At 43.7% G+C, this 57,671-nt stretch carries 43 protein-coding genes and 1 tRNA gene (2 of these 44 cut by a window edge); 21 read left to right on the plus strand and 23 right to left on the minus strand.

The window, feature by feature from the left end; translation table 11 throughout:
* From BY457_RS00210 to BY457_RS00225, 4 genes are all read left to right on the plus strand, one after another.
* Window positions 1–1,764, plus strand: partial view of a Na-K-Cl cotransporter gene (locus BY457_RS00210; protein ID WP_106151332.1) — the 3' portion only. The gene continues 399 nt to the left of window position 1, outside the view; the window shows 1,764 of its 2,163 coding nt (coding positions 400–2,163); its start codon lies beyond the left edge, outside the window; its stop codon occupies window positions 1,762–1,764.
* A gap of 140 nt (window positions 1,765–1,904) precedes the next feature.
* Window positions 1,905–2,090, plus strand: coding sequence for a hypothetical protein (locus tag BY457_RS00215; RefSeq protein ID WP_106151333.1), 186 nt, complete (start codon window positions 1,905–1,907; stop codon window positions 2,088–2,090).
* A gap of 237 nt (window positions 2,091–2,327) precedes the next feature.
* Window positions 2,328–3,626, plus strand: a complete 1,299-nt coding sequence (locus tag BY457_RS00220; protein WP_106151334.1) for a KamA family radical SAM protein — start codon at window positions 2,328–2,330, stop codon at window positions 3,624–3,626.
* Window positions 3,627–3,907: 281 nt separating this feature from the next.
* Entirely contained in the window at window positions 3,908–4,816 is a 909-nt protein-coding gene (locus BY457_RS00225) for a lysylphosphatidylglycerol synthase transmembrane domain-containing protein (protein WP_106151335.1), read from the plus strand.
* Here the strand turns inward: BY457_RS00225 and BY457_RS00230 are convergent.
* Together BY457_RS00230 and BY457_RS00235 are read right to left on the minus strand one after the other, a co-directional pair.
* The gene (locus BY457_RS00230; protein WP_106151336.1) at window positions 4,792–6,174 is read right to left on the minus strand and encodes an LPP20 family lipoprotein; all 1,383 of its coding nucleotides are present in this window, start codon (window positions 6,172–6,174) and stop codon (window positions 4,792–4,794) included. The two genes, BY457_RS00225 and BY457_RS00230, sit on opposite strands and share 25 nt — an antisense overlap.
* Window positions 6,175–6,194: 20 nt before the next feature.
* On the minus strand, window positions 6,195–6,656 hold the full coding sequence (locus tag BY457_RS00235; protein ID WP_106151337.1) for a regulatory protein RecX: 462 nt from the start codon (window positions 6,654–6,656) through the stop codon (window positions 6,195–6,197).
* A gap of 238 nt (window positions 6,657–6,894) precedes the next feature.
* Here BY457_RS00235 and BY457_RS00240 point away from each other — a divergent pair, with 238 nt between their 5' ends.
* Entirely contained in the window at window positions 6,895–7,965 is a 1,071-nt protein-coding gene (locus tag BY457_RS00240; protein WP_106151338.1) for an acyloxyacyl hydrolase, read from the plus strand.
* Here BY457_RS00240 and metF read toward each other — a convergent pair.
* The 7 genes from metF to BY457_RS00285 form a co-directional block, all read right to left on the minus strand.
* Window positions 7,962–8,918 (minus strand): methylenetetrahydrofolate reductase [NAD(P)H], encoded by a 957-nt coding sequence (gene metF / locus BY457_RS00245; protein ID WP_106151339.1) that lies wholly within the window; start codon window positions 8,916–8,918, stop codon window positions 7,962–7,964. The genes BY457_RS00240 and metF overlap by 4 nt on opposite strands.
* A 452-nt stretch (window positions 8,919–9,370) precedes the next feature.
* Window positions 9,371–10,870: an Eco57I restriction-modification methylase domain-containing protein gene (locus BY457_RS00255; RefSeq protein ID WP_106151340.1), complete on the minus strand. Its 1,500-nt coding sequence runs from the start codon at window positions 10,868–10,870 to the stop codon at window positions 9,371–9,373.
* A 23-nt stretch (window positions 10,871–10,893) separates the two neighbouring features.
* Window positions 10,894–14,631 (minus strand): methionine synthase, encoded by a 3,738-nt coding sequence (gene metH / locus BY457_RS00260; protein WP_106151341.1) that lies wholly within the window; start codon window positions 14,629–14,631, stop codon window positions 10,894–10,896.
* 270 nt (window positions 14,632–14,901) lie between these two features.
* Entirely contained in the window at window positions 14,902–15,507 is a 606-nt protein-coding gene (locus BY457_RS00265) for a tRNA (guanine-N1)-methyltransferase (RefSeq protein WP_106151342.1), read from the minus strand.
* Between the two features lie 355 nt (window positions 15,508–15,862).
* Window positions 15,863–17,260 carry a class II fumarate hydratase gene (fumC, locus tag BY457_RS00275; protein WP_106151344.1) on the minus strand — a complete coding sequence of 466 codons (1,398 nt, stop codon included), beginning with the start codon at window positions 17,258–17,260 and terminating at the stop codon, window positions 15,863–15,865.
* A 270-nt stretch (window positions 17,261–17,530) separates the two neighbouring features.
* Window positions 17,531–18,638, minus strand: a protein-coding gene (gene prfB, locus BY457_RS00280) for a peptide chain release factor 2 (protein ID WP_114436167.1) whose coding sequence is annotated in 2 segments (ribosomal slippage) — window positions 17,531–18,574 and window positions 18,576–18,638 — 1,107 coding nt in all. Because the reading frame shifts where the segments join, the coding sequence is not laid out codon by codon here.
* Between the two features lie 210 nt (window positions 18,639–18,848).
* Window positions 18,849–18,924: transfer RNA gene (locus BY457_RS00285), tRNA-His, on the minus strand.
* Between the two features lie 114 nt (window positions 18,925–19,038).
* Between BY457_RS00285 and BY457_RS00290 the strand changes: the two genes are divergently transcribed.
* From BY457_RS00290 to lon, 5 genes are all read left to right on the plus strand, one after another.
* A complete protein-coding gene (locus BY457_RS00290; protein ID WP_106151346.1) occupies window positions 19,039–19,719 on the plus strand; it encodes a DNA alkylation repair protein in 681 nt (226 codons plus the stop codon).
* 203 nt (window positions 19,720–19,922) lie between these two features.
* A complete protein-coding gene (locus tag BY457_RS00295) occupies window positions 19,923–21,392 on the plus strand; it encodes an aminotransferase class V-fold PLP-dependent enzyme (RefSeq protein WP_106151347.1) in 1,470 nt (489 codons plus the stop codon).
* A gap of 74 nt (window positions 21,393–21,466) precedes the next feature.
* Entirely contained in the window at window positions 21,467–22,660 is a 1,194-nt protein-coding gene (locus BY457_RS00300) for an N-acetyltransferase (RefSeq protein WP_106151348.1), read from the plus strand.
* 212 nt (window positions 22,661–22,872) lie between these two features.
* Window positions 22,873–23,133 carry a type B 50S ribosomal protein L31 gene (locus BY457_RS00305; protein ID WP_106151349.1) on the plus strand — a complete coding sequence of 87 codons (261 nt, stop codon included), beginning with the start codon at window positions 22,873–22,875 and terminating at the stop codon, window positions 23,131–23,133.
* Between the two features lie 505 nt (window positions 23,134–23,638).
* Window positions 23,639–26,083 carry an endopeptidase La gene (lon, locus tag BY457_RS00310; RefSeq protein WP_106151350.1) on the plus strand — a complete coding sequence of 815 codons (2,445 nt, stop codon included), beginning with the start codon at window positions 23,639–23,641 and terminating at the stop codon, window positions 26,081–26,083.
* A gap of 81 nt (window positions 26,084–26,164) precedes the next feature.
* Here lon and BY457_RS00315 read toward each other — a convergent pair whose 3' ends face one another.
* Window positions 26,165–26,953 (minus strand): ADP-ribosylglycohydrolase family protein, encoded by a 789-nt coding sequence (locus BY457_RS00315; RefSeq protein ID WP_106151351.1) that lies wholly within the window; start codon window positions 26,951–26,953, stop codon window positions 26,165–26,167.
* A gap of 184 nt (window positions 26,954–27,137) precedes the next feature.
* Between BY457_RS00315 and BY457_RS00320 the strand changes: the two genes are divergently transcribed.
* Window positions 27,138–28,241, plus strand: a complete 1,104-nt coding sequence (locus tag BY457_RS00320) for an AI-2E family transporter (protein WP_106151615.1) — start codon at window positions 27,138–27,140, stop codon at window positions 28,239–28,241.
* An 8-nt stretch (window positions 28,242–28,249) separates the two neighbouring features.
* On the opposite strand, the gene BY457_RS00325 is transcribed toward BY457_RS00320, so the two are convergent.
* A complete protein-coding gene (locus BY457_RS00325; RefSeq protein WP_106151352.1) occupies window positions 28,250–28,855 on the minus strand; it encodes a hypothetical protein in 606 nt (201 codons plus the stop codon).
* 61 nt (window positions 28,856–28,916) lie between these two features.
* Window positions 28,917–29,540, minus strand: a complete 624-nt coding sequence (locus BY457_RS00330) for an NUDIX hydrolase (protein ID WP_106151353.1) — start codon at window positions 29,538–29,540, stop codon at window positions 28,917–28,919.
* Window positions 29,541–29,547: 7 nt separating this feature from the next.
* On the opposite strand from BY457_RS00330, the gene pyrE reads away from it, so the two are divergent.
* Complete coding sequence (gene pyrE, locus BY457_RS00335) at window positions 29,548–30,180, plus strand: orotate phosphoribosyltransferase (protein WP_106151354.1); 633 nt, start codon at window positions 29,548–29,550, stop codon at window positions 30,178–30,180.
* 6 nt (window positions 30,181–30,186) lie between these two features.
* Complete coding sequence (locus BY457_RS00340) at window positions 30,187–30,591, plus strand: SRPBCC family protein (protein ID WP_106151355.1); 405 nt, start codon at window positions 30,187–30,189, stop codon at window positions 30,589–30,591.
* On the opposite strand, the gene BY457_RS00345 is transcribed toward BY457_RS00340, so the two are convergent.
* A complete protein-coding gene (locus tag BY457_RS00345) occupies window positions 30,588–31,328 on the minus strand; it encodes a biotin--[acetyl-CoA-carboxylase] ligase (RefSeq protein ID WP_106151356.1) in 741 nt (246 codons plus the stop codon). The genes BY457_RS00340 and BY457_RS00345 overlap by 4 nt on opposite strands.
* Before the next feature lie 223 nt (window positions 31,329–31,551).
* Between BY457_RS00345 and rsfS the strand changes: the two genes are divergently transcribed.
* The 4 genes from rsfS (at window position 31,552) to BY457_RS00365 (ending at window position 35,994) form a co-directional block, all read left to right on the plus strand.
* On the plus strand, window positions 31,552–31,932 hold the full coding sequence (gene rsfS, locus BY457_RS00350; protein WP_106151357.1) for a ribosome silencing factor: 381 nt from the start codon (window positions 31,552–31,554) through the stop codon (window positions 31,930–31,932).
* A 119-nt stretch (window positions 31,933–32,051) separates the two neighbouring features.
* A complete protein-coding gene (gene ftsH, locus BY457_RS00355) occupies window positions 32,052–34,220 on the plus strand; it encodes an ATP-dependent zinc metalloprotease FtsH (protein WP_106151358.1) in 2,169 nt (722 codons plus the stop codon).
* 149 nt (window positions 34,221–34,369) lie between these two features.
* Window positions 34,370–35,176 carry a phosphatidate cytidylyltransferase gene (locus BY457_RS00360; RefSeq protein ID WP_181256284.1) on the plus strand — a complete coding sequence of 269 codons (807 nt, stop codon included), beginning with the start codon at window positions 34,370–34,372 and terminating at the stop codon, window positions 35,174–35,176.
* A 158-nt stretch (window positions 35,177–35,334) separates the two neighbouring features.
* Window positions 35,335–35,994: a phosphatidylserine decarboxylase family protein gene (locus tag BY457_RS00365; protein ID WP_106151360.1), complete on the plus strand. Its 660-nt coding sequence runs from the start codon at window positions 35,335–35,337 to the stop codon at window positions 35,992–35,994.
* Window positions 35,995–36,004: 10 nt separating this feature from the next.
* Here BY457_RS00365 and BY457_RS00370 read toward each other — a convergent pair whose 3' ends face one another.
* The 9 genes from BY457_RS00370 to BY457_RS00410 all read right to left on the minus strand — a co-directional run bounded on the left by BY457_RS00370 (window position 36,005) and on the right by BY457_RS00410 (window position 50,154).
* Window positions 36,005–39,196, minus strand: a complete 3,192-nt coding sequence (locus BY457_RS00370) for a ligand-binding sensor domain-containing protein (protein ID WP_106151361.1) — start codon at window positions 39,194–39,196, stop codon at window positions 36,005–36,007.
* A 4-nt stretch (window positions 39,197–39,200) separates the two neighbouring features.
* Window positions 39,201–40,178 (minus strand): hypothetical protein, encoded by a 978-nt coding sequence (locus tag BY457_RS00375; RefSeq protein ID WP_106151362.1) that lies wholly within the window; start codon window positions 40,176–40,178, stop codon window positions 39,201–39,203.
* Window positions 40,179–40,183: 5 nt separating this feature from the next.
* Window positions 40,184–41,608, minus strand: coding sequence for a PKD domain-containing protein (locus BY457_RS00380; RefSeq protein WP_106151363.1), 1,425 nt, complete (start codon window positions 41,606–41,608; stop codon window positions 40,184–40,186).
* An 11-nt stretch (window positions 41,609–41,619) separates the two neighbouring features.
* A complete protein-coding gene (locus BY457_RS00385; protein WP_106151364.1) occupies window positions 41,620–42,531 on the minus strand; it encodes a PorP/SprF family type IX secretion system membrane protein in 912 nt (303 codons plus the stop codon).
* A gap of 17 nt (window positions 42,532–42,548) precedes the next feature.
* The gene (locus BY457_RS00390; protein WP_106151365.1) at window positions 42,549–44,768 is read right to left on the minus strand and encodes a gliding motility-associated C-terminal domain-containing protein; all 2,220 of its coding nucleotides are present in this window, start codon (window positions 44,766–44,768) and stop codon (window positions 42,549–42,551) included.
* A gap of 194 nt (window positions 44,769–44,962) precedes the next feature.
* Entirely contained in the window at window positions 44,963–46,447 is a 1,485-nt protein-coding gene (locus tag BY457_RS00395; RefSeq protein ID WP_258176473.1) for a TlpA family protein disulfide reductase, read from the minus strand.
* 10 nt (window positions 46,448–46,457) lie between these two features.
* Window positions 46,458–46,940 (minus strand): pantetheine-phosphate adenylyltransferase, encoded by a 483-nt coding sequence (coaD, locus tag BY457_RS00400; RefSeq protein ID WP_106151366.1) that lies wholly within the window; start codon window positions 46,938–46,940, stop codon window positions 46,458–46,460.
* Window positions 46,941–47,071: 131 nt separating this feature from the next.
* Complete coding sequence (locus tag BY457_RS00405) at window positions 47,072–48,481, minus strand: glycosyltransferase (protein WP_106151367.1); 1,410 nt, start codon at window positions 48,479–48,481, stop codon at window positions 47,072–47,074.
* Window positions 48,478–50,154: a hypothetical protein gene (locus BY457_RS00410; RefSeq protein ID WP_106151368.1), complete on the minus strand. Its 1,677-nt coding sequence runs from the start codon at window positions 50,152–50,154 to the stop codon at window positions 48,478–48,480. The genes BY457_RS00405 and BY457_RS00410 overlap by 4 nt, the downstream gene beginning before the upstream one ends.
* A 638-nt stretch (window positions 50,155–50,792) precedes the next feature.
* Here BY457_RS00410 and BY457_RS00415 point away from each other — a divergent pair.
* The 4 genes from BY457_RS00415 (at window position 50,793) to BY457_RS00430 (ending at window position 55,050) form a co-directional block, all read left to right on the plus strand.
* The gene (locus BY457_RS00415) at window positions 50,793–51,977 is read left to right on the plus strand and encodes a hypothetical protein (RefSeq protein ID WP_106151369.1); all 1,185 of its coding nucleotides are present in this window, start codon (window positions 50,793–50,795) and stop codon (window positions 51,975–51,977) included.
* 18 nt (window positions 51,978–51,995) lie between these two features.
* Window positions 51,996–53,222, plus strand: coding sequence for a quaternary amine ABC transporter ATP-binding protein (locus tag BY457_RS00420; RefSeq protein WP_106151370.1), 1,227 nt, complete (start codon window positions 51,996–51,998; stop codon window positions 53,220–53,222).
* 2 nt (window positions 53,223–53,224) lie between these two features.
* The gene (locus BY457_RS00425; RefSeq protein WP_106151371.1) at window positions 53,225–54,097 is read left to right on the plus strand and encodes an ABC transporter permease; all 873 of its coding nucleotides are present in this window, start codon (window positions 53,225–53,227) and stop codon (window positions 54,095–54,097) included.
* Between the two features lie 89 nt (window positions 54,098–54,186).
* Window positions 54,187–55,050, plus strand: a complete 864-nt coding sequence (locus BY457_RS00430) for a glycine betaine ABC transporter substrate-binding protein (RefSeq protein WP_258176474.1) — start codon at window positions 54,187–54,189, stop codon at window positions 55,048–55,050.
* 323 nt (window positions 55,051–55,373) lie between these two features.
* Here BY457_RS00430 and carB read toward each other — a convergent pair whose 3' ends face one another.
* Window positions 55,374–57,671, minus strand: the 3' portion of a protein-coding gene (gene carB, locus BY457_RS00435) for a carbamoyl-phosphate synthase (glutamine-hydrolyzing) large subunit (protein WP_106151373.1). Its footprint extends 927 nt past the window's final position; the window shows 2,298 of its 3,225 coding nt (coding positions 928–3,225); the start codon falls outside the window, past its right edge; the stop codon is at window positions 55,374–55,376.

The following is a 57,671-nucleotide window of genomic DNA, read 5'->3' on the forward strand; positions in this document are numbered from 1 at the left end:
GGATTGGCACTTTTTTCCACCAAAGCGACCATAAAAGCTCAGTATGTCATCCTTTCTGTTATTGCCTTGTCGCTTTTGTCTCTTCTGTTTGGCGGTGCCATTGAGAATTCAAGTATTGAAATGTGGGGAGTTCCTGCAGCTAAGTCGGTCGGCTTTTGGCAGGTTTTTGCGGTATTCTTTCCTGCCGTGACAGGTATAATGGCCGGGGTGAATATGTCGGGCGATTTAAAGAATGCTTCTCGTTCTATTCCAAAGGGGACGTTTTTGGCTGTGGGTACCGGATATTTGATTTATATGGCTCTGCCTATTATCCTTGCTTCACGCGCCGATGCATCAACCCTGGTATCTGATCCGCTTATCATGCGTAGGATTGCTTTATGGGGCGGAGCCATACTCCTGGGTGTTTGGGGCGCTTCGCTTTCCAGCGCAGTAGGCAGTCTGCTCGGAGCACCCCGTGTTCTTCAGGCTCTGACACGCGATAATGTGGTGCCACGGAAATTCTCCTTCCTGGCAAGTGGTTATGGGGAGGAAGGAATACCACGTGGCGGTACCATTGTGACCATTATCATTACCCTTGTTAGTGTTATTCTTGGAGACCTGAATGCCATTGCTCCTGTTCTGACCATGTTTTTTCTGGCTACTTATGGAATTTTGAATGTCACGGCCGGAATTGAACGTTTTTTAAAGAGTCCCTCTTTTCGTCCAAAGTTTAAAGTCCATTGGGGGTTCTCGGTTATTGGTGCCATCGGATGTATTTCTGTAATGTTTTTAATACATGCAGTAGCTACTGTTTTGGCCATAGTGTTTATTGTAGGGGTGTTGGTCTGGCTTCGTCGTCGCCGGTTGAAAACCACCTGGGGGGATGTGCGCAATGGGATGTTGTTGCAAATAGCACGTTTTGTTTTGCTAAAGGTGAAGCCCATGGATGATGCAAAAAGCTGGCGTCCCAATATCCTCGTATTCAGTGGAGCCCCCATGAAGCGCTGGCACCTGATTGATTTTGCAAGCGGGCTGGCTCAGGAAAAAGGGTTGTTTACTGTGGCTACCATCCTTCCTGAAGAGAAAGTTGCACAGGATAAGATTTATCAATATGAAAAACAGATTCGTGACTATTTGTTTGATAAAAATATTCGGTCGCTTGTTCGTGTTGTCAGAGCTCGGGATCCGTTCTCCGGAGCCCGGTATCTGAGCAATGCTTACGGTCTTGGCCCATTGGTGCCTAATACCATATTGCTGGGAGACACCACTGATGTATCCCATCATGAAAGTTATGCAGGTATGATTACCCACTTCTATCAGTCACGCAAGAACGTGATTATTCTTAAGGATGATCAGCCTCTTCAAAGTCGCAATAAAATCAACGTGGATTTGTGGTGGGGAGGCTTGCAGGGTAATGGTGGTCTGATGATGGTGTTGGCATATATGATGCAGAACAGTCCGCATTGGCAACAGGTGTCGGTAACCATTAAGATGGTGGTTTCTTCGGAAAAGGCTGCTGCAGAGGCCCGTAAAAATATTGATAACCTGCTTGCCTCCATTCGTGTAGAGTTCAGACGAAAAATACTAGTAAGTGAAAAGGGTGATTTTTTTAAAACTTTGTCCGTAGATTCTCAAGATGCAGATCTGGTACTCTGCGGGTTAAAAAAACCGGATAATGAATTTGCCGAATATTTTGAGGACTTAAAACAAAAAACTGCCACTATTCCAAGAAAGTTGTTTGTGGTTGCCTCTCACGATATCGCTTTTAAAGAGATTTTGAGCTAGTGTAAAGAACCTTTATTTATTGAATTATAATTTTTGAAAATATTTTTGTTTTTTCAAGGCAAGATTTACAGCATAGTGAACTACGGTGAAAAAGCTTAACGCAGAAAAATAAAATAAAACAAAAATTAGTTTGGGAAATTATGGGTGTTTACACTATCGGAGAAACTTTGCCGGAGAGAGAAAAATCCGGAAGGCCTGCTGTCAGATTGATAGCAGGCTTTTTTGTTTTGTATCAGATTGATGTAGTTCGTGAGGTTTTTCAAAGAATCAAAAAGAATGAAACTGAAAGTGGAATTCTTTTTGATTCTTTATTGGATTTGGCGTAACTGTCTGTATGCCAGTATTGGTGCGGGTTTTGATTTGCCGATTTCTCTTTTTATTTGTATATTTGCAGTAAATTATGGATAGTCCCCGCCCGTTGAGAATTTCTGCTTCAGTTGGCTTTTTGCCTCTTGTATTTTAGATGAAAATAGTTTGGCAACCGAAGCATGTCTTGTTTTTCTGAAAGATGTGTTGGTGGTTCGAAAGATTAGTGTTTAAAAAAATAAAAACTTTGGATGCCTATGAAATACCAGATCTATTCATTGCATAATTATCGAAAGATTCCTCAAATCGATAAGTTTAGTGAACAGGATTTGAAAAATATCGATGTTGTTGGTCATGTTTTACCCTTTAAAACCAACAATTATGTTGTTGATGAACTCATCGACTGGGATAATTTTCACGAAGATCCCATATTTATTTTAAATTTTCCTCAAAGGGGAATGTTACAGCCTGAAGATTTTAAGTCCATGGCTTCAGTTTTGGAACGAGAGACGGATAAGGTTGAGTTGAAAAAAGCTGCCAATGTCATCCGTCATAAAATGAATCCTCATCCTGCCGGACAGGCACATAACGTTCCGGAATTAAACGGACAAAAGCTTCCCGGTATTCAGCATAAGTATGATGAAACCATGCTGTTTTTTCCGACTCAGGGACAGACATGCCACGCCTACTGTACCTTTTGCTTTCGCTGGCCCCAGTTTACAGGTATGGATGACCTGAAATTTGCAATGAATCAGATCGATTATGTGATTGCCTACCTTAAGGCGCATCCTGAAATTACTGATATTCTTTTCACGGGAGGTGATCCAATGGTTATGAAGGCTTCCATTTTGGATGCATATATCACCAAATTACTGGATGCTGATTTGCCCAATCTGCAAACCATCAGAATTGGAAGTAAGTCTCTTTCTTTTTGGCCTTACAGATACCTTACCGATAGTGATGCTGATGATGTACTTCGGGTGTTTGAAAAAGTTACCAAAGCCGGGAAGTCACTGGCCTTTATGGCGCACTTCAATCATTACCGTGAACTGGAGACTCCCGCATTGGAAAAAGCTGTGGCCAGAATCCGTGCTACCGGGGCTCAGATCCGCACCCAGTCCCCCCTGCTGAATCACATCAATGCCGACAGTGATGTGTGGAGTACTATGTGGCGAAAGCAGGTGAAGCTTGGCATGATTCCTTACTATATGTTTATCGCCAGAGATACGGGTGCTCAGGAATATTTTGGTGTGTCGCTGACAAAAGCCTGGGAGATTTTCCGGGGCGCTTATACCAAAGTCAGCGGAATTTCGCGAACTGTGAGGGGACCAAGCATGTCCTGCACCCCCGGAAAGGTTCGTATTGTGGGTGTGAGTGAAATCAAAGGAGAAAAAGTTTTTGTTTGTGAATTCATTCAGGGACGAAACAGCGACTGGGTAGGTCAGCCTTTCTTTGCAAAGTATGATCCCCGTGCCTTATGGATGGATGATCTTAAGCCAGCCTTCGGTCAGGAGGAGTTCTTTTTTGAGGAAGATCTCGCCCGGATGATGCTCTAAAACCATAAATAACATATTTAACCTGCATCAATGGCTTGTTGATGCGGGTTTTTTTATGTTTTGTTGTATTTTTGGCTTTTCTTAGTGACTGTCCATAAACTAAGCAAATTCTGTTTTTAGAGCTGTTTCTGGTCAGAAAGTGCCAATTGCTAGGCTTGCGAAGCCGTCACAAACGGAGTTTACTAATCGTAAATGAGTATTTTGGAGGTAAGCGTAACGACGCAAGTGGTACTTTATGGACAGAAACTTCTTAGAGTTAACGAAAGGCGACCTGCCCGAATATGAAAAAAGAGAAGAAGTCCATAAAGTATTTAAAGCTTGCTGCAAAAATTACATTGAGTGCTGCTATTTTGTGGTATATCTCCACTAAAATTGATCTGACTCAGATTGGTTCTGCCATGCGACGGGCCAAACCGGAGTGGTTGGTTGCAGCATTGTTGATATATACTTTTTCTCAGGTTGCAGCATCCTTCCGATTGAACACCTTATTTCGATTAATCCCGATTCGTATTTCACAGATTTCCAACCTTAAACTATACTGGCTGGGGCTTTTTTACAATCTTTTTCTTCCCGGAGGGGTAGGAGGTGATGGGTTTAAAGTCTATATACTGAACCACTATCTGAAAGTTCCCGTGAAACGCTCATTGGGGGCCATCTTTGCTGACCGTTTATCGGGGTTAACCATTATTGTGACTTTTTTGCTGGTTCTGGTTCATTTTATCGATTATAATATACCCTTTAAAACGTTGTTTTTAGTGGCCATCCCCATCCCTCTTCTGGTTCTTTATTTGTTGATGAGGTTGGTTTTGCCTTTATTCATTAAAGCTTTTGCAGCAATCAGTTTGTGGTCGGTGCTGGTTCAGGGAATTCAAATGCTTGCTGCTGTAGGGATTTTATATGCTTTGGGGGTTGAGGATTCAGCCAACTATGACGATTACTTGTTTCTTTTCTTTTTGTCGGCCATTATGGCCTCAGTGCCGGTAACTCTTGGGGGCATCGGTGCCCGGGAGTTTACTTTCCTGATGGGGGCCGAATATCTTCATCTGCAACAGGATCTGGCTGTGGCTCTCAGTTTGTTGTTTTTTCTGGTGTCGGCAATTTCAGCACTTCCGGGAATCTGGTATTCTGTTTTCCCCCGAAGAGTGTTGAATCATTTTAGCGAAGATCAGAAATTCAATGCTTCCAATTGAGGATAGATCTCTTTTTGAAATTCCTCCATCAATTTATTTTCGGCTTCCTCAAGTGCATAATTGTAGTTCCCCGGCCGCATTCCTTTGATTCCGGAGATGGTGTTACTGTATATTTCTGTTTGCGATTTGGCAGACGAAACAGAAAAATGAAGGTCTGCAAAAACAAGGTAAACCTCATAGCCGTCTCCTTTTTTGATTTCTCCTTTTCTGAAGTTGATATTCGCTACCAGAAGGTAGCCGGCTTCCTCTGCAGATGATGTGAAATTAAAAAAAGTTTCGTTGAGCTGTGCTTTGAGCCGGTTTGAGAATATTTCCGAGGCAGAGGGGGTTCCGAAAACCATTTCATTGGCATTAAAAGTGGCTTTGGTTTTTTGAAGTTCAATGTTGAATGTGAAACGTGGAACGGTCTCGGCAGGCAGAAAAAAGGCTACCAGCGGACTTTTAATATTTTCTTTTTGCAGCAGTGCAGTGTGGTCAAATTCCACGGTTACCTGCTGTTTTTTTCTGGATGATTCAAGCTTTTGAATATAACTGGAAGCTTCTCCACCACGGTCGGTTGTTATTTTTTCTTGCAGAATTCCGCTGCCTTCCGTGAACCCAAAGTTCAACGGGAAGTTGTGAATAGGAATCTTTCTTCCATTGTTTGTGAAGTAGGTAACTTTGGCTTTTAGAGGCCGCTCCATGCTCTTGGAGAATGAAATGCTGTAGTCAGGATTTTCAGAGGTGATGACAATTCTTCCAAATAAGTCTCTCAAATCCTGCATGATATCGGTGCCAAAATTGAGGTTCCCGTCGATGCTCCGGTAAGATAAGTCGTCGCTTATGTGGTTTTCGAGCGACTCGATGGCTTTGAAATAAGCAGCCAGCGATGCTGTAATTTCCTGCTGTTCTCTGAGTCGGCGACCTTCCAGAAGATAAGAGGCAGCTCGTTTTTTTGCCATATTCAGGTCCAGCTCTTTTCTTCTTTTAAATTCGTTTTTGTTTAATCGCATCAACACCCAGTATTCCCGTTTGTTTTCCCAGGTTTGTACCTCATAGCCGGACAGGCTTTCTTCTGCTGAGGTGCTTATTTCTGATTCGAAAGTTTCCCGAAAATGATAGTTGTCTTCAAACTGCCGCAGCAGAGAGTTGGCCGAAACATTTACTTCAATTTCGGAAGTCATTTCCCGGAGGGCTTCTGCACGTGCTTTTTTTGCATAATCGAGGCCTGTATGCCCGTTTTTGTAGGTCATGCCAATGCCGATGTAGTATTCTTTCTCAGAAGGACGCTTTTTTACCCATTTGGGCTTGGCAGCCTGGGAGGCGGATGCTGTTAAGAGGAAAAGAATCAGAGAAATGAGCAGTGCTTTACGGGCCATGACTGTATGTTTTGGTTTTTTTATTTCTTTAACAATAATTGTTCCACAAGAGGCATGATTTCTTCATATTCATATCCCTTTGATACAGCATTGCGAATAACAGCGGCTTTTTGCTTGAGGGGTTCTTTGTTTTTTACCTGTCTGATTTTTTCCCGGATAACCTCCTGAAGCTTTTCATTGTATTCATCCGGATCAATCTGATCCAATGCCAGATTGATGGTTTCCCTGTCAATTCCTTTTTGTTTGAGTTGCCACATTATTTTCCTGCGTCCCCATTTGTTGAAACGAAATTTGTCGCGCACATAAAAGGAGGTAAAGCGCTCTTCATCGATGAATTTTTCTTCTACCAGTTTTTGAATTATCTTTTCGGTGTCAGAGTCGGAAAGGTCCCATTTTTCCAGTTTTTTTTGGATGTCGGAGCGGCAATACTCCTGCCGGGAGCAAAGAGATGATGCTTTATGTAGTGCTTTTTTGTAATCCATTGGCTTGTATCCTTTGTTTAGATAATCAGTATTACCCAAATTCAGCCAGAGTTGTTCAAAGAAAAATGTTAACCCCGGGAGGAATTTAAATACTAAAGTAATGTTTTTTTGAGAGCTTCCTCACGGAGACCGGGTGTAACTTGAAAAGCTATATATTGCTGAAAAATCAGGGAGTCCGGACTTTTTTTGGGTGAAAGGTTGATTGATTGTTGAATGTGGCAAAGGTTGGTTATTAGGTATGGTAAAGTACATTGGAATCATCTGTTTTTTGTTATTGTTCTGGCAGAGTTCAGCGGGTCAGCAGGCAGACGAGCGGAATTCGATTCGCTATATGTCAGGGGCTTTGCATGCCGGTCAATTACAGATCCATTCCTCGAAAATTGAACATTTCAGGGGTGTCATGCCTGTCGGTTTTGGGTTGGATTTTTCCTGGAAGTTTACCTCTTCCGGCGCTTATGAGTTGTGTCGATGCTATCCATTGTTAGGCGTTTCACTCAATTACTGGGATTTTGGTCATGATGCCCTGGGAAGTGCTGTTTCAGCCCTTTTTTATGTAGAGCCGGTTCTTTTCTCTCCCTGGGGAGCTGACCTTTCTCTCAAGACAGGTTTGGGAGTTAGTTATATGGACAACCCACATGATGAGGAGACCAATCCTGAAAATATTGTTTACAGTACACCTGTCGCTTTCCCGTTGATGGCCGGTCTTTCGCTGGACTATCCTGTGGCTGATCGTTGGGCGGTTCGGTTATCTGCCATGTTTCAGCATATCTCAAATGGAGGCGTGAATCAGCCCAATCTGGGAATTAATTACACCACTCTTGGTTTTGGGGTTTCCTATAAAATCGATGATGAGCGTATCCCCTTTCATCCGGAGTTAGATTCGTTTGATGCCTCAGTGGGTGAGAGAGGGTTCAGGTATAGATTTATTGCAGGACTGAAAGAGCCTGAGGGGATTGAAGATAAAGCTTCTGTTCTGGGGCTGATGGCAGAATATCATGATCAGTTTGCCCGTATTAACGGATGGTCGGCGGGTGTTATGGGGGAGCTGGACACCAGCCGTCCGGGTTCTTTATCTTTTAAAAAGGGGAGGTTAAGTGCTGTTGCCGGACATCACTTTATTCTGGGCCGTTTCGATTTTGGGCAGATTGCGGGAGTCTATTTGCTGCGCGGGCATTCAACTCACTCCCCCTGGTTTCAGTATTATACTCTCGACTATGGATTGAGTGACCTTATGGAAGTGGGAGTGGGGCTGAAAGCACATGGGAAAGTGGCCGAATATCTTGGCGTTCGTCTTTCCTTTAGTTTTTAATAGATTTTTTTGGCAATATCGTACACGCAATTGGTGGCCATCATCGTGTAAAAGTGAATGAGGTTGAAGCCATGATTCATTAATTCTTTGGCCTGGTGGGCCGCCCATTCAGTACCCACTTTGGCGACCTCTGCATTGCTGGTGCATTTTTGAAGTTCAGTTGTAAGTGCTTCCGGAAATTCAGTTTTGAAAATATCCGGCAATACTTTTATCTGACTTAGGTAATTGATGGGCTTTAATCCGGGTACTATGGGAATGGTAATGCCTGCTTCACGGCATTTTTTGACAAAATCAAAGAATTTTGAATTGTCAAAAAACATTTGGGTTATGATGTATTCTGCTCCGGCATCTGCTTTTTGTTTGAGCCTTAAAATGTCTTCCTCCAGGCTGGCAGCTTCTTCATGTTTCTCCGGGTATCCTGCCACGCCATAGCTAAAGGGGGTTTCGAAGGGCTCCATGAAAGTGCCGTCCAGGAACTGCCCTTTGTTGAGATTATTGACCTGATGGATCAAATCAATGGCATATTTGTTTCCGGGTTCATCGGGCTTAACAAAGTTGTGCCTGTCTGAGTTATCGCCCCTCAGCAGTAACAAATCATGAATGCCCAGAAAATTCAGATCGATCAGGGCATACTCTGTTTCACTTTGGGTAAAACCACTGCAAATCATGTGAGGAACAACAGGAATTTTGTATTGATGTTGAATAGAGGCAGCTACAGCAACTGTTCCGGGTCTTTTTCGGTAAACGTGGGGAATGTTGACCCCATCGGCGTTTGGTTTGTAAACTACTTCATCGCGGTGTGAGGTAATGTTGATGTATAGGGGGTTGAACTCTTTGAGTTTATCAATGGTGTTAAATACTTTGCTGATGCTGTTCCCTTTGAGCGGGGGAAGCAATTCAAACGAGAATGAGGGCGTATTGCTATTTCTGATTAACTCTGCAACTGTTGACATAATTTCAGGTTTTAGGGATGCAAAATTAAAATTATAATCCCAAAAAGGGAATTTTGCTTACTATTTGATGATTATTTAGCCCGTCCATGAACTAAGCAAAATTTGGTTCTGGTCATGTGTTTGTTAAGAAAGTGCCAGTTACAAGGCTTGCGACCGCGTGCCGCCTAAAGCTTTAGCGGTGGCGCAAGCCCTAAATCACGCAGTTTACTTGAGTAAATGAGTAATTTTCGGGCAAGCGCAACGCAGTAAATGGTACTTTATGGACAAACACTATTTAGCCTGAATAATTCATAAATAATTTATTACGATGATTAACCAACTGCGAAATATGAACGTCCTCTATAAAATCGATTTGAAAATAGTTCACTATTTCCTTCATCAATTTCATCTGCGGTTGTCCATATTTCTTGCTGTTTGACCATCTCATCACAAAAATTCATGAATTAATCAGGTTAGATGAATTCAATTAGTTTCTTAATTTTCCCTGGCTGGGCCCAGTTCATGGTACCTTCCATTCTATGCGAAAGCAGAATTTTCTCCACCACCGGATTTTGCAGTTTTTTTAGGATGCTTTTTGCTTCATTTTGTGAGTAACACGGGATAAATGCCTGTAATGCCTGATTGGCCTGCCATTTGCCTTCGAAAATCTGTGGAGAAAATTTCTTTCGACCGTAGGCTTCCCATACAATTTTGTACGGAGCATAGTTATACGGCCCCACTCCAAGGAGTGCCCACCAAATTCCTTTATTAATCCAACTCCTGATGAGTGTGCCTTTGCGTGCCTTGAGAAGGTCTGCTGCGCTACACAGGTAATTGTTAAGTTGTGGCCAGCGTTTAATCTCCGCTGCTGAAAGAGGACGTCCATCTTTTGTATATGGAAGCAATACCCATAAGGTTGGGTTTTTCTCGTTTCTAAAATTGGCTGCCGTTAAAAGTGGGAATATAAATGCTGATGGTAGCTCTGTTGTATTGTTGAGCAGATAAGTCTCTTCATCCAGTTTGCTACACTCATTAAAGAAAAAAAGTTTGTTGGCGCCGCAGGTGTTAAGGCCTTGTCTGGGTTGATTTTTTTTGTTTAAAGGTATTTTGCTAAACGAATTTAGTAGGGAGTTGTTGAGATCCTCGAAAATGCTGAATCCGGCTGAAAGGGAGGTTAGTGGTGCTGCATACAATAGTTCCCATGTTTGATTCTTCAAAACTTTGTAGCGGATGGGAAATTCAGGTTGCCTGTTTCGCTGAAAATGAACAAGCCCGTAGCGGGTGGCTATTTTATTGAAAACATCTTCTTTGTTGAAATCAAATATCTCCATGGGAGCAAAGGGTGCTTCTGCTGAGATGTAATTGCGAAAAGCTTCGTGTGCTCCATCGTTGAGAAGCAATGACAAGGGCATGAAGAAGTATGCATCGCCCCCGGGGATAAGGAAATCCCGGATCGTTGCTTTTATGATTAGAGCAGCAATGTCGATTCGGGAATGTCCAAGCAACAGCTTTCGTTTGTTTCCTGTTAGCTGGTATTTCTCGAAGTGCGGTTTGATTTTCTTTTTGTAAGCCTCCGGGAGGTCGTTGAAATTTTGCCAGGGAGGGTTACCAAAAATAATGTCGAAAGGTTCACATGGCAATTCCAGTATGTCCAGATTGCTGAAATTTTTGGACATATCTGTGTTGAATTCATCCTGAAAGAACTGAAGCGCCTTTTGATAGTAGTCCGTGTTTAGCTCGTTGCCAAACAGGTTTAGAATTGGGAGTTCCTTTGGTTTAAAGCCTTTTTCAACCCCATGCTGAACCAGGGTAATCAGCAGATTGCCCTGGCCCATGGTGGGATCAAAAACAGTAGATCCGTTCATCCATCTTTCAAAGATGCCAAACTGCTCAATGGCAAAACGCCCCCAGCGAAAGGGGGTGAAAACATCCCCGATCTTTATTTTGGTGGTGTTGCAACTGTCAGTTTTCATGATCCCGGATAAAGCATTTGGGGCTATTTATCTGCCAGGTTGGTGGGGATCCATTTTTCCAGTTCTTCAGGTGTCATTCCTTTTCTGTCGGCCACATCAGCAACCTGGTCCGACTTGATTTTTCCCACGCCAAAATAGATTGCGTCGGGGTGAGCCAGATATAATCCGCTGACAGAGGCATTGGGGTACATACTGAAGTGTTCAGTGAGTGTAATTCCTGCATTTTTCTCTACTTCCATGAGGTCGAAGAGTAAGCGTTTTTCACTGTGGTCGGGGCAGGCAGGGTAGCCCAGGGCCGGCCGGATTCCCCGGTAACGTTCGCGTACAAGGTCATCGTAGTTAAAGGCTTCATCGGGGTTGTAGCCCCAGAATTCTTTTCTTACTCTGAAGTGCATCAACTCTGCAAAGGCTTCGGCCAGCCGGTCTGCCAGAGATTTCAAAAGGATGGCGTTGTAATCGTCGTGTTTTGCTTCAAACTCGCTGATCCATTTTTCTATTCCCTCACCTGCACTCACGGCAAATCCACCAATGTAATCGTTGATGCCTGAATCTTTAGGTGCAATAAAATCTGCCAATGAGTAATAAATTTCTTTACCCTGTTTTTTTTGTTGCTCCCGCAGAAAATGGAAAGTGGTTTGAATCTCTGAGCGATCTTCTCCGGTATAGACTTCCACATCATCTCCCACGCTGTTGGCGGGAAATAACCCGATTATTCCGTTTGCCCGGAGCATTTTTTCCTCTTTTATTTTCTGCAACATCTGCTGGGCATCTTTCCACAGTTTCAATGCTTCGGAGGCTTTCTCCTTTGCCATGTCGGAGGTGAAGTTGTCCAGCCATTGTAGCTTCGATTCTTCGTCGCTTACATTTTCTATCCCTCTGTAATTCCCGGTAAGTCTCCAGGCATGGAAAAAGAATGTCCAGTCGATGAACGGAACAATCTCCTCTACCGGATAATCCGTAAAGGTCTTTATCCCTGTGAAATTGGGCTTTTTGACAGGGGCATCCTGCCAGTTGGTTTGCCACTTTTTCTCCCGGGCTTCGCTTATGGGGAGATATTCCTTGGCCTTTTTGTTTTTATTGGCTTCCCTCAGTTTTTGGTATTCTTCGCCGGTTTGTTTGTTAAAACGCTCATGTTCTTTTGGTGAAAGCAATGCTCCCACCACCTGGGCGCTCATGGAGGCATCCTTCACATATACAACCGGTCCGGAGTAAAAGGGATCAATTTTTACGGCAGTATGTACTTTCGAGGTTGTTGCACCACCAATGAGCAGTGGTTGTTTCATTCCCCTAAGTTCCATCTCCCGGGCCACATTGCTCATCTCTTCCAAAGACGGGGTTATCAAACCGCTCAGGCCTACAATGTCTGCCTCCTGTTTTACGGCTTCACTAAGAATCTTTTCGGCAGGAACCATGACCCCAAGATCTACCACATCATAGTTGTTGCATGCCAGGATAACTCCTACAATATTTTTCCCAATATCGTGTACGTCTCCTTTTACCGTGGCCATCAGGATTTTTCCTTTTTTTGTATTGGCGTTGCCCGACGCTCTTTTTTCTTCTTCGATGAATGGCTCCAGCCAGGCTACGGCTTTTTTCATGACCCGTGCTGTTTTTACGACCTGGGGCAGGAACATTTTTCCTGATCCAAACAAATCTCCCACAATGTTCATCCCATCCATCAGCGGTTGCTCTATGATGTCGAGGGCAAACTCATATTTTTCTCTGGCTTCCACCAGGTCTTCTTCCAGAAAGTCTGGAATTCCTTTGATGAGGCAGTGATGCAGCCGTTCCTCCAGTGGCTTGTCGCGCCAGCTGTCTTTTTTTACAGCGGTACCGGCTTCTTTTTGGTCTTTTATCTCTTCTGCCTTGTCAATCAAACGTTCGGTGGCATCAGGGCGTCGGTTGAGTACCACATCTTCGACCAGTTCCAGCAGGTCGGCGGGTATTTCGTCATAAATCTGGAGCATTCCGGGATTTACGATGCCCATATCCATTCCGGCTTGTATGGCGTGGTAGAGGAATACGGCATGCATGGCTTCCCTGACCTGATTGTTCCCACGGAATGAAAAGGAAAGGTTGCTGACCCCGCCACTCACCTTTGCGTGGGGTAGATTTTCCTTGATCCATTTGGTGACATTGATGTAGTCTATCGCATAATTGTTGTGCTCCTCAATCCCGGTTCCAATGGCCAGAATATTAGGATCAAAAATGATGTCCTGCGGAGGGAATCCGACTTTAGCAGTCAACAGGTTGTAGGCGCGCTGGCAGATTTCTTTTCGTCGTTCAAGGGTATCGGCCTGACCTTTCTCGTCAAAGGCCATTACTACCACTGCTGCTCCATACTCCTTGATGGCACTGGCCTGCTTTACAAATATTTCTTCCCCTTCTTTAAGGCTGATGGAGTTGACAATAGATTTTCCCTGGAGGCATTTTAATCCTGCTTCAAGTACTTCCCACTTTGAGGAATCCACCATGACGGGAAGGGCTGCGATGTCCGGTTCTGCAGCCATAAGGTTGAGAAAGGTGACCATCTCTTTTTTTGCGTCAAGCATGGCATCGTCCATGTTGACATCAATAATCTGGGCTCCTCCTTCAACCTGATCCTGGGCAACGGATAGTGCTTCTTCGTATTTTTCTTCCCTTATGAGACGTGCAAATTTTTTGGATCCTGCCACATTGGTCCGTTCACCAATGTTTACAAAATTGGTGGTTTGATCCATGATGAGAGGGTTGAGCCCACTCAGTTTCGTTTTTACATCCGGGGTAGAGGGAACATGTGGCTTGGCATCTTTGATGTATTCCGCAAAAGCCTTGATGTGTTCCGGAGTGGTTCCGCAACAACCGCCCACAATGTTTACCAGTCCCTGATTCAGGTATTGGAAAATTTTCGGAGCCATTTCCTGAGGTGTCTCGTCGTACTCGCCGAATTGATTGGGCAGTCCGGCATTTGGATAGGCACTGATGAAATGTGGCGTTTTCTCACCTAAAGTTTTTACATAGGAACGAAGATCTTCTGCTCCGAATGAACAGTTGAGACCGATAGAAAAGAGCGGGAAGTGTGAGATGGAGATCAGGAAGGCTTCGAGCGTCTGCCCCGAAAGTGTTCGTCCGCTGGCATCGGCAACGGTTACAGATACCATTACCGGAAAGTCATTGAGTCCCCGTTTTTTCAGTACTTCTCCGATTCCAAACAATGCAGCTTTGGCATTGAGGGTGTCAAAAATGGTTTCCAATAATAGGATATCGGCACCGCCATCAAGCAAACCTTCGGCCTGTTCGGCATAAACCGAGGCCAGATCGTCAAAGGTTACAGCTCTGTATCCGGGATTGTTAACATCCGGACTCAGCGATGCAGTTTTATTGGTAGGTCCCATGGAACCCGCTACAAAACGAGGCTTTTCGGGAGTCGAATACTTTGCCGCCGCTTTGGATGCCAGAAGAGCGGACTGTTTGTTGAGCTCGTAAACGTAATCCTCCAGTGCATAATCCGATTGCGATATTCGGGTGGAGTTGAAGGTATTGGTCTCTATGATATCGGCTCCGGCTTCCAGATATTTCTCGTGTATGGTTGTGATAATATCGGGTCGGGTCAGTGACAGCAAATCGTTGTTTCCACGCTGTGAGTGCGTATGATTTTTTAACTCTTCTCCTCTGAAATCTTCTTCAGTAAGTTTGTATTGCTGAATAAGACTACCCATCGCTCCGTCAAGAAGCAGAACCCGGTTCTTGACAAGGTCTTTTAATAATGCTGTTTTGCTCATAATATTTCAAATGCAACCACGCCACAGGCAACGGACTTTTTTTCAGCTTGAAGCAGCATGATAAGCCTGTCGCGGGTAATTAATGATTTGTTTTGCCATAAATCAATCCTTCCAAAAGTGTAGCGGATTGAAATACAAAGGTAAGTAAATATCTGGGTTTCGCACAGAAGCTGGCGGTGCGGCGCTTGGAAGTGAGTTGAAGAGGGTGTTTACAGGGTTCCGCACCGGGAAGAATAAATGAACATTCTTACCGGTGCGGAGATTGATTGATTAGTCTCGTCCGCGTAGCTTGTTCAGTTCATTGAGATGCTGACGTGCCATTGTTTTTTCTTTCTCCAGTGCTCGTTTTCTGTGAGCGTCATATTCTTTCTCCAGATCGCTGTATTTTTCTCTCATTTCGCCCGTAAGGTGGTGGCTGCGTTTGAAAAGTAAAAACAGGAACGCGGCACCAACGGCAAGGATTAATACCAGCCCCCACATAATCGAGTTGTATTGGCCTTTGGGCAGTTCAGCGCCCAGGAAAGGGATGCTGTCTTTCTGGGTAATTGCTTTGTCGAGCTTCTCTTGTGTGTTTTCCAGGTTGCTGTTGATGGATTTTATTTCACTTTTCAGAGAATCAATGGCTGTCTCTTTTTCAGCGATGGTTGTCTCCAACGAAGAAAGGGAGTCCAGAACATTGGATTTCAACTTGTACAACCAGTTGGTGCGGACCACGCGGTATTCCTCATACTTGCTGGATTTTTCTATGGTATAGTCAAACTGACCTGCTACCGGCCCCTGGTCCAGCGTGGCTTCGTTTTGCTCGTTTTGCGCATTGATTGGTGTACCTGTAATAAGTGCAATAAAAAGAATTTTAGCAATCTTGTTTTTGATCATGGCCTTGATATTATTCGGTTTTCGTATAATGTTTTTCTGAAAAAGCGGAATCCGGTTATTAACCTGAGACCTCCTAACATAACGTGACGGACAGGGATAAATTGTTTGCTGGTCGGATCTTGGGTGTTTGCAAATTCAAAGTTACAAAAAAACCGCCCCTGAAAGAGAGGCGGTTGTAAAAATATTTGAAGAAAAAGATTTTTACCCAAAATCCGCAAGCAATAATTTAAAAAAACAACTTTTTTCCTTTCGGATTCGATTAAATAGTGTCTGTCCATAAACTAAAACGTAAATGAGTATTTTGGCGGCAAGCGTAACGACGCAAGTGGTACTTTATGGACAGAAACTAAGTAGATTAGTCCAGTGATCCAATCATCTTGGATGGATCTACCCACTTATCGAATTCTTCAGCAGTCAGATAACCAAGCTCTAATGCTGCCTCTTTGAGGGTTGTTCCTTCTTTATGAGCTTTCTTTGCAATCTCGGCAGCTTTGTAGTACCCGATGTGTGTATTGAGTGCTGTAACCAGCATCAGTGAGTTGTCGAGGTGCATTTTAATGCGGTCGTGATTGGGCTTAATGCCTGCAGCACAGTTGTCATTAAAGGCCACACATGCGTCTCCCAGCAACTCTGCACTTTGCAGGAAGTTGTAAATCATTACCGGCTTGAAAACGTTGAGTTCGAAATGCCCATTGGAACCGCCTACCGATACGGTGACGTCATTACCCATTACCTGAGCACACACCATTGTCATTGCTTCGGCTTGTGTGGGATTAACTTTTCCAGGCATGATGGAAGATCCGGGCTCGTTTTCGGGAATCAGGATTTCGCCAATGCCTGAGCGGGGACCTGATGCAAGCAGTCGGATGTCGTTGGCAATTTTCATCAGGCTCACAGCCACCTGCTTGAGTGCTCCATGACTTTCCACGATGGCATCGTGAGCAGCCAGAGATTCAAACTTATTAGCAGCAGTTTTGAATGGCATTCCGGTAAATTTGGCAATGTATTTGGCCACTGTTACATCATATCCGTTTGGAGTATTCAGTCCGGTGCCCACAGCTGTTCCTCCCAAAGCAAGTTCTGAAAGGTGTTCGAGAGTGGATTTAATGGCCTTAAGGCCATGTGTTAATTGCGCGGCATAGCCGGAAAATTCCTGACCCAGGGTGAGCGGAGTCGCATCCATCAGGTGCGTACGACCGATTTTTACCACTTCTTTCATCTCTTCCGATTTTTTCTGAAGGGTGTCTCTGAGTTTCTCAATTCCCGGAATGGTTTTCTCCATCAGTATCTTGTATGCAGCGATGTGCATTGCTGTGGGGAAAGTATCGTTAGAGGATTGCGACTTGTTTACGTCATCATTGGGGTGGATGGGCCTTTCTCCTTCACCGAGTTTGCCTCCGTTTATAACATGGGCGCGGTTGGCTACTACTTCGTTGCAATTCATGTTGGACTGCGTTCCGCTCCCGGTTTGCCATACCACCAAAGGAAACTGATCGTTGAGTTTGCCGGCAATGATTTCATCACAGGCAGCAGCTATAAGGTCTCTTTTTTCTGCAGGCAGCACACCCAACTCTTCGTTGGCATAGGCCGCAGCTTTTTTCAAATACCCAAAGGCATGTACAATTTCAATGGGCATTGAGCCAGAAGGACCAATGGGGAAATTCATTACCGAACGCTGCGTTTGGGCTGCCCAATATTTGTCTGCGGGCACTTTTACCTCACCCATGGTGTCTTTCTCAATCCGATATTCCATTTTTCTGTAGTTTTTTATGAGTGTTAATGAATGTTGTTTCGATTGCTAAACCGTGTTTAGATAAACAATGTATGAGTTTAACTTTGTAGGCAAACACTATTTAGTGCCTGTCCATAAACTAAGCAAATTTTGTTTTTAGAGCTGTTTCTGGTCAGAAAGTGCCAATTGCCAGGCTTGCGAAGCAGCCAAAAAACGGAGTTTACTAATCGTAAATGAGTATTTTGGCGGCAAACGTAACGACACAAGTGGTACTTTATGGACAGAAACTATTTAGTCTTTTTTGAAGACATCTTCGGCTCCATATTCCATCAGGAAGGCCTTTATAAATCCGTCGATTTCGCCGTCCAGAACTGCCTGCACATTGCTGGTTTCATGATTGGTGCGAACATCCTTGACGAGTTTGTAGGGTTGCAGAACATAGGAGCGGATTTGTGATCCCCATTCGATCTTCTTTTTCTGTGATTCTATTTTGTTCTGCTCTTCCAGCTTCTTTCTCAATTCAATTTCATAGAGTTGAGACTTCAGCATCCGTAAGGCGTTTTCTTTGTTTCCTCCCTGTGATCGGGATTCCGTGTTTTCAATGACAATGCCGGATGGTCCGTGACGGAGTCGAACACCTGTCTCCACTTTGTTGACATTTTGTCCTCCGGCACCGCTGGAACGGAAAGTCTCCCAGGTAATATCGGCCGGATTGATTTCCACCTCAATGGTTTCGTCGATAAGAGGAATTACAAATACCGAGGTGAATGAGGTCATTCGTTTGTTGGCCGAGTTGAAAGGAGACAGTCTTACCAACCGGTGCACTCCGTTTTCGCTTTTCAGGTAGCCATAGGCAAAGTCCCCTTCAAACTGGAGGGTGACAGATTTTATTCCGGCTTCATCACCTTCCTGAAAGTTGGTCTCAGTGACTTTATACCCGTTTTTTTCGCCCCATCTCACATACATTCGCATGAGCATTTCTGCCCAGTCCTGGCTCTCTGTTCCTCCGGCTCCTGCATTTATCTTGAGGATGGCACCCATGCGGTCTTCTTCTTTCTGAAGCATATTGCGCAACTCCAGATCTTCCAGCATCTCAATGGCTTTCTGATATTGCGCATCCACATCGGCCTCTTCAGCTTCTCCTTCTTTTAAAAATTCCAGTAGAACAGAAGTCTCTTCTATGGCATTTTTAATTTTGTCGTAACCTGTTACCCAGCTTTTAAGCTCTTTTATTTTTTTCATTTTGAGCTCCGCCTTTTTCGGGTCATTCCAAAAGTCCGGTGCCTGGGTACGCAGTTCTTCTTCTTCTATTTCTATCTTTTTTCTATCGATGTCAAAGATACCTCCTCAACGCGATCTCGCGTCCCGAAAGGTCTTTCATCATTTCAGATGTTACCATTTCCTTAATGTTTTGGTTTGTTTTTACAAAGGTAATAAATATATCACCAAGACGGGTTTTGGTTTAAAGGGTTGATGTTAGATGGTTGAGCTTCTGATGCTTATTTTTAAGATGTCCGAATTTTTATTCAGATCGGGCAATTAATGATTTATTTCTTTAATTAGGTTTGGTTAAAAAAAAGCGGGCAACAAAATGGTTGTCCGCTTTAAAGGGTGAAAGACCGGATTCGAACCGGCGGCCTCCAGAGCCACAATCTGGCGCTCTAACCGACTGAGCTACAATCACCGTTTTAATGTGGGTGCAAAGGTAAAATTTTTTCCATTAGTTTTGCAAATGTTTTTCTAAAAAATGCCACCATAATTGCTTTCTTTGGATAGCGTGGTCATTAAAAATATTGAAAATGAAGTTTTTCACTGTGCAGCCGGAGATTGACCGGCAAATAGAATCTGTGATGCGCCGGATTCGTAACCTGAAGGATGGGGAGACAGCGGATCTGATGAAGGAATCGGGAGCCAGGTATCGCCAAAATTACGGTGTGTCTGTGGTTTATCTCAGAAAAATTGCCGGGGATTTTCCTAAAAGTGAAGCGTTGGCTTCTCGTTTGTGGGCCCGTGAAATCCGGGAGACAATGATTCTTGCCACCATGCTGGTTGACTTTGAGTCATTGCCTGAAGAGTCATTGAACGAGTGGGGGCAGATGCTTCATACCATTGAATTATCGGAGCAGATAGGTCGCAACCTGCTGTCAGGAGAAAAGGTCTCTCCTCAGTTTCTCATTGACTGGCTCAGAAGTGAGCAAGTTTATGCCAAATATGCGGCTGCCATGGGCATTGGTTGGAGACTTCGTTTGGTGGGAGGGGATAGTTTCAGTGAATTGCCGGATCTAATGGACGAGTTCAGAGCAATGGCTTCTGACCCACAAATGATGAGGGCTGCAGGATTTGCTCTAAAGATGGCCGGAAGGTACTCTTCATTTAAGGAGCTTATCTTTAACAGCGTTAAAGAGTGGACGAAGGATGATAATGTTTGTATTTCAGAGACGGGTAAAGATGTTGTTTTTGAACTGGAAGCTTTTATGTAGTGCCTGCCCGAAAAATCTAATTTCCGCTAATGGCGTAACGCAGTAAACGGGACTTTATGGACAAACACAATGTAGTGTCATTTATCAGCTTTTTTATTAAACAGAGCCCTTATTTTTGTCAGACCTGCAACGTGTTGCCGGCCGTTAATCCTTGAAAAGAAAGGGGTAGCGGTATTTGTTGAAATTATTGACTGTATTGTTTTATGTTACCTCACGAAGATCATTTTAGGAAATTCAGGGAGAATATTGTTGGTTTTGATGCCACCATTGAAACACCCTATGGTTCAAAGCCATTGGTTTATGCCGACTGGATTGCATCAGGAAGGTTATACCGGCCTTTGGAGGAGCAAATAGTAAATGTGATAGGCCCCATGGTCGCCAATACGCATTCCGAATCCAGTGATACAGGAAAAGTGATGACCAACGTTTATCGTTTGTCGCATAAACTAATAAAAGAGCATGTAAATGCCTTTGAAGGGGACCTCATAATAACTGCAGGGTATGGAATGACCTCGGTGGTGAATAAACTGCAGCGAATACTGGGAATGCGGGTTCCTGAACAGGCTCAGAGATATTGTCATTTGCCTGAAAAGGAGCGCCCGGTGGTTTTTCTGACACATATGGAGCATCATTCTAATCACACCTCCTGGCTGGAGACCAATGCCGATGTGGTTGTTTTAGAGCCCGATGCAGATATGCTGGTAAACCCCGATTCCCTGAAAGCCGAAATAGAGAAATACAAAAACCGTGTGTTGAAGATTGGGAGCTTCACTGCCTGTTCCAATGTTACCGGCATTGAAACACCCTACCATCAGCTGGCACGGATAATGCACGAGCATGGGGGATTTTGTTTTGTGGATTTTGCGGCTTCTGCCCCGTATGCCCCTGTAAATATGCATCCGGAGGATCCTTTGGAACGGCTGGATGCCGTATTTTTTTCTCCACATAAATTCCTTGGAGGTCCGGGTAGCAGTGGCGTTGTTGTTTTTAACTCCGCTCTTTATCACAATACCGCTCCTGATAATTCGGGTGGCGGAACAGTAAATTGGACCAACAGATGGGGCAAGTATCAGTATATCGCTGATATCGAAGCCCGTGAAGACGGGGGGACGCCGGGCTTTCTTCAGTCTATTCGTGCCGCACTGAGCATCAGACTGAAAGAACAGATGAGTTGTGAGAAGATGGCTGAGCGGGAAGAAGCCATGATTAAACGGATTTTTGACGGTTTTAGAAAAATTCCGGGACTGACCATTCTTGCAGACGGCCAGCAGGAGCGGTTGGGGGCCATCTCGTTTTATATTTCCAATGTTCATTTTAATCTGGTAGTTCGGTTGCTTAATGATCGCTTCGGCATTCAGGTCAGAGGCGGCTGTTCCTGTGCAGGGACCTACGGTCATTACTTGTTGCATGTGGATTATTATACCTCCAGTAATATTACCCGCAGAATCGATATGGGCGACTTATCTGAAAAGCCCGGCTGGGTTCGGTTGTCCGTTCATCCGGTGATGAGTGAAGAGGATATTGAATACATCATAGATGCTGTTGCTCAGGTGGCGGAAAAGTCCGATGAGTGGGCCAAAGATTATGAGTACCACCCCTGGGAAAATGAGTTTAGCCATAAAGATAAACCGGAAAAACAGATGGATGATTATCTTTCATGGTTTCAGTTTTGATGCAGGTTAAATCAAAATAATTAACTTTGCCCCCTGCTTATACCACTGATTACAAATTTTTTTAATATTCTCTTATGCGTATTGTTGAGGTAAATACGAACAAGCAAAAGCGACAGTTTTTGGATGTCGTGGATGCGATATATAAAAACGACGATAATTACGTGCGTCCGTTGGATGTGATGATAGAGGAGATTTTTGATCCGGCATCCAATGATTTTTTTGCTCATGGCGACGCAGTTCGGTTTTTACTCCTTTCGGATGACGACAAGGTTATTGGCAGGACAGGGGCGTTTATCAATGAGAAAAAAGCTTATGGCTATACCCAGCCCACCGGGGGGATGGGCTTTTTTGAATGTGTGAATGACAAAGCTGCCGCATTTATGCTTTTTGATGCTGCCCGTGATTGGCTGGCAGAGAGAGGTATGGAAGCGATGGACGGACCTATAAATTTTGGTGAGAATGATACATTCTGGGGACTCCTGGTAGAGGGATTTACCTCGCCTGCTTTCGGTGTGCAGTATAACCCGCCTTATTACAAGGATTTTTTTGAAGAATACGGTTTTGCCAATTATTTTGAGCAGGTAACCAATCATCTTGATCTGCAAAAACCTTTCCCTGAGCGATTTTGGAAGATTGCCGGTTGGGTAGGACGAAAACCCGGCTATCAATTCAAGCATTTTCAATGGGATAAAAGTGAGGAGTTTATTAAAGACTTTATAGAGGTTTACAATGATGCCTGGCAGTTTCATGAAAACTTTACACCCATGAAGGCCGAGACTCTTCGGAATTCACTAAAGGAGGCTAAAGATTTTATGGATGAAGAGTTGATTTGGTTTGCTTATCATGAAGAAACCCCCATCGGGTTTTTTGTTCAATTTCCGGATGTGAATCAAATTATTAAACATTTCCATGGTAAAATGAATTTCTGGAACAAGCTGAAGTTTGTTTATTTGAAATGGCGCAAAGTGATGACCCGTACACGTGTTGTTATTATGGGAATTCGTCCGCGCTGGCAACGGAATGGTATTGAGTCAGGTATTTTCTGGCACCTGAGAAATGCTGTATCCAAAAAGCCGTGGCTCAAAGAGATGGAGCTTTCCTGGGTTGGTGATTTTAATCCTAAGATGAGAGCATTGCATGAGTCTGTAGGTGCAGATTTTGGTAAGAAACACATTACCTATCGCTTTGTTTTTGATGAAGAAAAACGAAAAGAGGCACAGCATGCCGCTGCAATTCCGAACGACACCAAGGAAAAAATAAAATCCTGAATGGGGGCTCTTCCTCTTTTGTTTTATGGCTTTTAATAGTTCTAAAAACAGACATAAGAGATTGTTTGAGTTTTTTTCTGAGAAAAATTTTGGTGTTTGTCAGCGGAATAATTAATTTTGCAGTCCGTTTGGTGTGAGTGTTTTGGTTAATCATCAGGCACTCACAGGTAAAGAGTGAAAAAACAGAGGTTAGAAAATAAAATACTAGAGAAATGAAAAAGGGAATTCATCCGGACAATTATCGCATGGTTGCGTTTAAAGATATGTCCAACGGCGATACTTTTATCACCCGTTCTACTGTAAACACCCGCGAAAACATCGAGATCGACGGGACTGAATATCCATTGGTGAAACTTGAAATTTCAAGTTCTTCACATCCGTTTTATACCGGTAAAATGAAGCTTGTGGATACCGCAGGTCGTGTGGATAAATTCCGTAATCGTTACAAGAAACATTACGAAGACAAGAAGTAATTGCTTGTCTGTTACACAATATTTTGATAAAGCTTCGGTCTGATTCCGAAGCTTTTTTATTTTTACCCTGTTTGTATTCCTTCTTAATTGATTGCATGGAGGAGAGTCAGGAGGAGGGGCTGGGGTACACTTCCAGTCACGAAACATTGCAAGGACTATTGCCCTGAGCCTTTCAGGCTTTTTTCTCCCTACCCTGTCTTGTTAATAAATCGGCAGGAAAATTGTGTCTCTTTGACTGGATGTGTGACGATTTTCCGGTAATGGCTGACAACCTTTCTGAAAAGCATTATCTTTATGGGTAAACATGGTTTTGGTACAGGGATTGTTTCTGATGGCTGCATTGTTAATGGATAAATAAGTTTTTTGGAAACAATGGGCCGTTAAATACTACAAATGCAGGCCGGCTGACAATTTCCGGTTTTTTACCTGACAGAGGTTTTGTTTCTTTGAACGATGACGGCTGTCAATGTGGCACATTTGTTACTGAATAGTGATATCAGATATTATGGATAATGATTTTAAAATTTCGATAGATCCGTTTGGGTTAAGTGATAATTCCGAGAATGATTCTGAATTTATTCCCATCATCGGTGATGATATGGAGCAGGATAATGACGATCAGCCAATACCGGAGGAGTTACCAATTCTGCCCTTGCGTAACACCATTCTTTTTCCCGGGGTGATTATACCAATTGCCATCGGAAGGGAGAAATCACATCAGCTTATTAAGGATGTTGAAAAGTCCAAAGGCTATTTTGGTGCTCTTACTCAGATGGATTACAAAATTGATGACCCTGGAGTTAATGATCTTTACAAAACAGGTACCGTTGCTCGTATTATCAAAATACTGCAGATGCCTGATAATTCTACTTCTGTAATCATTCAGGGTAAAAAACGGTTTAAGCTTGAGGAGATGACCGGGGAGGAGCCTTATTTTATGGGGCGCATTAGTGTCCTGGATGATATAGGGCCGGAAGGGGATAAGACACGTGAGTTTGAAGCGGTGGTCTCTTCGCTCAAGGATTTGTCCCTGAGTCTGATAAAGCAGTCGCCCAATGTGCCTCCGGAAGCCTCTTTTGCCATCAGGAATATTGAAAGTCCTGCCTTTCTTATCAATTATGTGGCTTCCAGTTCTGACATTCCGGTTAAGGAAAAACAAAAGCTCCTTGAGACACATGATCTGAAGGAGCGCGGAATGCGGCTGGTTGAGTATCTGGTTCGTGAAGTTCAGTTGATGGAAATCAAGAACGATATTCAATCGAAGGTAAAGCAGGATATGGATCAGCAGCAGCGTGAATACCTGTTGCATCAGCAAATGAAGACCATTCAGGACGAGCTTGGTTCCAGTCCTGTTGAGCAGGAGATTAAGGAGATGGAGAAAACGGCTTCCGATAAAAAGTGGAATGAGTCCGTGAAGGAGCTGTTTGGTAAAGAACTGGAGAAATTGCGTCGTCTGAATCCTGCTTCGGGAGAATATTCTATCCAGTACAACTATGTTCAAACACTTCTGGATCTTCCCTGGAATGAATATACCAAAGATAACTTTGATCTGAAAAGAGCCCGCAAAATTCTGAATCGTGATCATTTCGGGCTTGAAAATGTGAAGGAGCGCATACTGGAGCATTTGGCGGTCCTGAAGTTGAAAGGAGATTTGAAATCCCCTATTCTCTGTCTTTACGGACCTCCAGGAGTGGGCAAAACTTCTCTTGGCAAATCGGTGGCTGAAGCTCTCGGACGCCAGTATGTCAGAATGTCGCTGGGGGGTGTGCACGATGAGGCTGAAATCAGAGGTCACAGAAAAACATACATTGGCGCAATGCCGGGCCGGATTATTCAGAATATCAACAAATCAGGATCTTCCAATCCGGTTTTTATCCTTGATGAGATTGATAAAATAAGTAACAGTTTCCACGGCGACCCCGGTTCTGCGTTGCTGGAAGTGTTAGATCCTGAGCAAAACAGTACTTTTCATGATAACTTCCTGGAGGTTGATTTCGACCTTTCCAAGGTGATGTTTATTGCAACCGCCAATACTTTAAATACCATTTCTCCTCCGTTGCTCGACCGTATGGAGTTGATTAATGTGAGCGGTTATGTGCTGGAGGAAAAGGTAGAGATTGCCCGGCGCCATCTTATTCCCCAGCAATTGGAAAATCATGGTATCCCGAAGGGAACCGTTACACTTCCAAAACGGACCATCGGATATATTATTGATCATTATACCCGAGAATCCGGCGTCCGTGATCTGAATAAGACCATTGCCCGGCTGCTTCGCAAGATTGCCTTGAAGCTGGCCTCTGATGAGGATGTGAAAAAATCAATCGGTGTTTCGGAGGTTAAAGAATTTCTGGGTGTCGAAAAATTCTCGAAAGATACCTGGCAGGATAACCGGTTTGCAGGTGTGGTTACAGGCCTGGCCTGGACTGCGGCAGGTGGTGAGATCTTGTTTGTGGAAAGCAGTCTGAGTAAAGGCAAGGGAAGGCTTACGCTCACCGGAAATCTGGGAGAGGTAATGAAGGAATCTGCTATGCTGGCACTCGAATATCTCAAGTCACACGCCCAGGTGCTTGGTCTGGATGAAGATATTTTCGATGAGCGAAATGTTCATGTTCATGTTCCGGAAGGTGCTATCCCTAAGGACGGACCATCAGCTGGAATTACTATGGTTACCTCTTTGGCATCTTCTTTTACGGGACGAAAGGTAAAATCTAGGCTGGCCATGACCGGGGAAATCACCTTACGTGGAAAAGTTTTACCCGTGGGAGGTATTAAGGAGAAAATTCTTGCTGCCCGCAGGGCTGGTATTCATGAACTTATCCTTTGTAAAGAAAACAGGAAAGATGTGGAGGAGATTAATGCAGAATACATTTCCGAACTGAAATTTAACTATGTGGATGATATTCAGGATGTGCTGAATATTGCACTTACAGACGAAAAGGCAGAAGCATAAAAGCTAATGCCGATTGACAGATAACAAAAACGCCGGGCTCAGATTTTTCTGAGTCCGGCGTTTGTTGTTTTTGTTTTTATACTAAGCTTCCTGCTCAGAGAATTTTAAATATTTGTCTTCAAACACTGAGAGTATTTCCTGCATCTCAGGTGTAATGCGTGACAGCGCTCTTTTTGTGATAGACTTGGGTATGTGCTTGAAGTAAGCCTCTGCCAATGCTCCTGCAATGGAAGCAATGGTGTTGCTCGGACCACCGATTACAATGGCCAGCCTGATGGCTTCTTCATAATCCGATGCTTCCATGAAAGCCGCAAAAGCGGGCTCTACCGGTGATGTCTCGCTGTCAGGTGTGATTTTTCGTTGTTTCCAGTCTTCCACTTTTAGGGAGAAATCATAGTCGAATGCCTGCCCTATAAATGTTTTTATCTCTTTTTTTGTACCGGCGTGTTTGCACATATAAATGGTGGTGGCAACGGCTTTGGCTGCCTTGATTCGCTCTGGTATGTTGTGCGTGACACGGGTGCTTTTTTCCGCTTCGCTCAGGGCCTCTTCCACACTTTGGGCTGCAAAACCTATCGGACTAATGCGGCGGGCTGCTCCTTCACCTTTGCTGATGTATGGGGTTGATTGATCCGAAAGCGCCCACTCCAGAAACTTTGGTCGATATCCCGCTCTGGGAAATGCTCTTACCCACTCTTTCAGTGTTTGTTCATAATCCTTTTTATTCAGAATGGAATCTGCGGTGGCAATGGTTAGAATGGTGTCATCGGTGTATGCAGAGTCGGGCTTAAAAAGCTGAAAATCGGTATCTCCTAAATCGATATTTTTAAATGTTGAACCAATAATGTCGCCGATAATTGCACCTTTCATAGTTGTGGATTTGGAAAAAACGTGAACAAAATGAGTCGGCTAATATGATAAGTTTTCATTAAATATCAAACTTTTCGGATTATAATAATGTTCCGTGGAAGAGAAAAAAGACATTAAGATTTTCATTTTGTCGAAAGACCATATAATTTTTCTTATTTTTAAATGTTGTAAGGCAAATTCTGATATGAAGCAGTTTTTTAAGTATTTATTTCTGACACTGGCCATCTTTGGAGGCTTTTTTCTCTTGTGGTATTTTAGCTCCATTGTGCTGTTTGTTAGTGTTGGTGCCATCTTGTCGTTGGTTACACGCCCTATTTTTGATGTTTTTCACAGGGTCAAAGTCTGGCGGATTACCATCGGAAAGAGTGGGGCTGCTTTGTTAACAGTTCTGTCATTGTGGGTAATCATTGTTTTATTCTTTCGTTTTACGGTTCCTCTTTTGGCTTCTGAAATTCAGTTCTTTTCCAATGTCGATATTCCCTCTGCGCTTCAGAAAGCCGGAGGTTTACTTACCAATACTTTGGCGCCGCTAAGAGGCTCGGAGGTTGGTCGTGCTTTGATGCAAAGTTTTGAGGATCAGTTTGAAGCGGCCCTTTTGGCCTTCCTGGATTTTGAGCAGGTTCGCCAGTTCTTTACTTCCATTGCAGGCTTTTTTGGCGGGGTTTTTATTGCTGCCTTCTCCATCTCTTTTATTACTTTCTTTTTCCTGAAAGAGGAGGGCCTGCTGATAAGTGGCATCTTACTGTTTATTCCTCAAAAGCATGAAGCCGGAATCAGACATGCATTGATTTCCATAAGGTATTTGTTGAGACGCTATTTTCTTGGCATTCTTATTCAGACTACCCTGATGGGAACTATTGTGACGCTCGGTTTTTCTTTGCTGGGAGTAGGTTTCAGCCATGCAGTCATTATTGGGATCTTCAGTGGATTGATGAATATCATCCCTTATTTGGGGCCGCTTATCGGGGCAATTTTCGGAATCAGTGTCGGAACGTTGGTATTTCTGCAACTACCGATGGAAATAACTTACCTCTCTTTTCTGGGTGGAATGCTGGTGATTTATGTTACGGTTCAGCTTATGGATAACGTGGTTTTTCAGCCCCTTATTTTCTCCAACAGCGTAAAAGCTCATCCGCTGGAGATTTTCATTGTGATTTTGGCAGCCGGATATCTTTCCGGAATTCTGGGGATGTTTCTGGCAATCCCGGTTTATACCATCATCAGGGTTATAGCCAGAGAATTTTTTGATAAATATGAGTTGGTGCAAAAATTGACTGATCGGATGTAGTCGGAAAATCAGGGTGTTTCTTTTTCGCTCAATGCCTCCTCTATTTTAATTCTCCGGCCGTCTCTTATGGCTGTAATATAGGAGTCTTTGATTCCGATTTTTTTGATGGCCTCTTTAAACGCGAGGGCTTTCTCATAGCCGGTAAAGAGCCCCAATGTAAATTGGTTTATATTTTCCGATTTGTACTGATGCAACGAGAGCATATTGTCTTTGTATTCATCGAGGTTCTGTCCCGAATATGCACCAATCTGGACACTGAAGAGAATCCCGTTTTCATTCAGATTCAACTTGATGGTGTCTGATGCCGGAGAGATGATGTTTAGTCCTTTAGGGACTGGCGGGATGGCATTCTGAGTGGCGATTTCTTCTTTTGCTGCCGGAGTCTTAATATTTGCCTGATTTTTCTTTTCTGAGTTCTGAAGGATAAAAACACCAATTAGGGATAAAACCAGCAGCGCAAGGGTGGAGATAAGCGCAATGGTTACTTTCTTGATTTTCTCCGATTGATGAGCGGTCAGTGATTTCAGCCGTTCCACTTCCGACTCAAGTGCTTCCCGCCGTGTTTTTTCTTTCCATTTTTTTAATTCAAGTTCATTCCGGGTAACTGGATCCATGGTCTCTTTTTTTGGTCTTGGATAAATTCTTTTGTGGTGTAAATGTGATTGTTGCTTTCAATCAGGTTACAAGGTATCCTCCTTTTAGTAGTATTTCATTTATTGAAGGATAGGTCTTGCCTGCAAAGTCTTTGATCTCGTTTTTCGGAATCCATTTTATTTCGCTGATGTTCTCTTCCTGCTGAGGAACCGGCGTTTCATTTCCGTGATAAATCATTTCAAACCATTTGGTCTCTTTCAGAATGGATTGTTGATTGATTTGATAGATGTGAAAAGAGGAGCCAATTTTTCCCGTTATCTCAGGGCCTCCAATGCCACATTCCTCCTCGACTTCGCGTACAGCGGCCATTTCAAATGTTTCCTCTTTTTCGACCTTCCCTTTTGGCAAATCAAGACGTCCCAGTCTGGTCATCCCCAGAAAGTGGGTTTGCTCACTATTCCAAACCAGCCCTCCGGCAGCAAGCAGGTTTTTGTAACAATTGCGAAATCGTTGCAACAAGTCGCGTTTGTTGTGGTGATAGATAACTGCTTCTTTTCTTTCGGGAGTGTTTTCAAAATCAAACAAGAATTTTTTAAGTTCTCCGTCACTCCCCAGTTTGTGAATACCAAGAACGTCATCTGTTATCGCCAAATCAATATTGTCGGTTAGTATTACAACTCTATCTTTGAAAAATATCTTGTACATTTGCGGTATGAAAAATTTACAGGAAAATATAGCCAGGCAGCTATTGCAAATAAAAGCAATAAAACTGCAACCTGCAAACCCCTTTTCATGGGCATCGGGGTGGACATCGCCCATCTATTGCGACAACCGTAAAACGCTCTCTTATCCGGAGGTGCGTGATTTTATTAAAATTCAGTTTGCCCGCAGAGTGCTGGAAATCTGGCCCGAAGTGGATGTGATTGCCGGAGTGGCTACCGGAGCCATTGCTCAGGGAGCGTTGGTTGCCGATCTGATTGGCAAACCATTTGTTTATGTGCGGTCCAGTCCTAAAGGGCATGGGCTGGAAAACCTGATTGAAGGTGATTTGAAACCCGGACAGAAAGTGGTCGTTATCGAAGACCTGATTTCTACGGGAGGGAGCAGTCTGAAGGCCGTTGAAGCATTGAGAAACAACGGTGCTGAAGTGCTGGGAATGCTGGCCATTTTCTCTTATGGTTTTAAGGTGGCAGAGGATAACTTTGCAGAAGCCTCCGTGAAATATGAAACGCTTAGTGATTACCAGGCTTTGCTTCGGGTTGCTGTTGAAACAGGATACGTCTCTTCCGACGAATTGAGTACCTTGTCGCAATGGAGAGAGGATCCTGCCAATTGGAAGAAATAAGCTGCTATGACAAGATTTGAAAGCCAAATAAAAACCATTCCGCATCCTGCATCGAAAGTGTATGGCAAGTTGTCTGATTTTGACAATTTCGCCGAAGTTATTCCACGGGATAAGATAAAAAACTGGGAGAGTCTTGGCGACTCCTGCCGTTTTGAAGTGGATGGAGTAGGACAAGTGGGGCTTAAAATTGTGGATCGCGAAGAGAATAAAACGATAAAATATACCGCAGACGGGAAAGTGCCGTTTACTTTTTTTCTCTGGATTCAGCTTAAGGAAGTTGTGGAAGGGGAAAGTAAATTGAAAATCACCCTGGATGCCGATATGAATCCAATGATTAAAATGGTGGCCAAAGGGCCGATAGAGAAGTTTATCGGAATGCTGGCAGATGGTATTGCCGGACACGATTATTAAAGAACGTGAGCTACCTCTTTAAAGGCGTAACCCGTCACAGAGCCATCCTCACGTTTTAAAAACAGATGTCCGGCCGGTCCGATGCTTTGAAATTCAGCTTTGAATATTCCGGTTTTATCCCTGTAAAGATGGCTTCCACTTTTTCGGTATAGGTGCTCCGTGTAATCCCGGTCAATTTTCTGATGTTTTTTGTCCATAATCCTGTCATAGTAACCAGAGATGGTTTCATGCAGGGTGCTGAAAATGGTCAGTAAATCAGTTTCTTTACCTGTAATGTTTTTTATGGAGACCGGATTGGGCAAATAATCGGGGAAGTTTTCCTGATTGATGTTCAGTCCTATGCCAACGATGCATTGGTCAATGGTTTGGCCACTCAGGGTGTTTTCAATTAGTATTCCACCAAGTTTTTTGTCCCCGATATAGATGTCGTTTGGCCATTTTATGGTAGTGTTGATGTTGAATTTTTTCAGGGTTTTTACAATGGCTGCACTAACTGCCTTTGAAATGATGAACTGTTCGGATGCTTTTATTTCATAAGGATAGAGAATCATTGAAAATGTCAGGTTTTTGCCAGATTCTGTTTCCCATCTGTTCCCTGGTTGGCCTTTCCCCTCTGTCTGATTGTTGGTTATGACCACCGAACATTCCGGCAATTTGCGTTGTTTCAATAACTCTTTCAGGTAGGTGCTGGTAGAGGTTGTTTTTGCAGGCTGTATTATTTCCGGTGTTTCTTGCATAGTTGGTTTTTCAGATTATCTAAAAAGAGGTCATTTTGGCAGACCCTGTTGCCGGGAGCAACAAAAATAGGTATATATGTTCTTTTAAAATGTTATCTTTGAGCACAAATTTAATTGTGGCATTGTTTTTTCAATAGGTTTGTGGCAATGACCATGTAAATAGTAGAAAATGTAAAATATCCGGGGTGTTATTTCCGGAAATTTAATTGAAAAGGTTTTTTGAATGGGCGAAAACATTTCTGAAGTTGTCTCAACTGAAAAGTTAGTAGAAGCAGTTATCAACGGGATACAGGAGAAGAAAGGATCGAAAATAACTGTGTTGGATTTGCGCAACATAGAGAATATGATTGCTGAGTTTTTCGTAATCTGTGAAGGGGAAAGTAACGTACATGTGGATGCTGTATCCGATTCCGTAGAAGAAATTGTAAGACGTGATGCCGGCGAAAAACCTCTGCATGTGGAAGGAAAACAAAACGCCGAGTGGGTGTTGATTGATTATATGAATGTGGTGGTACATGTTTTTCAAAAACAGGTACGAAATTACTACAGCCTTGAGGACCTATGGGCCGATGCGGGTCGTAAGGACATCGAGGATCTTTTTTAATCTTAATTATTTATGATTGAATTGAGTAATTGATTAGGATTTGCTTTCAGGGATCTTTTCCCTGTGGAAAAAATGAATAAAATGATTTTTATACGAACAGACAATAGCTATACTATTATATGACAGAAAAGGAACAAAAAGATCCCAAAGTTGGTGCCGATTCACCCAAAGAACCGGCAAGAAATGCATCAGGACCCCGGAAGGAGTCCAAAAATACAGGTAAAAAAACTGAAGGAGGGGATCCTAAAGCTCAGGGTCCTAAAATGCCTAAGTTTAATGCTTACTGGATTTACGGGCTGATTTTAATTGCTCTGATTGTGGTAAGTACCTTTAACCTGGGACAAGGGCCACAAAATCTTTCCTACAGTGTATTTGTGAGTGATTTGCTGCCCAGTGGAGATATTAAGCGTGTGGTCGTGATTAAGAACGAAGGGGCTGCCGAGGTTACCATTGCTCCTGATGCCATTGATAAGTATCGTGAGCTTTTTAAGGGAGATTATGCTCCCCCTGCAGCAGGACCGCATTTTAACGTTAAAATTCCCACACTTGATAGTTTTGAGGAGGCGCGCAAAGCTGCTGAAGAGACCAACAATATTAGTATCCCCGTGGAGTACGAAGAGCGGGTGAACTTTTTTAAAGACTTCCTGTCGATGATGTGGCCCCTGTTGCTCATCATCATTATCTGGATTTTTATCTTCCGCAGAATGAGTTCTCAGGGAGGTGGCGGCGGTGCCGGTAATATATTTAGTGTTGGAAAGTCTAAAGCAAAGATGTTCGACAAAGAGGACAACATTAATGTCAATTTTGGAGATGTTGCCGGCTTATCGGAAGCCAAACAGGAAGTTGAGGAGATTGTTGAATTTCTGAAGAAACCCGAGAAGTTTACCGAACTTGGGGGTAAGATCCCAAAGGGTGCCTTGCTGATTGGCCCTCCGGGAACCGGTAAGACTTTGCTTGCCAAAGCAGTTGCCGGTGAGGCAAATGTGCCGTTCTTCAGCATGTCCGGTTCCGATTTTGTTGAGATGTTTGTGGGTGTGGGTGCTTCACGTGTACGTGACTTGTTCCGTAAAGCCAAGGAAAAAGCACCTTGTATTGTTTTTATTGATGAGATTGATGCCATCGGTCGTGCCAGAGGTAAAAATGCCGGTTTTAGCAGCAATGATGAGCGCGAAAACACCCTCAACCAGTTGCTGACGGAGATGGATGGTTTTGGATCCAATAGTGGTGTAATTATTTTGGCGGCCACCAACCGTGCCGATGTTCTGGACCGCGCCCTAATGCGTGCAGGACGTTTTGACAGGCAGATAGCGGTTGAGTTGCCCGACATGAATGAACGTGAACAAATATTTAAAGTTCACTTACGTCCACTTCGGCTTAAAGATGATGTGGATCCTGATTTCCTGGCTAAGCAAACGCCCGGATTTTCCGGTGCAGATATTGCCAATGTGTGTAATGAAGCAGCACTTATTGCCGCCCGTCGGAATAAGAAGCTTGTTGAGAAAGATGATTTTCTGGATGCGGTTGACCGGATTGTGGGTGGTCTGGAAAAGAAAAATAAAATCATCAGCAAAGATGAGAAGCGTGCCATCGCTTATCACGAAGCAGGGCATGCTGTAATCAGCTGGTTGCTGGAGTACGCTCATCCTCTGGTAAAAGTAACTATTGTTCCCAGGGGAAAAGCTCTTGGAGCTGCCTGGTATTTGCCCGAAGAACGACAACTGACGACTTCTGCTCAGATTCTTGATGAGATGTGTTCTGCTCTTGGTGGTCGTGCTGCCGAGGAGTTGATTTTTAATCAGATCTCAACAGGGGCGCTCAACGATCTCGAGAAAGTAACACGTCAGGCGTATGCCATGGTTTCCTATTTTGGTATGAGTTCGAAAGTGGGAAATATCAGCTTTTTCGATTCATCAGGGCAGAGTGAGTATTCTTTTCACAAGCCTTACAGTGAAAAAACAGCCGAGCTGATCGATCATGAAGCTTCTGCCATCGTTGAAGAACAGTACAACCGGGCTAAAAAGATTCTAACAGAGAATAAGGAGAAACACTCTAAGCTGGCTGAACTGTTGCTTGAAAAAGAGGTGATATTTAGCGAAGATCTGGAGGGAATCTTCGGTAAAAGAAAAGGTCCTCAGCACGTAATCCCTTCAAACGGCGGTAGCAATGAGGGGGATGATTCTGCAGAGAAAAACAATGATACCCTTTCGAAGAACGACAAGCCGGATGACGCTAAATCAGAAGGTAGTTCTGAACCAAAAGATAAGAATGACTCCGAGAATAAAGAATAAACATTCCGGGACAATAGCTTTAGGATGAGTCTTTTCGGGGTGTGGAGTGGAGTCTAATTGTGAAAGGATCTTTTACCACCCACCTGCGGGGACAAAGATTTGATGGTTCTGTGACTTTTACACAGTGCTGAAAACTGAAAATGCAAGGCATGAATAATTTTTTGCAAAGAACAATTACAGGTTTATTTTTTGTTATCGCCATTGTGGCCGGATTATGGTGGCATCCATTGGCTTATATGACCATCTTTGCAATTGTTATCATGCTTGGTATGTACGAGTTTATTCGGATGATTGAGGGGCTGGATGCTAAAGTGCGGGTGTTGTGGGCTTTAACCATAGGCTTGTTTCTGTATCTGAGTTCCTTTTTTATCTTTTATGCCGGGTTGCAGCCACGATGGCTTGTGGTTATGGTGCCCCTGGTTGGAGGTGTTTTTCTTACTGAATTGTATCTGAAGAATAAAAATTCTCTCCTGAATATTGCCACAACCCTAATTGTGCCTCTTTATGTGGCCTTGCCTTTTGCTTTTTTGCACCATCTGGCTTTTTTTCAGGGCGATTACGGTTATGAAATTTTACTGGGATTTTTCCTGCTCATCTGGGGCAATGACTCCGGAGCATATCTGGTTGGTTCGTTGATTGGTCGTCGCAAGCTTTTTCCCAGTGTTTCCCCGGCTAAGTCATGGGAAGGCGCGATTGGCGGATTTTTATTTGCAGCGGGTATTTCTGTTTTCAATTTTTACCTGATGGGAACACTCGGCCTGATAGACTGGTTGGTTATCGGTGCGTTGGTTTCTGTTCTGGGAACTTATGGCGACCTGATAGAGTCGATGCTGAAACGCAGTGTCAATATTAAAGATTCCGGCCGCGTGTTACCGGGACACGGGGGTGTACTGGATCGTTTTGATGCAGTGTTTTTCTCGGCCCCCGCTGTTAGTTGCTATCTTCTTTTTTGCTAAGGGGTTTTGTTTTTTTGTCCTTAAATCCGGATTTTCCCCCTTCTATTTCTCTGTCTTGCCCCCGATTGGCTATTTTTTTGAGGTATAAATAGGCAAAATGTTATCGAACTATTGTACCTTTGTGTTCTGAAAAAATATCCAAACACCACATTACAATCATGACTATTCATAAGGAAGGTTTTGCAACCCTGGCTGTTGTTTTTTTAACTCTGGCCGTCATTAATACCGGAATTTATTTTCTTACAGAGTCTCCTGCTGCTGTTTTAGAGTGGAGTGTGAGTATTTCCGTAATTCTGTTTTTCTTTTTTCTTGCATTTTTCCGGAGTCCCAAAAGAGAGGGGTATCTGCAGGATGATGCCGTTATCTCACCTGCTGATGGCAAGATCGTTGTGGTTGAAGAAACCGAGGAGAATGAAATTTTGAAAGAGAAATGTATTCAGGTTTCTGTTTTTATGTCTGTTTTTAATGTACATATTAACTGGTATCCCATTAATGGGGTTATTAAGTATTTCAAGCATCATAGTGGCAGGTTTCAGGCTGCTTATCTTCCAAAAGCTTCTTTTGAAAACGAAAGAACTACCGTTGTCCTTGAGTCACCCAAAGGAAAAACCATTGTTGTGCGTCAGATTGCCGGAGCTCTAGCACGTCGTATTGTCTGTTATGCCGAAGTGGGAACCGAAAGCAAACAGGGGAAACAGATGGGTTTTATAAAATTCGGTTCTCGTGTTGACGTATTTTTTCCGCTGGGTAGCCGCATTGATGTAAAGCCCGGTCAGAAAGTTAAAGGCAAACAGACCATTTTGGGCTGGCTTCAATAAAACTGCTGATTTACAGTTTCAATCCCATAAATATTACATCATCAACCTGTTCCAGATCGCCTTTCCACTCATGAAAGCGGCTGCGAACGGATTCGTACTGCCGATCCATAGGCAGGTCATGAATCTCTTCCAGCATATTTTTCACCCCTACTTTCATGAATTTCTTTTCTCTGGGACCACCAAACTGATCAGTATAACCATCCGAAAACAGATATATTAAGTCGCCTTCAGTGGCATTGTATTCTATGTTGACAAATGGTGTGTCGTCGTCAACCAGTGAATCTCCAATGCTCCTTCGATTGCCTTTGTAAATGGTAAGTTCGTTGTTCAGATACAGATATACAGGCCGTTTGGCGGACGCTACCCGAACCCGGGTTCCTGTGTTTTCCACTTCAACCACAGATATGTCCATTCCGTCTTTGGTGTTGTCTTTGTTTTTACTGTTCTGAAGCAATACTTTAATTTCAAAATCCAGTCTTTCCAAAAGGTCGGCCGGTGAATTTACATCCTTTCGTTTCACTATATCATTGAGCAGGGTGCTTCCAATCATGGACATAAAAGCCCCTGGAACCCCATGGCCTGTGCAATCGGCACAGGTAACGATGAAATGATTTTTTGTTTTGTAAAACCAATAGAAATCACCGCTCACAATGTCGCGCGGAGCAAAAAAGACATACGATTCAGGAAATCTTGTCTTCAGCACATCCAAAGGAGGCAGAATCGATGATTGTATTGTTTTTGCATAGTTGATGCTGTCGGTAATGTCTCTGTTTTTTCGTTCAATCTCGGCTTTTTGCTCTCTTAATTGGATGGTTTGCAGATCAACCTCTTTTTGGAGCAGCTCTTTTTGTCTCTTCAGCTTGCGTTCGCGGGCAACAATGATCAGATACACCGTGTAAATCAAAACAGCTGCCAAAAGCAGGAAAAACCAGGGCTTTTTCCAGAAAGGAGTAGCTATGGTGAAGGATACGGAAATGGGATCTGCTGTGTAACCGTCGGCATTAACGGCTTCGATTTTTAATTCATAGCTGCCGCTGGGAAGAAAATCATACTCTCTGAAATTTGTGTTTCCCAAATCTATCCACTCGCTTTCTGATTGTTCCCCATTTTTTATAAGACGGTACCGATAGGTTACTTCATCGGGGTTTCTGAAGCTTATGCCCATGAAGTTAAAACGGAATTTGTAGTTTTCTCCGTATGGATAAGGAAGATTGATCTCCTGATTGGAAGAGTATTGTTCGCCTGAGATTAGGATTTTGGTAAAATGAAGTGCGGGAGCAATGTCATTTTTTTTGTGTTTTTCAGGGAAGTAATGAACGGTTCCATTGGCTGAGGAGAACCAAAGTGTCTGGTCACTGTCCTTCAGAATCTGATAAAAGTCTGCACCCATATTTTCTTCATGGCCATAAGTTTCTATTTCACCGGTCTTTGTGTTAAACATGCTCAGTCCCGGATGATGCGCAATCCAAAGTCTGTCATTGATATCAGACTCGATGCTGTAGCAGAAATTCTTTGCCAGTCCCTGTGCAATGGAATAGTGCTCTATGGAGTCGCTGCTGTATTTAATGATTCCCTGACCTTGTGTGGCCAGCCAAAACGCTGAATCAGAGGTTTGAGCCATATCGTAAACATCTATGGGCGAATCTGAAATCTTGTGCATTTCAATGCTGCCGTTGTTCACTTTGCAAATACCACTGTTTCGTGGACCGATCCATACCTGATTGTCTTTGTCCACTTCCACAAAATTGATGTTGTTGTGCGGCAATCCTTTACCGGTGGTCAGATGTTCGGCCTTTCGTGTTTCTGTGTCTATGGTAAAGAATCCTCCGTAGGTGGCCAGATAAATCATCCGGTCTTTGCCGGCAAGATCACGAATCTTTTTATCCGGTACCTGATGACTGTAGTACCAGGGGGTAAAAGTTGTGCTTCCCGGAAGTTTGTAATAGAGGCCGTTATTGGCAGTTCCCAGGAATAGTGTTCCATCCTGCATCTTGTGTATTCCCGTGATGTCATCTTCCGGAAGTCCAAAAGCTGCATCGTAATACTCAAAGTCAGTAAAACAGTAGGGATCGGTTTTTATTAGACCTGTTTCCAAGCCGAACCATAAAGTGCTGTCGTTAAGCAAGGTGGAAAGCACCTTGGATTTTTCAAAGCCGATGGTTTCCAGATTGTAAAAGACAAATTCCTCACCTGTCAAAACTGATGTTCCCCCGCCATAAGTAGCAAACCAGTAATTCGATTCACGATCGCATAAGATATCCCGAACATAATTATTGCTGAGCCCATTCTCGGTGGTGAAATTGTATGAATCAACAAAGGACTGGCTCTCCGGAGCATAAAAAAGTTTGATAACTCCGTTTCCCCAGGTGGCCAACAGCAGGTTACCATTGGGTTCTTCCTCAATATCCCTGATGTTCTCCCATTGAATATCAAATTTCAGGCATAGGCTGTTGTCCACAATATGCCTGCTTCTGTCTGATGCTTTGGAGTACAGAAAAAAACCATTGTCCTCTGTGCCAACCCAGAAATCTCCGTTGATCCCTTTTCGCGGCACAATGCAGTTAATATTGGTCATCGGAATCTTTGAAATTCCCGAAACCTCTGCTATTGAGTCTGTTCCCGCAGGGGTTATTCTTACCATTCCTTCCGAAGTTCCTGCCAAAAGTTGGTCTTCATCTGAAGCGAGTGTATAAAACAACTTTCTCCGGAGTTTTTTATGGGTAACAAGTCGGTAACTTTTTGCCTTCTGATCAATGCTGATCAATCCTTCATTTTGACTGACAGCCCATGCATGTCCATTACCGTTGGATATGATTGCAGCAATGGGACTTTTTGTCTCAGATATGCGGAGCGGAATAAACTCTTCGTTCTCATAAAGGGTAATGTCACCATTGTTGTGCCCAATCCAGAGTGTGCCGTCTTTGGAAACATGCATGACCGTTATGAAATCTTCAGCCAAAGAATCGGCATGGTTAAAACCTGCAAACTCCAGCCCGTTGTACTTAACCAGCCCTTCCCCTGTTCCCATCCACAGGTATCCGTTTTGATCCTGACTCAGCGAATAGACAAAATTTTGGGGCAGCCCCACATTGGAGTCATATGTTTTAAAACGAAATGACTGAGCCTGAAGGGGCGAAATGCATGAAAAAACTGCATGAAAAAGTATCAGGGTAACAGACAGCCAACGGGCATTAAGACGCATATTGCTATTTTTTTGGTTTTATTCCTATGCTGTATTTGTATTCCGGAATTCCTCCAATGGGGATACTGTAGAATGGCATCAGTTCTCCATATTGGTTTTCCAAAAATATAACTACGTTGTTGTCTTTAACAAGGTTTGATTTTTTCTTTATCATTTGAATATCCAGTGAGCTGTTGTGGTCACCTTCGCTTATTGCATGCCTGCTGTCAGTCCAGTTGTCATCGCCCGATGCACGTACAATTTCCCCGTTTTTTGTGGGACTGATAATTCTGATGAAACCGTCGTTGTCCCAGTCGAAATTACTTTGCTTAATGGCGATAACTTCAGATGTCATGTATGGATATATGTGTGAAACTTCATTCACATCATTGTGCAGCCTGAATTTGTATTTGAAATAGAAAGCAAACGCGCCTTCCACCGGCCGGTTCTCCTTTCCTTCGGTTGTCAGAAAGAGCTTGTACAGGTTGCCATCGTCGCCCTTGGCACCTTCAATGACCAGCTTGAAAATGTATCCGCCGTATTCGGGGAGCAATTCTCCTTCGGTGGGATTAAAAGGGCCAAAAGTGTACCAGTTATTGTCGTATCGCGGGTTTTCTGTAAATGAGCGGGTTGCCAGCAGGTTTCCGCTAAGATAGTTTCCTTCAAGATTTGACCTTCGTGCATCCTCTTCTGATGCGGCTCCGTCACCTCCGTAAACAGAATAACGCATCATCGTATCCCATTCCCCTTTCTGTTCATCAATTTCACCTCCGGTGTCCGGATCATAAACCCGGATAAAGACCGGTGCGTCAAATGTTTCAGGGATGGAGAAAAAGATGATTTGAACAAAGTCATCATCACCCCATCCTGTCTCCCCGTCTCCTCCGAATGTGACCAGATGGGGAATGTTTTCATCCAATGCCGGTACGGGTTGTGCAAAAGATGAGGTGGAAAGGATGAAAAATGAAAAAAGGATATAAAAAAGGAACTTTTTAGTGCTCATGGTTCTTAGTCTTCTTGTGAATCAATAACTGTAATGTTTCTGAAAAAGCAAACCGTACTGCCGTCTGCCAGCGTGGTGGAACAGATTATCCGGTAATTTCCGGTTTGTTTGTATTGATAATCAATATTCCTGCCAATTCTTGTTTCCCCGTCCCCAAAGTTCCACCAAAAAACCGGGTCGGAAGTCAGATTGCCCATTTCATGGGGCTCGGCATTAAGATTGATGGGTTGGTTGGTTTGAATGGTATCAGGAATTTCGAACCAAATCTGAGGGGTCTTCTCCAGCTTCAGGTCATATGACGCCACCGAAAAGAGCTCCTCGTTGAGCAGGGTGTCAACAACGCTGAGGTTGATGTGGTAATTTCCGGGGCCGGGGAAGCAATGGTCTGCTTCAAGGCCTTTGGCCTGTGTTCCATCGCCGAAATCCCATCTATAAATATAGGGTAAAGTATCCGATTTGAAAGGGCCGTTTTCAAAAAAAGTGAAGCAATAATTGTCTTCTACCACCTCCTGAGGATTGTTACAGGTCATCTGCGGCATGGAAAAACGGAAAATATCATCATCTCCGTTTCTGTCAGAAGCAAAGTATCCCCATTTCTCATCGTCGCTGATGTAACACGAGAAATCATTGGCGATGGTGTTGATGGGGGAAGGCATCAAAACGGGGCTGGCATTTTTGTTTTGCCAGTCGATGTAATAAATATTGTATCCTCCGGGCCCCTCATGACCGTTGGAGGTGAAATAGAGTTTTCCTGAGCGATGGATGAACGGGAAGAGTTCTTTTCCGGAAGTGTTAATATGTGAACCTAACTTAATGGGGATTCCCCAACCATCTCCTCGTTTCTCCGAGATGAAAATATTTGTGGAGCCATCGTCGCTTTCCATGTCAGACACGAAGAAGAGATAGTTGCCATCCGGGGAGAGGGAGGGTTGTGCAAATGAACTTCCCGGGGGTAGGTCTGTATGTAACCTTTGGTAATCGTACCACCCGTTACCTTTTTTTTCTGCTGAGTAAAGGGCCAGCGGATTGTTTCGATCTCTGTTTTTGCGGGTGGTGTTTCTGTTACTTTTATTGTGGGTGGCAATCATCTTATTTCCATTGGAGGAAAAAGTGAGAGAGCCGGCATTGTACCTTGGTTGATCGGGGGGAGCAAAGAGTGTTGCATGGCCAATGGTGCTGTCTGCTTTCAGCGGAGCTTTGAAAACACGGAAGAGCAATTCGTCATCCTGGTTCAAATAGGTGACCAGCAGGTTGGTGCGTCTGTTGGAAATGAAATACAAAACGGAATCCTCAATAACCGGAGCCAGTTCGCTGTTATTAATGGTATTGATTTTTACAGGCCGCACTTCTATATCCTGTGCAGCGGTTTTTCCGGATATGGCAAAAGAGGTAACAATCAGAAATGCAGATAATATCTTCTTTGGAGTCATAACTCAGGGGTTTAGAAGAACTTGGGACTGGGTGTGTTTATTTTATAGCCAAAATCATATTGAATGGAGATTTCATGGCTTCCATTGTTGAAATCACCAATATCTCCCAAAGAGTAATCAAACGAATAGGCCATACGCAGTTGCGGGAGGATCTGCCAGCCGGTATGGAAAATCAACTCTTCACGGGTGCGGTAAGTAACGCCTCCCCAAATCATTTTGTCATAAATGACAGATGCCGAGAGATCTGCCCAACTGCCCGTCTCCTGGTTTGCCTTTAACAGAAAGGAGGGTTGAAGCATCAGGCTGGATGATACATCGAACAGGTAACCACCGGTGACAAGAATATCAGCTTTTTGAATATCCAGGGCTGTTCCATCCATCTTCTCAAAATCGTGAGAAAAAAATTCGGGGATGGAGATGCCTCCAAAGAAGCGATTGTTGTAGATGCTCCAGCCAAACCCTGCCTGTGGCCCGTTGGATGCGTCATTGCCGGCAAAAGCAGGATCACTGTCATCCTCAAGGCTTATCTCATTCCAGTTGATTTGGTAGCTGGAAAAACCACCCGAAAGGCTAAAGGCCATCCAGGTATATGGATTAACCCTTACTCTGTATGTATAAGCCAGGGAAAATCCCATGTTGTTTTTAATCGTGAATTGTTCGTTAAAAACCTGCAACCCAAGTGCCATGTTGGGGTTTTTCATTGGCGTGTGAGCCGTGAAATACTGAGCTTGTGGCGACTGTGGCAGCCCTGCCCACTGTTTGCGGAACGAGCCGAAAACACTCAGAACTTCCCGTGAGCCTGCAAAGGCACTGTTGATGGCAAACCTGTTGTGCATATATTGACTCAGTGTCATGGCTTTTTGTGCCGACACAGATATGGTCAAAAGAAGAAAAATGGATAGAATGAGGCCCTTTGTTCTCATTTGTCAGGGGTTTAGTTTTAATTGCGTTTGATGACTATATAATCTTTTACCGGATCGATGCCGTCTCCTCTGAAGATGAAATAGTATATTCCGTTTTCGAGTGGATTCCCATCGCTGTCTCGCCCGTCCCAAAGATTGCCCTCTTCCAGGTCATTTTGTTGAAATACTACTTTCCCACTTTGGTCGAATATCAACAATTCGTTTCGGGGAATCGTGTGTGCGCCTTTAATATAAAACGAATCGTTTACCCCGTCGCCGTTGGGAGAAATCCCGGTGTGGTAGGTAAGCCCTTTGACGGTAATGGCAATGGCGTCCGATGCCGGAGGGCAGGCTCCGTTGGTTACCGTCCATAGGATTTCCACCTCTCCGTGTTTCAATCCTGAGATGGTGGCATCTTTCGCTCCCGGATTGGCAATGCTTCCGGGGCCGGATGAAATATACCATTCACCGGTCCACTCATCGGTGGATGATACCGGTTGTCCTGCATGGAGAATGGTTTCGTATTGATTGTAAAGGGTTATATCTTCACCGGCATAGGCATCGGGTTCTTCATCAAACCTGATGGTTACTTCATCGGTTGCTGTACAGAGTCCGTTGGTTTCGAGCCATGTTAGCGTCACGGAGCCAAAGTCGGTACTTTGATAAGTTGCCTTGGGCTCACTGGTTTCATTATTCAGAATGTCACCTGTCGGAACTTGCCATTCGCCAAACTGTGCCACGGGCGACATTTGGGCTTCCAATTGCACTTCCTTTCCACAGACAGCCTTGTCGTTACCCGCATTGGGCGCAGGCATCTGATCCACCAAAACAGAAAGCTCTGAAGTCAGAATTGTCTCACATCCAAACTGGTCGGTAAGCGAAGTCATTTGGATGGTGGTGGATTGATTGGGAGATGCGGAGAAAGAGAACGAGGCATCCTGATAATCGATGGTTTGTGGTTCTTCGTCCAAACTATAATTAAGCGTCCAGGGGCCATTGTTCCCGGTTATTGTGAATGCGAAACTGACTTCGTCACCCTGGCAAATGTGTGCATTTTCCTCTTCAAAGGAGATGGAGGGAAGCTCTTTGAATTGGATTTCGACCTGATCCGAGTTTTCGCAGCCATTGTTGTTTTCTGTCCAGGTGAGCGTGTATGTTCCTTGTTCGGTAACATTAACCCCACTGTTTGGGTCATTTATTGCTGATAAGGAGACTTCCGGATGTTCAGATGTCCAGGTGCCGGTGCCTTTGTCGCTGATGGCAGCCAACTCTGAAGAAAGACCGCAGGCAAGAAAATCGTCTCCTGCATTGGTTGTCGGCTTCAGGTTCTCGATGGTGGCTGTTCCTGCGATATCTTCCGGTTTGGCGAGGCAACCGTTGTAGTCTTTTACCCATAGCAACGAGTAGGTGGTTTCACCCTGAACACTCACCTGCTCGTTGTGTTCCACAGTTGTTGCGGTACCTTCTATTGTTTGGCTTTCATCATCAGTAACTGCAAAAGACCATGGTGTTGAGGCTGACGGATTCTCTTCTCCCGTGAACGAAAGCTGGAGTGTAGCTTCTTGTGGTGCTGTGCCACAAACTTCCGAGCTGGTGGAAATGGATGCAGATGGCGATCCTCTGAAAATTACCTGCACTTCGTCCTGTGCCATACAGGCTCCGTTATTTTGTGTGAAGGTAAGCGAATATGTTCCCGGTGATGAAAGACTGTAATGGCTGTTGGTGGCAGCAGGATCCGAAAGGGTTCCCTGTGCCGGAGTTTCCCAATAGTAATCAGAAGAAATCGGATCGGGTACTCCACTCAGTACCGCGGTGAGTCCACAGGAATCAATATCGTCTCCTGCACCGGGAACCGGAAGTTTCCAGTTGGTGAAGGTTACGCCCGGATCGGTTGTATCCGTCCAGGTAATGTCATCTTTTGACATTTCGGTGACCTGGATTTGAAAGGATTCGCTGGCCTGACCTTCAGGAATGGATAGAGAGATAGTTTTGGTAAGGTATAAAATGTTGTTCTCATCTATGTCCGTAGTGTAAACATAATCTTCAGAAGTGGTGATTGCGTTTGGAGAAAGCCGTATTTTGTACTTAAACGGTGTCACTCCGGTAAATTGAATGGCCAGTTCTATTGTGGCTGATTCGTTGTCGCAAACATCAATGTTTCCACTGATGATTCTTGCATCTATTTCGGTTTGAGAATAGGCGCCGGGTGAAAGGCTTAAAAAAATGAATGATGCAATAAGTATTTTAAGTTTGTCCATCTTGTTGAAACCCTAAATTCAAATGCGTTTTAAGTAAAAAATACACTTCTTTACAAACCTAATAAAAAAGTTGGTGTAAAACGCAATTATTTAGTGCTGTATGGACTGTTTTTACAAATAGAATCAGTGCATTCATCAAAAAGAAGAGCCCAAAAGGTGCTTTGTTAATCGAAATTGAAAGAAACCCTCCTGTTTTACGGGCCAAAAATGGATTCTCTTTTTTCCGGGTTTTTCCGCTGTTGTTCCTGTTGATACTGGCGGTATTGTTTGATGAAATGATCATGAAAGTTTTCGCCCGGAGCCGGAGCCGGAGAAAGAACCAATGTTCCTTCGGGATTGATGAGGAAATATTGCGGAACGGCTTTGATATTATACTTGCTTAAAATGTTGGCATTCATCCCAAAATGGAGAAAAGTCCAGGGGTAGTCGCTGCTCTCCACAAAGCTTTGCGCTTTCTCGTAGTTGTCATCGGTCAGAACAGTGATAATCTCCAGATCTCTGTTAAATGTTTCATGAAGTCGTGGCAGTAATCTTAACTCCTGGCGACAGGTGTAGTTTTCTGTATGCATGAAGTTGAGATAGACAAATTTGCCCTGGAAATCCTTCAGGCTGTGTTCTTCCCGGTCAAAATCCATCAGCGTAAAGGCTGGAGCCACTGAACCGGGCTGCAAGGCAGAGAGCTTCCTGTGAATTACATGTGCAAGCTCTTTTATCTCCCTGACCGAGGAGCTGTCAGATGCCTCGCTTATTAATTGAAGGGCTCTTTGCTGTGACAATAGTTTCTCGTGATAGCTTTGGTAGATGGTCCAGAAGGCCAATAATTCAGAAATGTCCTTTTTTTGAAAAATGCTGTCTGTCCTTATCAGTGAAACTGTTTTTGAAAATGTTAGCGGAGCGGTAAAGTCTTTGTTCAGGGTTTTACGGGCAAATCCTCTAAAAACATCCCTGAATGTTTCCCAATATGCCGGCAGATTAAACGGCACCGGTTGACCGGCAAAGTATTTCTGAATGATGTCTTTCTCCGGATTGCGTGATGTAAGCATTTCCAGTCTGGCATACCTGTACCTTTTATGGTTTTTGAAATAGGTATCTGAATTGTCCGGGAATCGGGTTTCAAGGGTGTCTATAATCGCTGCGACTGCCGATTTGTTTCTGGAAGCCATTAACTTGATGGCCCGGGTATCTAATTCGTAATAGAAGGCATCGTCGAAGTTTCGTATCCGGGCATTCAAATCATTACTGTCCTGGTTCACAATTCCCAACGAAATGGCTTCAGGAGTATAAAACGGATTCAGCCGTTGAGGTTGCGGTACGGGCCTGAAGGGGGGCAATTTGAGCTCGTAATGTTGACCGGGCCGGAGATAAATAAATCCGCGGTAACTTCCTAAATCTGCAAATGCATAGGTTGTTTCGGGTAAATCAATGGAAAAAGAGAAATGTCCTGTGGAATCTACCTGCAAAGAGAATAATTCCTCTGTCTCAAAATTCAGGAAGTTTTGATAACGCTGAAAAACCAGACCCATATTTCTGTATTCCGGAGCATGCCCCGAGATACTTGTTGTCTTTGTTTGTGCAACAGCCTCCCCAAGTGGGAGTAAACAAAGCAAAAGACCTATGAGTAATGTGAGTTTTTTCTGCAGAATCATTAGCTGTTTTCCGGATATTAAAGCATGAATCATGCCAGTTTGGTTATTGTTCACGGCTCACCCGGGCTACCTGAATTTTTATTTTTTCGGGAATGAACTTGGATGCATCTCCGCCGTGTTTGAGAATGTCTCTTACAATGGAAGAGTTTACCGGTGTGTGTTCGGGCGATGTCAGTAGAAATACGGTGTCGATGCCCGACATGGATTTGTTGACCTGCGCAATGGCACGTTCATATTCAAAATCGGCAGAGGTTCGAATACCTCTGAGTATGAAGCCACAGCCCAATTCCTTAGCAAAATCGACTGTTAACCCGTCGTAAGTTACCACTTCGATGGCCGGGATATCCTGAAAAACCGATTCAATCCATTCAACTCTTTGTTTTACGGGAAAGAAATCTTTCTTGTTGGCATTGAATCCTATGGCGATATAAACTTTATCGAATAGTGATAAGGCGCGTCGCACAATGTTTTCATGGCCAACGGTGAAAGGATCGAACGACCCGGGAAAAAGTGCTGTTTTTTGCATGTTTCCTGTTTTTTCTGACAAAATTAAAAATCACCTGCTTCCTGAGAGGATTAGAGTGTAAAAATCCTAAAAATAAGTCAGACCACCAATTCCCGCGTATTGTTTAATTTTGTGTTTCGTTAGTGCTCTGATTACCAGAATTTGATCTTTGCTGCCGCAAAGGCGGCCATTTTCAGGAGTATTAATCCGTGGGAGAAACGACTGATGTTGGTGTCTCCGTATTTTCGTTCCTGGTATCGAATGGGAAGGTCGATGATCTTTAAATTTAATTTGTAGGCGCCAAACAGCAGGTCAAAATCTCCAAAAGGGTCAAATTCCCCAAAGAAAGGGCGGTTGGCGGATAGCTTGAGGTAGTCTGAACGGTACATGACTTTTGTTCCGCAGAGCGTGTCTTTTACCGGTTGTTCCAGAAGCCACGAGAAAAGCATGCTGAAAAAATAATTGCCTACGGTGTTTAACGGACGCATGGCATTTTTTTCCATGGGATAAACCAGTCGCACCCCGTTGATGAAATCTCCTTTTCTGAATGTCAGGGCATTAAAGAATCGGGGCAGGTCTTCGGGTGGCACGGTGAGATCGGCATCCAGAATCATGAGCACATCTCCGGATGCCTCTTTGAAACCGGCTCTTACGGCATCTCCTTTTCCTTTGCCGGGTTGTTGCAGTATTTTTATCTCATGTGTTTCAGCATATTTCCTTTGTACTTCCTGAATGATCTCCCAGGTATTGTCTGTTGAATTGCCTTCTACAAAGATGATTTCGACTTTTCCTCCGAATTGGGGAATGCGTTGTATGGCAGCCTCTATATTGCCGGCTTCGTTGCGGGCAGGAATTACAACACTGGTGGATAATGTATTTGGACCAGGTTTTTTGTTTGGAAAAGGTCGGGCAAAAAGGAAATTGTTGAGCGACAAATGCCTGATTATGGGAAGGCGTGAGACTATTCTGTTGAAAAACCAGGATATGAGGGGTATGTAAAAAGGAATCAGCATATTTTTATTTACCCTGTAGGTCTCGAAACCCGAAAGGTAGAGGAGGTTTTTCAGGTCATTGGTGGACAGCCAGTTCTGAAGTGGGGTTTTCCGTTTTAGTCCAAGAGTCTCGGCCAGTCGCAGAACCGGTTCCCACAGCCGATTGTAGTAGGTTACAATGATGCGGGTACCCGGGTGACTTATTTTGGTCAGTTCATGAAATGCTTTCTCCACATCAGGCAAAACTCCGACCAGATTGGAAAGAACGATCGTATCGTATTTTGCATTTAGTGTAATCTCTTCAGCAGCCATGGTGTGAAACCGGATGTCCGGATTCCGCTCCCGGGCTATTTTGATCATTTCAGGGCTGAAATCAATGCCGGTTTTATCTTGTGCCTCCAGCTTGCTCAGTAGTTCTCCTGTTGCACAGCCTATTTCCAGTATGTTGTGCTGTTTGGGAATAAAATAATTGCAAAAACGGGTAATGCTATCCCAGTAATAAGATTTCTTTTTCCGGTAGGCCGGCCATGTTTTTGCTGCTTTATTGTAATAGTTGAGTATTTGATTCATTTTGTTTCTGCTGAATGTTTTAGTTCAGGGTTGTTTTCAAGAAACCGGGTATAGTCTATTTCAAAAAGCCATGCTTTTTCTTCTTCTCCAATCTGTTTTCTGAGGATGAAGGAGTTTGGATATTTTTTGGCAATAAAAGACATGTATCGGTGAATCGTATTGATTACCTGGCCGGTATTGCTTCTGGGATTTTTTCTTAGCGAAGCAACCATGATGTGTGAAACTTTTCGTTCATACAGGCTCATCAGTAAAGTGTCCGGATTGTCAGAGTTGAATGAATAAATTCCGTAGAATTTTTTACCTCCGGAATAAAGACGGGCCATGTTTGGCTTTCTGCAGGCGACATAGCTTTCTTCAGGCAATTCCCTGGCAACATACTTCGACATTTTTAGGTAGTTCTGCCAGTCGGGGGTATAACCGTAAAGTTTTTCTCCTTTAATATTTTTAAAAACCGAGGAGAAATCAGTTTGCTTAATGGTCTGAACCCCGGTCAGGATGATCGAGATTCCTATCACCAGGAGTGAGATTTTTTGAATCCATTTTTGATTATTTTGCCTTACCAGACTGATGATGTTTTCTATAATTAAAATAAGAATCAGGGGGAAGAAGGGGATGATTAACCGAACCTGGTCCCAAAGCGGCTGAAGTGCAAAAAAAGTAAGTCCTACTGTGAAGGCCACGTAGATTCCGGTAAAAAACAGGAAATGGCGGCCTGCTTTATAAAAACGGATGACTCCCCAAATGAAGAGCAGATACAATATAATGGCCGGAAGTGCCGGTTTTGAAAGTGACATGGCCGGTTTAAATCCGGTGAGGATGAAGAAATGTTTTGACAAATAGATTTTTGAATTTTCCCAAAACCTGATAAAAAATCCCGAAAGAGTTTCCATGCCCTGACTCTTTTCGTAGGGATGTTTCTGCAACAGTGAGGTGAGTTGGTCGTTTCCTGTTGGTTCGATGTTGGTGAATGTGTTTAACATCAGGAAATAGGCCGATAGAAAGATCGTTACGAAAAGGGTTGTGAAGAACAATCCACGCCATTGTTTCCGGGTAATAAAGTAGATGATCAGGGCCGGAGTGGCTACCAAGGCTACCGTTCGGGTTAAGTACAAAGTAACAAGCAGAAAAGCGAGAACTGCAGCTTGTGTGATTTTTATGCGGTGTTGTTTTTGCCATTCTATGGTGTGGAACAGAAAAAATAAAAAGCCGGCTTGCAGGCACATGAAAAAGGCTTCGGAATAGGTCTGGCTGCCAAAATAGAGAAAGTGATGGTTGACTATCAGTAAAAAGCCCGTGGCGGTTATAGTGATGAGCGATACTTCCTTTGAATAGGACTTCAAAAGTAGTAGTAGTGAGAAGGTCAGGAAAAGCCAGGACGATATTTTGAGTGCAACAATATTAAGTCCGGTGAGGCCTACCAGCAGCGAAAGAACCGTGGGATACACAGGGCCCTGAAACTTTGGGAACCGACCTTCTTCTATGAGGCGGAGTGCGCGGATGATATAGGCACTGTCGTCACCTCCTTCGCTGATTCTCAGGTTAAAGGTCAGGAAACTGAGCAACAGGTATATGATTCCTGCGCCTATGAGCAGAATGTCCTGGTGGCTCCGGAGATATAAACTGATGCGTCCCGGGAGTGACTCGTTCCTTTGTTGGGATGTTTTTGTTCTCATCGGGGTTGGTTTGTGCGTTTGTTTGGAAGTTCAAAAATAGCAAGTTCAGTGAATTATACACTCTTTGTGGTCTCTTTTTTCTTTTTTTGATGGCTTCGGAATTTTTTATACACTTAACAGTATGATGCCTGGCACTGAACCACTGGTCAGTCTATAGTGGCGGACAGGAATCTGTCACGTCTTATCAGGGGTAAACCCACTCTTTGTATGGTTATTGAGTCAGGAACAAAAACAGGTTCTATAGAAACTATTTGGAGATGTATGGATAAACCTGTATATTTGCAGCTGTTTTTATATACCGTTTCTGTTTATATAGTCCCTTTAAGTTTTGTTGGTATAGAAATAATCATGTTTTAAAATGAATAAAACAGAATTATTGGTTTTGATAAATAATTGTTTGTCAAAACAGATTTGTTTTGCCCTTTCCCAAAAATAAAACTTGACTATTGTGAATTTAAATGGTTAATTTAAAAGGCTTTTGGTATTTGGGAAGAAATTCCCGGATTGCTTTAAAGTGTTGCTGTTACTCAATAATGGTGGGAGACAGATAAAGTTTAATTTTTTACACAGGTAACAAAGCCTGTTTTTATTAATAATTAGAAAAGAGTTTAATCTAAAAATTTAAACGATTGAAAATTATGAAGAAATTATTATTTACGATTTTTGCCGTAGGAGGACTTCTAACCCATGGGGCGTTGCAAGCCCAGGAAGCTCAGGAAGATTATGTGAAGTTTGGAGGGGCAGTTCGTTACAATATTCATGATAAGAGTTGGAATGACGATAAAACTGATCCCCAGTTCACCTGGGATACCTGGCGCTTGAATGTGGATGCCCGTACTGCCGGAGTTGATCTCAGTTTTGAGTATCGTTTTTATCCAACTTCAGGGAATTCGCATTTCTTGCATCACGGATGGTTGGGGTATGGCTTCAACGAAGATCTTTACATGAAATTGGGGGTTACCCAGGTGCCTTTTGGAATCACTAAATTTGCTTCTCACTCATGGTGGTTCCAGATTCCTTATTATGTAGGTCTGGAAGACGATTATGATATGGGTATTAAGTTTGATTATACCGGTATTGAGAATCTTACGCTGAACTTTGCTTATTTTCATCAGCCGGAGCCAAACGGTGGTGTTAGTGCAGGTTTAGATCCTAATGCTTCTCGTTACTCATATGATATTACATCTATTGCCCCCAGTGTAGATGATGAAGGGAAAGAGATTCCAGGAACAGGGGCTGCCATTAAGGAGACAAGGCAGTTTAACATTCGCGCTGCATACAATTTGTCAGATGATTGGGAGATTGGACTTTCAGGACAATTTGGAAGTAATTACAATAGTGTTCTTGATGAATCAGTGGCTTCAAATGCTTTTGCGGCTCACGTAGTGGGTAATTTTGGAAATGGCTTTAACTTTAAAGGAGAGTACATTTCTTATGATTATGGAGCAAAGGATAATGCCGGAAATGATTTGGCTGCTGTTCAAATGGGAGCTTATGGTTCTAACTATAACGTTGCTGCAAAAGCCGATATCTGGGTAGCAGGTCTGGCTTATTCTATTCCTGTAGAGTGGGGCCCGATCTCAAATATTCAACCGTATATTGATTATTCTGTAATCACAAAAGCTGAAGAGGGTTTTCATAACAGTGAGCATTTTGTACCCGGATTTTTGGTTACTGCCGGAAGCATTTATACCTATGTTGACTGGGCCTTTGGTAAAAACAATGCCTGGGTAGGAGACCAGTGGACGAATGGTTTAGCTAAAGGAAAAGATCAAAGTGGCTGGGATCGTCGCTTCAACATCAACATTGGTTACTATTTCTAAAAATATAATCCTAAGCGAATGAGCAAAATTGAAGTTAAAGACCTGTACCTTATATTTGGTTCCAAGCATAAGCAGGCGCTCGAACTGGTAAAAAAGGGGGTAAGCAAAGACAAAGTGCTTGAGAAAACCAAATGTACAGTGGCGGTTAAAAATGCCAATTTTTCAATTGAGCAAGGTGAGATATTCGTAGTGATGGGACTTTCCGGTAGCGGAAAGTCCTCACTTATCCGCTGTTTTAACCGCTTGAACGAACCAACTTCCGGCTCTATTCTGGTGAATGGGGAGGATGTTCTGAAAATGAACGATGAGCAACTTCGCAGGTTGCGACGTACCGAATTGTCAATGGTTTTCCAGCATTTCGGACTTCTGCCCCACCGTACCGTATTGGCCAATACAGCTTTTGGCCTTGAGATTCAGGGGATTTCTGAAGCTGAAAGTTATGAGAAAGCCCGCGAAATGATAAAAACCGTGGGGCTGGATGGCTATGAGGACATGATGACCGGTGAGCTGAGTGGAGGTATGCAGCAGCGTGTCGGCCTGGCTCGTGCCCTTACAACCAATCCCGAAGTTTTGCTGATGGACGAGGCTTTTAGTGCACTCGATCCGCTGATTCGCACCAATATGCAGGATGAGCTGATTGAGCTTCAGCGAAAACTCAAAAAGACCATCGTGTTTATTACGCACGACCTGGATGAGGCGCTTAAACTGGGTGACCGTATTGCCATTCTTAAAGATGGCGAGATTGTTCAGATTGGTACTCCGGAAGAAATTTTGGTGAATCCGGCAGACGATTATGTTCGGGCATTTGTTGAGAATGTTGACCGAAGCATGATTGTTACCGCATCAAGCCTGATGTTTAAAAACACCGGAAAACTCATCTTGGAAAAAGATGGGCCGTCACTGGCACTTCGTCGTATGCGCGAAATGGGTGTGAACCGCCTTCCGGTTGTTGACCGTGAGAATGTTTTTCTGGGCTTTGTACGTGACAATGATGTGGTGGAACTGAAGAAAAAGGACGACCGGGATTTGAACAAAATCCTGATTAAGGATGTCATGCCTAAGGTTGCACCAGATACACCTGCGGCCGATTTGTTGCCGCTGTTTATTGATAAGCAATTACCACTTCCGGTGGTGGACGACGATGGTAAATTGCTGGGAGTGGCAGTTCATTCCTCAGTGATTGCCGAAGTTACCGGACGTGATCGTGAAGAGATTATTGAAATTAAAAACAGCGGAGGCCTATAGTTATGGAAAAATTAGATATTGGAAAATACATCGAGAGTGCCATTGATTCCATTACTCAGCATGCCGGACCTGTTTTGGATGGTATTGCGCTGGTGATTGAAGGAATTGTGGATGGATTGCAGAATGCTTTGCTCTCTGCTCCCTCCTGGCTGATTATGATATTGATGGCCCTGATCGCTTATTATGTTCAGGCGGGCGGTGTAAAACCTGCCCTGACCAAAAAAGGCTTTAAAAAAGCTTTTGGACTGGCCATTTTTACAGTTATCGGTCTGTTTCTGTTGCTATGGATGGATTATTGGGAAGAGACCATGCAAACGTTGGCATTGGTGCTTGCTTCCGCCTTTCTGGCGTTGTTGACCGGTATTCCATTGGGAATATGGGCTGCCAGAAATTCAAAAGCAGATCAGGTGATTCGTCCCGTGTTGGACTTTATGCAGACCATGCCGGCCTTTGTTTACCTGATTCCGGCTATTCTGTTTTTCTCGGTTGGTAATGTTCCTGGTGTTGTGGCCACTGTAGTGTTTTCACTGCCTCCGGCGGTACGTCTTACCAGTCTTGGAATCCGCGGGGTGCCTGAGGAGGTTGTTGAAGCAGCGCAATCATTTGGAAGTACCAAAAGACAGTTGCTTTTCAAAGTGCAGATTCCTCTGGCTATGCCAACCATTCTCGCCGGTGTCAACCAGGTAATTATGCTTGCATTGTCCATGGTGGTAATTGCATCAATGGTAGGAGCTGCAGGCCTTGGAGAGCGGGTTTACTCCGGAATCCTTCAGGCAAAAGTAGGTCTTGGTTTTGAAGCCGGTCTCGGAATTGTTATCCTGGCCATTATTCTTGACCGTGTGACACAGGCCCTTGGAGGTCTTGGTAAAAAATAAAATATGTAATATATTCTGTGCATTACATTGCGCAGTCTATAGGATTGTTGATAATTTTCGACATTCGAACCTTAAAATCGATTATGATTATGAAAAACAAAATTGCAAAAATTCTAAATCTGACAGTTGTTGCAGCCATTCTTTTAGCTGTAGCTTCCTGTGCAGGAAAAAAAGATCAGAAGAAAGAAGTTTTTATTCCATATCCAAACTGGTCTGAGGGAATTGCTATGACCCATCTGGCAAAAGCATTTCTGGATCAAAACGGATATGATGTAGAGATTAAGCCCATTGAACCGGGTCCTATTTATGCTTCTTTGTCAAAAGGTGATGCTGATGTGTTTCTGGATGCATGGTTGCCATACACACATGCCGAATATTGGGAGCGTTTTGGCGATCAGATAGATCACATCGGAACTGCTTTTGGTAATGGTACCACCGGATTGGTTGTTCCTTCTTATGTTACCATCAACTCTATTGAGGAGATGAATGACAATGTGGACAAGTTCGATGGTGAGATTATTGGCATTGGTAGTGGAGCAGGTGTTCACAAGAATACCCTTAAAGCTATTGATGAGTACGGACTGAATTTCAAGCAGGTAACTTCTTCAGGTACTGCAATGATTGCTGCTCTGGAAGGTGCTATCCAAAGCAAAGAGTGGATTGCAATTACCGGATGGAAACCTCACTTTAAGTGGGCTCGTTTCGATATTAAATACCTCGAGGATCCAAAAGGAGTTTATCCTACTGATGAGGTGCAGATTCTTGCACGTAAAGGTTTTACCACTGATTTCCCAAAGCTTGGGACTTTCTTTGGAAACTTTAAGCTGGAAGAAGCCAAGCTTTATGAACTGGTTGATGCTGTAGAGAACGCTACCGATCCGCTGGAAGGGGCTAAGCAGTTTTACCAAAACAACAAGGAGATGGTTGACGGCTGGTTTCCTGCCGCTGAATAATCAGAACCTATCAAACAAAAAAACGGGATTCGAAAAATTCGAATCCCGTTTTTTTTTGTATGATATCTTGATTAGTGTTCGTTTATAAACAGAGCAAAGTTAATTATTAGCCAAATGTCTGGTCAGAAAGTGGTACTTTATGGACAGAGACTAATTAGTGACTGTCTATAAGCTAAGTAAAGTTTCTCAAGTTCGCTGTTTCTGTTCAGAAGGTTCCGTTTACAAGGCTTGCCATTAGCGGAAATGCGGAGTTTACTTGAGTAAATGAGCAATTTCCGCTAATGGCGTAACGCAGTAAACGGGACTTTATGGACAGAAATTAATTAACGATATTCATTCCAGCTCTTTATAGAAATATCACTGATATCCATCTTGCAAAAGGCATAGATAAATGCGCTTGCCAGGCGGGCATTTGTAATGAGAGGAATGTTAAAGTCTATCGCATTCCGACGAATTTTATATCCGTTGCGCAACTCTCCCTTACTTAGGTTTTTGGGGATGTTCACTACCAGGTCAATCTTTTTCTCCCTGATGTAATCCAGGGTGTTGGGTTGCTTGTCAGGTTCGTCGGGCCAGTGCAGCATAGTGCTTTTGATGCCGTTCTCTTCAAAGAACTTGTGCGTTCCGGCTGTTGCATAAATATTGTACCCTTTTTCCACGAGCATCTTGGCACTCTGCAGCATCTCAACTTTACTTCTAAGCGGACCGGAGGAGATCAGAATGTTCTTTTCCGGAAGTGTGTATCCAACGGCCAGCATTGATTGTAATACGGCATCGTAATAGTTGTCACCAATGCACCCAACCTCGCCGGTTGAGGCCATGTCCACACCCAGTACCGGGTCGGCATTGAGCAATCTTGAGAATGAGAATTGCGGGGCTTTAATTCCCACATAATCCAGCTCAAAAATGCTCTTGCTTGGTCTTTCCACCGGCAGGTCAAGCATTACACGGGTGGCAATGTCGATGAGGTTTACCTTCAGCACTTTTGAAACAAACGGGAAACTCCGTGAAGCCCGCAGGTTACACTCAATTACTTTGATGTCGTTGTCTTTGGCCAGCAACTGCATGTTAAACGGGCCTGAGATATTCAGTGCTTTGGCAATTTGTCGTGCTATTCGTTTTACCCGTCTGATGGTCTCGATATAGAGTTTTTGGGGCGGAAACACAATGGTAGCATCTCCTGAGTGGACTCCCGCAAATTCAATGTGCTCAGAAATGGCATAGGCAATCATTTCACCATTCTTAGCCACTGCATCAATTTCAATTTCTTTGGCTTGTTCGATGAATTCGGAAACCACTACCGGGTATTGTTTTGATACATTTACGGCCAGTTCCAGAAAGTGGTCCAGTTCTTCCTCGTTTGATACTACATTCATTGCGGCACCGGACAGAACATAGGACGGGCGTACCAAAACCGGGTAACCCACCTCTTCAATAAACTTGTAAATATCCTCAGTAGAGGTCAGCTCACTCCAGCGGGGCTGATCAATCTTCAGGGTATCCAAAAGGGACGAAAACTTCTGGCGGTTCTCCGCTCTGTCGATATCTTCCGGAGAGGTTCCCAGTATAGGAACTTTGTTTTCATGCAAACGCATGGCCAGGTTGTTGGGAATCTGGCCCCCAACCGAAACAATGACTCCTTTGGGAGACTCAAGATCAGTGATGTCGAGCACTCTCTCCAGTGTGAGCTCATCAAAGAACAGGCGGTCGCAAACGTCGTAATCTGTGCTTACCGTTTCGGGGTTGTAGTTGATCATCACCGACCGATACTTCTGTTTGTTGATGGTATCGATGGCATTGACACTGCACCAGTCGAATTCTACACTTGAGCCAATTCTGTAAGCTCCGGAGCCCAGTACAACAACAGATCTTCCGTCTTTCTCAAATTCTATGTCGTTGTATTCTCCGTTGTAGGTTAGGTACAGATAGTTGATTTGAGCGGGAAATTCTCCTGCCATGGTATCTATCTGTTTTACTACCGGTAATATGTTTCGCTCTTTTCGGTATGCTCTCACCTTTAACAGGCTCTCTTCCATTGCAATATCGTCAGGATTGATGACGATTCGGGCAATCTGGAAATCCGAATAACCCATTTGTTTGGCTTTCAACAGTAATTCATCCGGAAGAGACTCCAACGAATTGTATTTGGCCAGCTGAATTTTCAGGTCACTGATGTTTTTCAGTTTCTCCAGAAACCATTTGTCAATCTTGGTGAGGTTATGAATTTCTTCCACGGTGGATCCGTTTTGCAGCGATTCCGAAATGGCAAAGATCCGTTGATCTGTTGGTTCGGCAAGTTCTGTCTCCAGCACAATGTCCTTCAGAAGCTGGTTGGCTACAAATCCGTGCATGCCCTGGCCAACCATCCGAAGCCCTTTTTGAATGGCTTCCTCGAATGTACGTCCGATGGCCATGATTTCTCCCACACTTTTCATGCTGGAGCCAATTTGTTTGGAGACCCCGGAGAACTTGTTGAGGTCCCATCTGGGGATTTTACAGACGATATAGTCCAATGCCGGCTCAAAAAAGGCAGGAGAAGTCTTGGTTACCGAGTTTTTAAGTTCAAAAAGGCCGTATCCAAGTCCCAGTTTGGCCGCAACAAAGGCCAGCGGATAACCGGT

The organism is Marinilabilia salmonicolor, from assembly GCF_003003035.1.
GTDB classification, from domain to species: Bacteria; Bacteroidota; Bacteroidia; order Bacteroidales; family Marinilabiliaceae; genus Marinilabilia; species Marinilabilia salmonicolor_A.

Bases quoted from the DNA above. Each gene is read 5' to 3' on its own strand.
- BY457_RS00405 (WP_106151367.1), bottom strand. From the start codon at position 48,481: ATGAATCAAATACTCAACTATTACAATAAAGCAGCAAAAACATGGCCG.
- BY457_RS00265 (WP_106151342.1), bottom strand. From the start codon at position 15,507: ATGATCAAAAACAAGATTGCTAAAATTCTTTTTATTGCACTTATTACA.
- BY457_RS00330 (WP_106151353.1), bottom strand. From the start codon at position 29,540: ATGTACAAGATATTTTTCAAAGATAGAGTTGTAATACTAACCGACAAT.
- BY457_RS00360 (WP_181256284.1), top strand. From the start codon at position 34,370: ATGAATAATTTTTTGCAAAGAACAATTACAGGTTTATTTTTTGTTATC.
- BY457_RS00390 (WP_106151365.1), bottom strand. From the start codon at position 44,768: ATGGACAAACTTAAAATACTTATTGCATCATTCATTTTTTTAAGCCTT.
- coaD (WP_106151366.1), bottom strand. From the start codon at position 46,940: ATGCAAAAAACAGCACTTTTTCCCGGGTCGTTCGATCCTTTCACCGTT.
- BY457_RS00255 (WP_106151340.1), bottom strand. From the start codon at position 10,870: ATGAAAACTGACAGTTGCAACACCACCAAAATAAAGATCGGGGATGTT.
- BY457_RS00425 (WP_106151371.1), top strand. From the start codon at position 53,225: ATGGAAAAATTAGATATTGGAAAATACATCGAGAGTGCCATTGATTCC.
- BY457_RS00300 (WP_106151348.1), top strand. From the start codon at position 21,467: ATGCGTATTGTTGAGGTAAATACGAACAAGCAAAAGCGACAGTTTTTG.
- BY457_RS00230 (WP_106151336.1), bottom strand. From the start codon at position 6,174: ATGGCCCGTAAAGCACTGCTCATTTCTCTGATTCTTTTCCTCTTAACA.
- BY457_RS00305 (WP_106151349.1), top strand. From the start codon at position 22,873: ATGAAAAAGGGAATTCATCCGGACAATTATCGCATGGTTGCGTTTAAA.
- BY457_RS00370 (WP_106151361.1), bottom strand. From the start codon at position 39,196: ATGCGTCTTAATGCCCGTTGGCTGTCTGTTACCCTGATACTTTTTCAT.
- BY457_RS00380 (WP_106151363.1), bottom strand. From the start codon at position 41,608: ATGACTCCAAAGAAGATATTATCTGCATTTCTGATTGTTACCTCTTTT.
- BY457_RS00240 (WP_106151338.1), top strand. From the start codon at position 6,895: ATGGTAAAGTACATTGGAATCATCTGTTTTTTGTTATTGTTCTGGCAG.
- BY457_RS00430 (WP_258176474.1), top strand. From the start codon at position 54,187: ATGAAAAACAAAATTGCAAAAATTCTAAATCTGACAGTTGTTGCAGCC.
- BY457_RS00295 (WP_106151347.1), top strand. From the start codon at position 19,923: ATGTTACCTCACGAAGATCATTTTAGGAAATTCAGGGAGAATATTGTT.
- BY457_RS00415 (WP_106151369.1), top strand. From the start codon at position 50,793: ATGAAGAAATTATTATTTACGATTTTTGCCGTAGGAGGACTTCTAACC.
- metF (WP_106151339.1), bottom strand. From the start codon at position 8,918: ATGTCAACAGTTGCAGAGTTAATCAGAAATAGCAATACGCCCTCATTC.
- BY457_RS00220 (WP_106151334.1), top strand. From the start codon at position 2,328: ATGAAATACCAGATCTATTCATTGCATAATTATCGAAAGATTCCTCAA.
- BY457_RS00365 (WP_106151360.1), top strand. From the start codon at position 35,335: ATGACTATTCATAAGGAAGGTTTTGCAACCCTGGCTGTTGTTTTTTTA.
- BY457_RS00290 (WP_106151346.1), top strand. From the start codon at position 19,039: ATGAAGTTTTTCACTGTGCAGCCGGAGATTGACCGGCAAATAGAATCT.
- BY457_RS00325 (WP_106151352.1), bottom strand. From the start codon at position 28,855: ATGGATCCAGTTACCCGGAATGAACTTGAATTAAAAAAATGGAAAGAA.
- BY457_RS00385 (WP_106151364.1), bottom strand. From the start codon at position 42,531: ATGAGAACAAAGGGCCTCATTCTATCCATTTTTCTTCTTTTGACCATA.
- BY457_RS00215 (WP_106151333.1), top strand. From the start codon at position 1,905: ATGGGTGTTTACACTATCGGAGAAACTTTGCCGGAGAGAGAAAAATCC.
- lon (WP_106151350.1), top strand. From the start codon at position 23,639: ATGGATAATGATTTTAAAATTTCGATAGATCCGTTTGGGTTAAGTGAT.
- fumC (WP_106151344.1), bottom strand. From the start codon at position 17,260: ATGGAATATCGGATTGAGAAAGACACCATGGGTGAGGTAAAAGTGCCC.
- BY457_RS00375 (WP_106151362.1), bottom strand. From the start codon at position 40,178: ATGAGCACTAAAAAGTTCCTTTTTTATATCCTTTTTTCATTTTTCATC.
- BY457_RS00420 (WP_106151370.1), top strand. From the start codon at position 51,996: ATGAGCAAAATTGAAGTTAAAGACCTGTACCTTATATTTGGTTCCAAG.
- BY457_RS00410 (WP_106151368.1), bottom strand. From the start codon at position 50,154: ATGAGAACAAAAACATCCCAACAAAGGAACGAGTCACTCCCGGGACGC.
- BY457_RS00225 (WP_106151335.1), top strand. From the start codon at position 3,908: ATGAAAAAAGAGAAGAAGTCCATAAAGTATTTAAAGCTTGCTGCAAAA.
- BY457_RS00345 (WP_106151356.1), bottom strand. From the start codon at position 31,328: ATGCAAGAAACACCGGAAATAATACAGCCTGCAAAAACAACCTCTACC.
- BY457_RS00395 (WP_258176473.1), bottom strand. From the start codon at position 46,447: ATGATTCATGCTTTAATATCCGGAAAACAGCTAATGATTCTGCAGAAA.
- BY457_RS00235 (WP_106151337.1), bottom strand. From the start codon at position 6,656: ATGGATTACAAAAAAGCACTACATAAAGCATCATCTCTTTGCTCCCGG.
- metH (WP_106151341.1), bottom strand. From the start codon at position 14,631: ATGAGCAAAACAGCATTATTAAAAGACCTTGTCAAGAACCGGGTTCTG.
- rsfS (WP_106151357.1), top strand. From the start codon at position 31,552: ATGGGCGAAAACATTTCTGAAGTTGTCTCAACTGAAAAGTTAGTAGAA.
- BY457_RS00340 (WP_106151355.1), top strand. From the start codon at position 30,187: ATGACAAGATTTGAAAGCCAAATAAAAACCATTCCGCATCCTGCATCG.
- pyrE (WP_106151354.1), top strand. From the start codon at position 29,548: ATGAAAAATTTACAGGAAAATATAGCCAGGCAGCTATTGCAAATAAAA.
- BY457_RS00315 (WP_106151351.1), bottom strand. From the start codon at position 26,953: ATGAAAGGTGCAATTATCGGCGACATTATTGGTTCAACATTTAAAAAT.
- BY457_RS00320 (WP_106151615.1), top strand. From the start codon at position 27,138: ATGAAGCAGTTTTTTAAGTATTTATTTCTGACACTGGCCATCTTTGGA.
- ftsH (WP_106151358.1), top strand. From the start codon at position 32,052: ATGACAGAAAAGGAACAAAAAGATCCCAAAGTTGGTGCCGATTCACCC.